The 54,011-nt window shown below is 71.2% G+C and carries 58 protein-coding genes (1 of these 58 running past the window's edge); 23 read left to right on the top strand and 35 right to left on the bottom strand.

The window, feature by feature from the left end:
* A protein-coding gene (locus tag F0L46_RS07745; protein ID WP_149816490.1) for a phosphoenolpyruvate carboxykinase crosses the window boundary here: on the top strand, positions 1-568 show its end. Its footprint begins 1,043 nt before the window's first position; 568 of the gene's 1,611 nt are visible here — the last part of the coding sequence; its start codon lies off the left edge, out of view; it ends in the stop codon at positions 566-568.
* A 170-nt stretch (positions 569-738) separates the two neighbouring features.
* Here F0L46_RS07745 and F0L46_RS07740 read toward each other — a convergent pair whose 3' ends face one another.
* Positions 739-2,148, bottom strand: coding sequence for a sodium:proton antiporter (locus tag F0L46_RS07740; protein ID WP_149816489.1), 1,410 nt, complete (start codon positions 2,146-2,148; stop codon positions 739-741).
* 177 nt (positions 2,149-2,325) lie between these two features.
* Between F0L46_RS07740 and F0L46_RS07735 the strand changes: the two genes are divergently transcribed.
* Together F0L46_RS07735 and F0L46_RS07730 are read left to right on the top strand one after the other, a co-directional pair.
* On the top strand, positions 2,326-3,117 hold the full coding sequence (locus F0L46_RS07735) for a class II glutamine amidotransferase (protein WP_149816488.1): 792 nt from the start codon (positions 2,326-2,328) through the stop codon (positions 3,115-3,117).
* A gap of 122 nt (positions 3,118-3,239) precedes the next feature.
* Complete coding sequence (locus F0L46_RS07730) at positions 3,240-3,617, top strand: response regulator (RefSeq protein WP_149816487.1); 378 nt, start codon at positions 3,240-3,242, stop codon at positions 3,615-3,617.
* A gap of 217 nt (positions 3,618-3,834) precedes the next feature.
* Here F0L46_RS07730 and F0L46_RS07725 read toward each other — a convergent pair whose 3' ends face one another.
* The 3 genes from F0L46_RS07725 to F0L46_RS07715 all read right to left on the bottom strand — a co-directional run bounded on the left by F0L46_RS07725 (position 3,835) and on the right by F0L46_RS07715 (position 6,637).
* Positions 3,835-4,188 (bottom strand): response regulator, encoded by a 354-nt coding sequence (locus F0L46_RS07725; RefSeq protein WP_149816486.1) that lies wholly within the window; start codon positions 4,186-4,188, stop codon positions 3,835-3,837.
* Positions 4,189-4,271: 83 nt separating this feature from the next.
* The gene (locus F0L46_RS07720) at positions 4,272-5,897 is read right to left on the bottom strand and encodes a GMC family oxidoreductase (protein ID WP_149816485.1); all 1,626 of its coding nucleotides are present in this window, start codon (positions 5,895-5,897) and stop codon (positions 4,272-4,274) included.
* A 161-nt stretch (positions 5,898-6,058) separates the two neighbouring features.
* Entirely contained in the window at positions 6,059-6,637 is a 579-nt protein-coding gene (locus F0L46_RS07715; RefSeq protein WP_149816484.1) for a tetratricopeptide repeat protein, read from the bottom strand.
* Between the two features lie 247 nt (positions 6,638-6,884).
* Here F0L46_RS07715 and F0L46_RS07710 point away from each other — a divergent pair, with 247 nt between their 5' ends.
* From F0L46_RS07710 to F0L46_RS07695, 4 genes are all read left to right on the top strand, one after another.
* A complete protein-coding gene (locus F0L46_RS07710; RefSeq protein ID WP_149816483.1) occupies positions 6,885-9,392 on the top strand; it encodes an ABC transporter domain-containing protein in 2,508 nt (835 codons plus the stop codon).
* A 49-nt stretch (positions 9,393-9,441) separates the two neighbouring features.
* On the top strand, positions 9,442-10,299 hold the full coding sequence (locus F0L46_RS07705) for an MBL fold metallo-hydrolase (protein WP_240539910.1): 858 nt from the start codon (positions 9,442-9,444) through the stop codon (positions 10,297-10,299).
* 160 nt (positions 10,300-10,459) lie between these two features.
* Positions 10,460-11,488, top strand: coding sequence for an MraY family glycosyltransferase (locus F0L46_RS07700; RefSeq protein WP_149816482.1), 1,029 nt, complete (start codon positions 10,460-10,462; stop codon positions 11,486-11,488).
* Positions 11,473-12,399: an NAD-dependent epimerase/dehydratase family protein gene (locus tag F0L46_RS07695; protein WP_149816481.1), complete on the top strand. Its 927-nt coding sequence runs from the start codon at positions 11,473-11,475 to the stop codon at positions 12,397-12,399. Before F0L46_RS07700 ends, F0L46_RS07695 begins: the two co-directional genes overlap by 16 nt.
* Here F0L46_RS07695 and hslU read toward each other — a convergent pair.
* Together hslU and hslV are read right to left on the bottom strand one after the other, a co-directional pair.
* Positions 12,396-13,709, bottom strand: a complete 1,314-nt coding sequence (hslU, locus tag F0L46_RS07690; protein WP_149816480.1) for an ATP-dependent protease ATPase subunit HslU — start codon at positions 13,707-13,709, stop codon at positions 12,396-12,398. The genes F0L46_RS07695 and hslU overlap by 4 nt on opposite strands.
* 106 nt (positions 13,710-13,815) lie before the next feature.
* Positions 13,816-14,370: an ATP-dependent protease subunit HslV gene (gene hslV / locus F0L46_RS07685; RefSeq protein WP_276315523.1), complete on the bottom strand. Its 555-nt coding sequence runs from the start codon at positions 14,368-14,370 to the stop codon at positions 13,816-13,818.
* A 179-nt stretch (positions 14,371-14,549) separates the two neighbouring features.
* On the opposite strand from hslV, the gene F0L46_RS07680 reads away from it, so the two are divergent.
* Positions 14,550-15,146, top strand: coding sequence for a L,D-transpeptidase (locus tag F0L46_RS07680; protein ID WP_210247621.1), 597 nt, complete (start codon positions 14,550-14,552; stop codon positions 15,144-15,146).
* Positions 15,147-15,151: 5 nt separating this feature from the next.
* On the opposite strand, the gene F0L46_RS07675 is transcribed toward F0L46_RS07680, so the two are convergent.
* The 4 genes from F0L46_RS07675 to F0L46_RS07660 form a co-directional block, all read right to left on the bottom strand.
* Complete coding sequence (locus tag F0L46_RS07675; RefSeq protein WP_149816479.1) at positions 15,152-15,532, bottom strand: helix-turn-helix domain-containing protein; 381 nt, start codon at positions 15,530-15,532, stop codon at positions 15,152-15,154.
* Positions 15,529-16,095: a Smr/MutS family protein gene (locus F0L46_RS07670; RefSeq protein WP_149816478.1), complete on the bottom strand. Its 567-nt coding sequence runs from the start codon at positions 16,093-16,095 to the stop codon at positions 15,529-15,531. The genes F0L46_RS07675 and F0L46_RS07670 overlap by 4 nt, the downstream gene beginning before the upstream one ends.
* Entirely contained in the window at positions 16,092-17,198 is a 1,107-nt protein-coding gene (gene mltA / locus F0L46_RS07665) for a murein transglycosylase A (protein WP_240539909.1), read from the bottom strand. The genes F0L46_RS07670 and mltA overlap by 4 nt, the downstream gene beginning before the upstream one ends.
* Positions 17,199-17,260: 62 nt before the next feature.
* The gene (locus F0L46_RS07660; RefSeq protein ID WP_149816476.1) at positions 17,261-17,983 is read right to left on the bottom strand and encodes a Tim44/TimA family putative adaptor protein; all 723 of its coding nucleotides are present in this window, start codon (positions 17,981-17,983) and stop codon (positions 17,261-17,263) included.
* Positions 17,984-18,355: 372 nt separating this feature from the next.
* Between F0L46_RS07660 and secB the strand changes: the two genes are divergently transcribed.
* Entirely contained in the window at positions 18,356-18,847 is a 492-nt protein-coding gene (secB, locus tag F0L46_RS07655; RefSeq protein WP_149816475.1) for a protein-export chaperone SecB, read from the top strand.
* Positions 18,848-18,913: 66 nt separating this feature from the next.
* Here secB and dnaQ read toward each other — a convergent pair whose 3' ends face one another.
* Genes dnaQ through F0L46_RS07640 form a run of 3 tightly spaced genes read right to left on the bottom strand, consistent with a single transcriptional unit; the run spans position 18,914 to position 21,086 of the window.
* Positions 18,914-19,633: a DNA polymerase III subunit epsilon gene (dnaQ, locus tag F0L46_RS07650; RefSeq protein WP_149816474.1), complete on the bottom strand. Its 720-nt coding sequence runs from the start codon at positions 19,631-19,633 to the stop codon at positions 18,914-18,916.
* A gap of 8 nt (positions 19,634-19,641) precedes the next feature.
* Positions 19,642-20,253, bottom strand: coding sequence for a dephospho-CoA kinase (coaE, locus tag F0L46_RS07645; protein WP_149816473.1), 612 nt, complete (start codon positions 20,251-20,253; stop codon positions 19,642-19,644).
* On the bottom strand, positions 20,250-21,086 hold the full coding sequence (locus F0L46_RS07640; RefSeq protein WP_149816472.1) for a shikimate dehydrogenase: 837 nt from the start codon (positions 21,084-21,086) through the stop codon (positions 20,250-20,252). Before F0L46_RS07640 ends, coaE begins: the two co-directional genes overlap by 4 nt.
* 360 nt (positions 21,087-21,446) lie before the next feature.
* On the opposite strand from F0L46_RS07640, the gene F0L46_RS07635 reads away from it, so the two are divergent.
* Entirely contained in the window at positions 21,447-22,658 is a 1,212-nt protein-coding gene (locus tag F0L46_RS07635) for a pilus assembly protein TadG-related protein (RefSeq protein WP_188311890.1), read from the top strand.
* A gap of 137 nt (positions 22,659-22,795) precedes the next feature.
* Complete coding sequence (locus F0L46_RS07630; RefSeq protein WP_149816470.1) at positions 22,796-23,797, top strand: adenosine kinase; 1,002 nt, start codon at positions 22,796-22,798, stop codon at positions 23,795-23,797.
* A gap of 228 nt (positions 23,798-24,025) precedes the next feature.
* Here F0L46_RS07630 and F0L46_RS26070 read toward each other — a convergent pair whose 3' ends face one another.
* The 11 genes from F0L46_RS26070 to F0L46_RS07575 form a co-directional block, all read right to left on the bottom strand.
* A complete protein-coding gene (locus tag F0L46_RS26070; RefSeq protein WP_188311889.1) occupies positions 24,026-25,111 on the bottom strand; it encodes a hypothetical protein in 1,086 nt (361 codons plus the stop codon).
* Positions 25,112-25,196: 85 nt separating this feature from the next.
* A complete protein-coding gene (gene coaA, locus F0L46_RS07620) occupies positions 25,197-26,171 on the bottom strand; it encodes a type I pantothenate kinase (protein ID WP_149816469.1) in 975 nt (324 codons plus the stop codon).
* Positions 26,172-26,185: 14 nt separating this feature from the next.
* Positions 26,186-26,506, bottom strand: coding sequence for a phosphoribosyl-ATP diphosphatase (locus F0L46_RS07615; RefSeq protein WP_149816468.1), 321 nt, complete (start codon positions 26,504-26,506; stop codon positions 26,186-26,188).
* Positions 26,507-26,511: 5 nt separating this feature from the next.
* Complete coding sequence (hisF, locus tag F0L46_RS07610) at positions 26,512-27,288, bottom strand: imidazole glycerol phosphate synthase subunit HisF (protein WP_149816467.1); 777 nt, start codon at positions 27,286-27,288, stop codon at positions 26,512-26,514.
* Between the two features lie 53 nt (positions 27,289-27,341).
* A complete protein-coding gene (locus tag F0L46_RS07605; RefSeq protein ID WP_240539908.1) occupies positions 27,342-28,262 on the bottom strand; it encodes an alpha/beta hydrolase in 921 nt (306 codons plus the stop codon).
* 119 nt (positions 28,263-28,381) lie between these two features.
* Positions 28,382-29,125, bottom strand: coding sequence for a 1-(5-phosphoribosyl)-5-[(5-phosphoribosylamino)methylideneamino]imidazole-4-carboxamide isomerase (gene hisA / locus F0L46_RS07600; RefSeq protein ID WP_188311888.1), 744 nt, complete (start codon positions 29,123-29,125; stop codon positions 28,382-28,384).
* Complete coding sequence (gene hisH / locus F0L46_RS07595; RefSeq protein ID WP_149816464.1) at positions 29,113-29,763, bottom strand: imidazole glycerol phosphate synthase subunit HisH; 651 nt, start codon at positions 29,761-29,763, stop codon at positions 29,113-29,115. The genes hisA and hisH overlap by 13 nt, the downstream gene beginning before the upstream one ends.
* On the bottom strand, positions 29,760-30,251 hold the full coding sequence (locus F0L46_RS07590; RefSeq protein WP_149816463.1) for a DUF2628 domain-containing protein: 492 nt from the start codon (positions 30,249-30,251) through the stop codon (positions 29,760-29,762). The genes hisH and F0L46_RS07590 overlap by 4 nt, the downstream gene beginning before the upstream one ends.
* On the bottom strand, positions 30,248-30,850 hold the full coding sequence (gene hisB / locus F0L46_RS07585; protein ID WP_149816462.1) for an imidazoleglycerol-phosphate dehydratase HisB: 603 nt from the start codon (positions 30,848-30,850) through the stop codon (positions 30,248-30,250). Before hisB ends, F0L46_RS07590 begins: the two co-directional genes overlap by 4 nt.
* Positions 30,851-30,957: 107 nt before the next feature.
* On the bottom strand, positions 30,958-31,578 hold the full coding sequence (locus F0L46_RS07580; RefSeq protein ID WP_149816461.1) for a Maf family protein: 621 nt from the start codon (positions 31,576-31,578) through the stop codon (positions 30,958-30,960).
* Positions 31,575-32,405 carry a pyruvate, water dikinase regulatory protein gene (locus F0L46_RS07575; RefSeq protein ID WP_149816460.1) on the bottom strand — a complete coding sequence of 277 codons (831 nt, stop codon included), beginning with the start codon at positions 32,403-32,405 and terminating at the stop codon, positions 31,575-31,577. Before F0L46_RS07575 ends, F0L46_RS07580 begins: the two co-directional genes overlap by 4 nt.
* 382 nt (positions 32,406-32,787) lie before the next feature.
* Here F0L46_RS07575 and hemE point away from each other — a divergent pair, with 382 nt between their 5' ends.
* The 8 genes from hemE to F0L46_RS07535 all read left to right on the top strand — a co-directional run bounded on the left by hemE (position 32,788) and on the right by F0L46_RS07535 (position 41,691).
* Entirely contained in the window at positions 32,788-33,822 is a 1,035-nt protein-coding gene (gene hemE / locus F0L46_RS07570; protein ID WP_149816459.1) for a uroporphyrinogen decarboxylase, read from the top strand.
* A 40-nt stretch (positions 33,823-33,862) separates the two neighbouring features.
* Positions 33,863-34,288: a protoporphyrinogen oxidase HemJ gene (hemJ, locus tag F0L46_RS07565; protein ID WP_276315521.1), complete on the top strand. Its 426-nt coding sequence runs from the start codon at positions 33,863-33,865 to the stop codon at positions 34,286-34,288.
* 244 nt (positions 34,289-34,532) lie between these two features.
* Positions 34,533-35,798: a transcription termination factor Rho gene (gene rho, locus F0L46_RS07560; RefSeq protein WP_149816457.1), complete on the top strand. Its 1,266-nt coding sequence runs from the start codon at positions 34,533-34,535 to the stop codon at positions 35,796-35,798.
* A gap of 131 nt (positions 35,799-35,929) precedes the next feature.
* Positions 35,930-37,237 carry a tRNA uridine-5-carboxymethylaminomethyl(34) synthesis GTPase MnmE gene (gene mnmE, locus F0L46_RS07555; RefSeq protein WP_149816456.1) on the top strand — a complete coding sequence of 436 codons (1,308 nt, stop codon included), beginning with the start codon at positions 35,930-35,932 and terminating at the stop codon, positions 37,235-37,237.
* A 189-nt stretch (positions 37,238-37,426) separates the two neighbouring features.
* The gene (gene mnmG, locus F0L46_RS07550; RefSeq protein ID WP_149816455.1) at positions 37,427-39,310 is read left to right on the top strand and encodes a tRNA uridine-5-carboxymethylaminomethyl(34) synthesis enzyme MnmG; all 1,884 of its coding nucleotides are present in this window, start codon (positions 37,427-37,429) and stop codon (positions 39,308-39,310) included.
* Positions 39,307-39,939: a 16S rRNA (guanine(527)-N(7))-methyltransferase RsmG gene (gene rsmG / locus F0L46_RS07545; RefSeq protein ID WP_149816454.1), complete on the top strand. Its 633-nt coding sequence runs from the start codon at positions 39,307-39,309 to the stop codon at positions 39,937-39,939. The genes mnmG and rsmG overlap by 4 nt, the downstream gene beginning before the upstream one ends.
* Positions 39,936-40,778, top strand: coding sequence for a ParA family protein (locus tag F0L46_RS07540; RefSeq protein WP_149816453.1), 843 nt, complete (start codon positions 39,936-39,938; stop codon positions 40,776-40,778). The genes rsmG and F0L46_RS07540 overlap by 4 nt, the downstream gene beginning before the upstream one ends.
* 22 nt (positions 40,779-40,800) lie before the next feature.
* A complete protein-coding gene (locus tag F0L46_RS07535; RefSeq protein WP_149816452.1) occupies positions 40,801-41,691 on the top strand; it encodes a ParB/RepB/Spo0J family partition protein in 891 nt (296 codons plus the stop codon).
* Between the two features lie 15 nt (positions 41,692-41,706).
* Here F0L46_RS07535 and holA read toward each other — a convergent pair whose 3' ends face one another.
* From holA to leuS, 3 genes are read right to left on the bottom strand one after another with little or no spacing between them, the layout of a single operon-like run.
* Positions 41,707-42,738 (bottom strand): DNA polymerase III subunit delta, encoded by a 1,032-nt coding sequence (gene holA / locus F0L46_RS07530; protein ID WP_149816451.1) that lies wholly within the window; start codon positions 42,736-42,738, stop codon positions 41,707-41,709.
* 3 nt (positions 42,739-42,741) lie between these two features.
* Complete coding sequence (locus tag F0L46_RS07525) at positions 42,742-43,284, bottom strand: LPS assembly lipoprotein LptE (protein ID WP_149816450.1); 543 nt, start codon at positions 43,282-43,284, stop codon at positions 42,742-42,744.
* Positions 43,271-45,892, bottom strand: coding sequence for a leucine--tRNA ligase (gene leuS / locus F0L46_RS07520; RefSeq protein ID WP_149816449.1), 2,622 nt, complete (start codon positions 45,890-45,892; stop codon positions 43,271-43,273). The genes F0L46_RS07525 and leuS overlap by 14 nt, the downstream gene beginning before the upstream one ends.
* A gap of 123 nt (positions 45,893-46,015) precedes the next feature.
* On the opposite strand from leuS, the gene F0L46_RS07515 reads away from it, so the two are divergent.
* Complete coding sequence (locus tag F0L46_RS07515) at positions 46,016-46,690, top strand: YggS family pyridoxal phosphate-dependent enzyme (protein ID WP_149816448.1); 675 nt, start codon at positions 46,016-46,018, stop codon at positions 46,688-46,690.
* A gap of 163 nt (positions 46,691-46,853) precedes the next feature.
* Here F0L46_RS07515 and F0L46_RS07510 read toward each other — a convergent pair whose 3' ends face one another.
* Positions 46,854-47,387: a L,D-transpeptidase family protein gene (locus F0L46_RS07510; protein ID WP_149816447.1), complete on the bottom strand. Its 534-nt coding sequence runs from the start codon at positions 47,385-47,387 to the stop codon at positions 46,854-46,856.
* A 138-nt stretch (positions 47,388-47,525) separates the two neighbouring features.
* On the opposite strand from F0L46_RS07510, the gene F0L46_RS07505 reads away from it, so the two are divergent.
* Both F0L46_RS07505 and F0L46_RS07500 read left to right on the top strand, forming a co-directional pair.
* Complete coding sequence (locus tag F0L46_RS07505; RefSeq protein WP_149816446.1) at positions 47,526-48,212, top strand: response regulator transcription factor; 687 nt, start codon at positions 47,526-47,528, stop codon at positions 48,210-48,212.
* Positions 48,213-48,215: 3 nt separating this feature from the next.
* Entirely contained in the window at positions 48,216-48,677 is a 462-nt protein-coding gene (locus tag F0L46_RS07500) for a cyclic nucleotide-binding domain-containing protein (protein WP_149816445.1), read from the top strand.
* Here F0L46_RS07500 and F0L46_RS07495 read toward each other — a convergent pair.
* Complete coding sequence (locus tag F0L46_RS07495; protein ID WP_149816444.1) at positions 48,672-49,487, bottom strand: exodeoxyribonuclease III; 816 nt, start codon at positions 49,485-49,487, stop codon at positions 48,672-48,674. The genes F0L46_RS07500 and F0L46_RS07495 overlap by 6 nt on opposite strands.
* A gap of 95 nt (positions 49,488-49,582) precedes the next feature.
* Positions 49,583-49,993: a YkvA family protein gene (locus F0L46_RS07490; protein WP_149816443.1), complete on the bottom strand. Its 411-nt coding sequence runs from the start codon at positions 49,991-49,993 to the stop codon at positions 49,583-49,585.
* Positions 49,994-50,191: 198 nt separating this feature from the next.
* Between F0L46_RS07490 and F0L46_RS07485 the strand changes: the two genes are divergently transcribed.
* Complete coding sequence (locus tag F0L46_RS07485; protein ID WP_149816442.1) at positions 50,192-50,977, top strand: SDR family NAD(P)-dependent oxidoreductase; 786 nt, start codon at positions 50,192-50,194, stop codon at positions 50,975-50,977.
* 42 nt (positions 50,978-51,019) lie between these two features.
* Here F0L46_RS07485 and F0L46_RS07480 read toward each other — a convergent pair whose 3' ends face one another.
* From F0L46_RS07480 to F0L46_RS07460, 5 genes are all read right to left on the bottom strand, one after another.
* Complete coding sequence (locus F0L46_RS07480) at positions 51,020-51,232, bottom strand: hypothetical protein (RefSeq protein ID WP_149816441.1); 213 nt, start codon at positions 51,230-51,232, stop codon at positions 51,020-51,022.
* 62 nt (positions 51,233-51,294) lie between these two features.
* Positions 51,295-51,492: a Trm112 family protein gene (locus F0L46_RS07475; protein WP_149816540.1), complete on the bottom strand. Its 198-nt coding sequence runs from the start codon at positions 51,490-51,492 to the stop codon at positions 51,295-51,297.
* Positions 51,493-51,564: 72 nt separating this feature from the next.
* On the bottom strand, positions 51,565-52,236 hold the full coding sequence (locus tag F0L46_RS07470) for an LON peptidase substrate-binding domain-containing protein (RefSeq protein WP_149816440.1): 672 nt from the start codon (positions 52,234-52,236) through the stop codon (positions 51,565-51,567).
* A gap of 114 nt (positions 52,237-52,350) precedes the next feature.
* Positions 52,351-53,247: a thioredoxin gene (gene trxA, locus F0L46_RS07465; RefSeq protein ID WP_149816439.1), complete on the bottom strand. Its 897-nt coding sequence runs from the start codon at positions 53,245-53,247 to the stop codon at positions 52,351-52,353.
* 35 nt (positions 53,248-53,282) lie between these two features.
* Positions 53,283-53,819 carry a prolyl-tRNA synthetase associated domain-containing protein gene (locus F0L46_RS07460; protein WP_149816438.1) on the bottom strand — a complete coding sequence of 179 codons (537 nt, stop codon included), beginning with the start codon at positions 53,817-53,819 and terminating at the stop codon, positions 53,283-53,285.
* Positions 53,820-54,011: the final 192 nt, after the last annotated feature.

Raw genomic sequence — 54,011 nt, 5'->3', positions numbered from 1 at the left:
GCTCACCGCCGACGCGTTCGGCGTGCTGCCCCCCATCGCGAAGCTCACGGGAGCCGAGGCGATGTATCACTTCCTGTCGGGCTACACGGCGAAGGTGGCTGGCACCGAGAAGGGCGTGAAGGACCCGGAGGCGACCTTCTCGACGTGCTTTGGCGCGCCGTTCATGCCGCGCCATCCGAGCGTCTACGGCAACCTGCTGCGCGACCTCATCTCGCGCCACCACGTGGATTGCTGGCTCGTGAACACGGGCTGGACGGGGGGCAAGTATGGGGTGGGCCGGCGCATGCCGATCCGCGTCACCCGGCGCCTGCTCACGGCGGCGCTGGACGGCTCGCTCTCGCGCGCCGATTTCCGCCGCGACCCCTATTTCGGCTTCGCGGTGCCCACCTCGGTGCCGGGCGTCGAGCCCCACATCCTCTATCCGGTGAAGACCTGGCAGGACAAGGCGGCCTTCGCCGAGACGGCCAAGCGCCTCGTCGACATGTTCGGGCAGAACTTCACCCGCTTCGAGGCCCATGTGGACGCCGACGTGCGGGCGGCGGCGCCGACCATGTCGATCGCGGCCTGATTGCCCGAGAGGGCAGGCGAAACGTCGAAAGGGGGCCGCGAGGCCCCCTTTTTCATGTCCAGGAGCCTGCGCCAGCAGGCGTCTCGAAGCACGCAGGACGCTGCCACCGCCGTCCAGAGCCCCCCGGAGCGCCCTTCGAGGTCCGCCTGCGCCTTAGCCGAGCCGGCCTCTCAGCCGCGGAAGAACACAAAGGTGGCGAGGACGAAGGTCGGCACGAGGACCGCGCCGGACCACAGCATGTAGCCGAAGAAGCTCGGCATCTTGACCCCGCCATCCTTGGCGATGGCGTAGACCATGAAGTTCGGCGCGTTCCCGATATAGGAGTTCGCCCCCATATAGACCGCGCCCGAGGAGATCGCGGCGAGCGTCAGGGCACCGGTGGTCATGAGGCTCCTCGGCTCGCCGCCGGCGAGCTCGAAGAACACGAGATAGGTCGGGGCGTTGTCCAGGAACGACGAGAGCGCTCCCGTGAGCCAGAAATAGGCGGCGGTGTTGGCCGACCCGTCCGGGTTCGAGACCAGCGCCACGAGTTGGGCGAAGGGGCCTTCGAGCCCCGCCCGCAGCATGGCGAGCACCGGCACCATGCACAGGAAGATCCCCGCGAACAGCTTCGCGACCTCCGCGATGGGCCCCCAGGAGAAGCCGTTCGCCTCCCGGTCCTCCGGCGAGGTGAGGGCGAGCGACGCGAGCGCCGCGGCGACGAAGACGATGTCGCGGACCGCGTTCTGAAGCTCGATCGGGACGCCGCCGATCGAGAAGGTGACGCCGGGCTTCCACGAGGCGCTGAACAGGATCGCCGCGATCACCACGCCGATGAGGGCGAAGTTGGCGCCGCCCGTGACCTGGATGCGCGGGTTGTCGGGGGTCGGGTCGGGGAGGGGCCGGAAATAGTCCCGCTCGCGCCGGTAGAGGATCGTGTCGAGCACGACGAAGACCGCGAGCACCACGCCGCCCACGAACAGGGTCTCGGCCAAGAGGTGCCTCGTCGTCCAGAAGAAGTCGACGCCGCGCAGGAAGCCGAGGAAGAGCGGCGGGTCGCCCAAGGGGGTGAGGGCGCCGCCGATGTTCGACACCAGGAAGATGAAGAACACGATCACGTGGACGTTGTAGCGCCGGTTGTCGTTGGCGCGCATCACGGGGCGGATCATCACCATCGAGGCGCCCGTGGTGCCGATCACGCTCGCGAGCCCCGCGCCGATCAGGAGAAGCGTGGCGTTGGTGAGCGGCGAGCCGTGCAGGTTGCCCTTGATCCGGATGCCGCCCGCGATGGTGAAGAGCGCGAAGAGCAGCAGGATGAAGGGCACGTATTCGAGGAGGGCCACGTGGAGCGAGGCGCCCACCGCCGCCGGGAGTCCCTTGAGCAAGGCGAGCGGCACGAGGACGAGGGCGGCCCAGAACGCCGCGATCTTGCCCTGGTGATGCTCCCAGGCATGAGGCGCCAGCAGGGGGAAGAGCGCGATCGAGAGCAGGATGCCCACGAAGGGCAGGGCCCAGGCGGCACCGAGCGTGCGCCCGTCCAGGTCCGCCGCCAGGGCGGCCTGCGGCGCGAGGAGGAGCACCGCGGTCAAGAGCTTGAGCATCGAAGGATGTCCCCTGCGGCCGTCTTCACGAGGCGCAGGCCTGCTCGTAGCCAACCGCGCGCCCGGGCGCAACGGCGCGACGCGCGTCCGGTCGTTAACGGGTTGTTCACGGACCTTTCGCGAAGCTAAAGGGGTGAAGCCGGGCTCGCGTCGCGCCGGCTCAAGGGGGACCGCCGGATGTGCCGCTTCCTCGCCTACCAGGGCGAACCCGTCTTCCTCTCCGATTATGTCTGCGCCCCGGCCCACTCGCTGGTGCACCAGTCGCTCCACGCCCAGGAGGCGAAGACCGAGACGAACGGGGACGGATTTGGGCTCGGCTGGTACGGCGAGCGCGAGATGCCGGGGCTCTACCGGGAGATCCGCCCGGCCTGGTCGGACGAGAACCTGCGCTCGCTGTGCGCGCAGGTGCGCTCGCGCCTGTTCTTCGCCCATGTGCGCGCCTCCACGGGCACGGCGACCACGCGGGCGAACTGCCACCCCTTCTCGCATGGCCCGCACATGTTCATGCATAACGGCCAGGTCGGGGGCTATGGCCGGATCAAGCGGCGGATCGAGGAGATGATCCCCGACGGGCTCTATGAGCAGCGGCTCGGCACGGGCGATTCGGAGGCGATCTTCCTCGCGGCCTTGGGCCAGGGCCTGGCCGAGGACCCGGTCGGCGCCATCGCCCGGGTGCTCAAGGCGGTGCGCGGACTCATGAGCGCGGCGGGCATCGAGGAGCCCCTGCGCTTCACGGCCGCCTACACCGACGGCGAGAGCCTCTACGCTTTCCGCTGGGCCTGCGATGCCAAGCCGCCGAGCCTCTATTACCGCGAGGGCGACACGGGCCTCGTGGTGGTCTCCGAGCCCTTCGACACCCGCCGCGAGGTCTGGACCCCTGTGCCTAAGGGCTGCACCCTCGTGGCGCGGCCGGGCCAGGGCACCTCGATCACCTGCCTCGACGAGGCGATGGCTCGCCTCGCGGCCTGAGCCGCCCGCCGCGACCCCGGATCTCGCGCCGGCGGGGAGTGCGACCCCTTCGGCTCGCGCAAGGGTGGGAACCGGGTTTCGGTCAAGCTGGAACCCGTGATTGCCTGCGGGATTGGACCTGGATGACCGCGCCCTTTCCTCATACCCCAACCGTGATTCTCCTCGTCGAGGACGAACCGCTCGTGCGCATGCTGGGCACCGACGTGCTCGAGGATGCGGGTTTCCTCGTGGTGGAGGCGATGGACGCGCAAGACGCGCTGGCGCAGCTGGAGGCGCATCCGGAGGTCGACATCCTGTTCACGGACGTGCAGATGCCCGGCGAGCTCGACGGGGTGGCGCTCGCGCGCATCGTCCACGACCGGCGCCCGGACGTGCGCCTCGTCATCGCCTCGGGCCGCGCCCGCCTGGAGCCGCAGGACATCCCCGACAACGGCCGCTTCGTGCCCAAGCCCTACCGCCCGGACGAGCTCGTCGGCGTGATGCGCGAGGTTCTGGCCTGACGGACCGGGACGGTTTCCGCAGGCCCTCATGCTGAGGAGCCCGCCGAAGGCGGGCGTCTCGAAGCACGCAGGACGGGCCACAGCCGGAGGGAGATCCCTGGAGCGCCCTTCGCGGCCCGCCTGCGGGGGGCACCTCAGGACGAGGGGGGAGAGTGGCCTCTACTTCTGGGCCACCTTCTCAGGACGAGGGTGGGAGCGGGGTTGAAACCCGATCCGCTCAGGCGATCAGCGCGTTCACGGCCCGCAGGAGATCCTCGCGGGGCACGGGCTTTCTCAGCCAGGGCACGTCGTGAAGCTCGGGGGCGAGATCCGGGCGCTGGGCGTGGCCGGAATAGACCAGGAACCCGACCCCGCGCCGGCGTAGTTCCTCGCCGAGCCGGGTGGAGAGCCCGTCCTTGAGGCCGAGATCGAGCACCGCGGCGGCGGGCTTGCCGTGGTCGAGCCAGCCGAGGGCCTCCTTGTTGGAGGCGAAGGGACCCGCCACGGTGTAGCCGGCTTCCGCCAGGAAGGCCTCGATCGACAGGCCGATGAGGGCCTGGTCCTCGACGACGAGCACGACTGGTTTGTTCATCTGTGCACCGGTTTCACCTTCCGCGCAGCAGGGCCTCTCACAGGTCCCGGGCCTTCGTCAAATCGGGGTCCGCCCCCGCGGGCTCAGGCCCGGGCGTCCTCCAGGACCAGGGCGGAGCCCTTCTCGGCGATCATGATCGTGGGCGAGTTGGTGTTGCCCGAGGTGATGCGCGGCATCACGGAGGCGTCGATGACCCGCAGGCCCCGCACGCCCCGCACCCGCAGCCGCCCATCGACGACTGCCATGGGATCGCCCTCGGCGCCCATCTTGGCGGTTCCGACAGGGTGGAAGATCGTGGTGCCGATCTCCCCCGCCGCCCGCACCAGGGCCGCCTCGTCCTGGAGCTCGGGGCCGGGCTTGTATTCCTGCGGCCGGAACCGCTGGAGGGGCGCCTGGGCGACGATGCGCCGGGCGATGCGGATCGCGTCCGCCGCGACGCGCCGGTCCTCTTCCGTCGAGAGATAGTTCGGCTGGATGCGTGGCGCCTGCGCGGGATCGGGGCTGCCCGCGTGGATCGAGCCCCGGCTCGACGGGCGCAGGTTGCACACGCTCGCCGTGAAGGCGGGGAAGGGATGGAGGGCGTCGCCGAACCGGTCGAGGGAGAGGGGCTGGAAGTGGAATTGCAGGTTCGCCGTCGCGTAGTCGGGCGAGGAGCGGGTGAAGGCGCCGAGCTGCGAGGGCGCCATCGTCAGGGGCCCTTTGCGCAGGAGCGCGTATTCCAGGCCCATGGCGGCCCGCTTCCAGAGGCTCGCATAGTCCTCGTTGAGGGTGCGCACGCCCTCGACCCGGAAGACCGGACGCAGTTGCAGGTGATCCTGGAGGTTCTCGCCGACCCCCGGGAGCGCCGCCGCGACCGGGATGCCGAGATCCCGCAGCCGGTCGGGACCGCCGATCCCCGACAATTCCAGGAGCTGGGGCGAGTTCACGGCGCCGGCAGCGAGGATCACCTCACCCGACGCCCGCGCCACGATCCGCTCCGATCCCCGCCGAAGCGCCACGCCGGCCGCGCGCCCGTTCTCGACGATGACGCGCTCCACCTGCACGCCCGTCTCGAGCCGCAGGTTCGGGCGCCCGAGCGCGGGCCGCAGGAAGCCGCGCGCCGCGCTCCAGCGCCGGCCGCGGCGCTGGTTGACCTGGAAATAGGAGGCGCCCTCGTTGTCGCCGCCGTTGAAGTCCTCCACCCGCGGGATGCCTGCGGCATGGCAGGCGTCGCGGATGGCGTCGAGGATGTCCCAGCGCATGCGCGGGTGCTCCACCCGCCATTCGCCGCCGGAGCGGTGATGATCGCCCGACGGCGCGACATGGTCCTGGTGCTTCAGGAAATAGGGCAGGACGTCGCTCCAGCCCCAGCCCTCCAGGCCGAGCTGGCGCCAGCCGTCGTAATCCGCCGCCTGGCCCCGCATGTAGATCATGGCGTTGATGGCGGACGAGCCGCCGATCACCCGGCCCCGGGGATAGGCGAGCGCCCGGTCGTTGAGCCCCGGGACGGGCTCGGTCTTGAACATCCAGTCGGCCCGGGGATTGCCGATGGCGAAGAGGTAGCCCACGGGAATGTGGAACCAGATCCACCCGTCGCGCCCGCCCGCCTCCAGCAGGAGCACGCGCCGGCGCGGATCCGCCGAGAGGCGGTTGGCGAGCACGCAGCCCGCCGAGCCCGCGCCGACGATCACGTAGTCGTACTCGCCCCAGTCCATCGGCTCACCGGCCATCGCGCCCGCTCTCCCCTGCTCCCGCGACGCTAGCCCAAGGCCGCGCGCCGCGCGAGAGCCGCCCGGGTGCGCGCTCGCGCATTGGCCCTGGGGCAAGGCGCGACGTCGAGCCGATCCGGAGCCGGCGCGGAAAGCTGCCGCGAAAGCGGCTCCGCCATCCCCTAGTGCAGCGTGCGCGGGGCGCTGGCGAGCTCGCGGACCATCTCGCGCAGGCCGTCGAGATGGGGGTTGATGTCGAGGGCGATCTGGAGCGCCGCCCGGGCCTCGCCCAGGCGTCCATGGCGCAGGCAGATCTGGGCGAAGCCCGCAATGGCGCCGAAATGGCGGGGCTCCAGGGCGAGGGTCCGCTCGATGAAGGCGAGGGCCTCCTCGTCGCTCTTCTCGATGAAGGCGAGGGTGGCGCGCTTGTTCCAGGCCTCGGCCCAGTCGGGATGGCTTTCCGTGAGGCGGTCCAGGATGGGCTTGGCGAGATCGAGGGCGCCCGCCGCCATCGCCTCCACGGCCGCCACCATGGTGCTCTCGGCGTCGGGATGCGGGTGCGAGATCCAGACCGACCAGATCAGGTCCTCGATGTCCTCCGGAGCGCGGCTCGGCTCGCCCTTGGCGAGCTCGCGAAACAGGGCATCGAGCCGGCGCGGCACGCCCGGGGCGGGCTCGCGCTGGGGCACGCTCAGCACCATGCCGAGCACGCCGTCGATGCAGGTTTCGGACAGGGATGGTCTGCGTCTGGAGCTTCTCACGGCAGGACCCTCTTTCACGCGACACCGAAAACGCGGGACCGGCGGCTCCGCACGTGAACCGCCGGTCTCCCGTGACAAACGCGGCAACAGGCTAAGTAGTTGCGGCGGGGGCGAAAGAACCTTGGCAGGAAGCCCAAGGATTGCCGATTTCCCGGCCGTCACGGGTCCAATCGGGCGCGAAATGGTCTAAGGTCCCGCCGTCGTCAACCGTTCCGGAACCCCTATGGAGCGCGATCCCCTCCGTTTCGTGCGTCGCAAGGCCGCCTGGCATCATGCCGCCGCGATCCTTCTCGGCCTCCTGGCTCTCCCCCTGCTCTGGCTCGCCCTCGATCTCGTCCGCCTCGTCGTCGACGAGACCCTCGCCCGTCCCGGCGGCGCCGGAGCGGTGGTGCTGGGACGCATCGCCCTGCCGGCGGTCGAGCGGCTCGACTGGCCGGGCCGGGTGCTCTGGCCGGGCTTTTCCGTCCCACGGCGGGATGTCGTCCTCCTGGGTCCCCTCGCCCTGGCCGGCACCGGGATCCTCCTGGCGCTCCTGGCGATCGGGGTTGGACGGCTGCGGGCCGGCATCGGGACGCGCGCCATCGCGTCCCTGCGCCGCACCATGATCGACGCTGTGCTCGTGTCCCGCCCGGCCGCGCGGGACGAGGCCCGCGACGTCGCGGCGCTCGCGGGGGAGGGGCTGGCGCGCGAGAGCGGGTTCCTGGGTGGCGCGGTGCTCGTGCCGGTGCTCGGCGGTGCGGGTCTGGCCCTGGTGCTCGGCTTCGGGCTCGCGAGCGACTGGCGCCTTGCCGCCGCCATGGCCGTGGCGCTGACGTGCGTGGCGCTCGCCTGGCCCGGGCGCCTCGCCGCCATCCGCCGGTCGGCGGAGGCGAGGCTCACCGAGGGGGCGGCCACCCGGCGCGCGCTCCTCGATCTCACCCGCCGCCTGCCCGCGATCCGGTCGCACGGCACCGCGGCGTTCGAGCGCGAGCGGCTCGTGGGCGAGCTCGACGGGCGCCACGGAGCCGTGCGGCTCGCCGAGCGGCGGCTCCACGCCGCGGGAGCGGGCGCCGTCCTCGTCGTGACCCTCGCCCCCGCCATCGTCCTCGCCGCGGGGGCGTGGCTTTCCCTGGAGCCCGGCGGACCGAGCACGGGCACGGTCGTGGCCTGCATGGCCGGAACGGCCTTCGCCTTCAGGGCGGTCGCCGCCATCCTGCAATGGCGCCGCTCCCTCGACGAGGCGGCCCCCCTCTTCGACGAGATCGCCCGTCGCCTCGGCGCGCTGCAATCGCGCGGGCGCGACCTCGCCGGCGCCGCGATTCCCGCCTCGGGCGCGCTCCAGGCCCGCGACCTCATGGCCTACGATCCCGCGAGCGGCACGCGCCTCTCGGGGGTCGACCTCATGCTGGGCCTGCCCTCGCACGTGGCGCTCGTGGGCGAGGCGGGCTCCGGCAACCGGGTGCTCGCGGCGCTCGTCGGCGGCGCCCTCGATCCCTCCTCGGGCACGCTCACCTTCGGGGGCGCGAACCTCGCCGGAAGCGATCCGGCGGCGCGGGCCGGGCGGATCGCCTATGCGGGCGGGGAGACGGTGCTCATCGCGGGCAGCCTTCGCCAGAACCTCGTCTACGGCGCCTCCGAGGTGCCCGACCTCGACACCCGCCTCGTGGAGGCGGTCACGGCCGTCGGGCTCGACCGCTTCGTCTATGCCCGGGGGCTCGCGGGCACCGTCGATCCCGCCCGGGAGCCGAAGCTCGCCGCCGCGATCGTGGACGCCCGGCGCAAGGTGCGCGCGGCGCTCGCCGCCGAGGGCTGCGAGGATCTCGTCGATCCCTTCGACCCGAAGGCCTACAACACCCACGCCACCATCGCGGAGAACATCCTGTTCGGGGTGCCGCTCGGGGATACGTTCCGCGACGCCAACCTCGCCTCGCACCCCTTCGTGCGGGCCATCATGGAGACGGAGGACCTCACCAAGCCCCTCTCCGACATGGGCCTGTCCATCGCCCGGGCCATGGTGGAGATCTTCGCCGACCTCCCCGACGGCCATCCGCTCTTCGAGCGCTTCGGCTTCTTCCCGGCCGGCGAGCGCGCCTATTTCGAGGACGTCGTGGCCCGCCAGGGCGTGCGCCAGCGCGGCGCGGACCAGACCCGGGATCGGGAGAACCTCATCGGGCTCGCGTTGCGCTACAACGAGAGCCGCCACCGCCTGGGCTTCCTTGACGAGAGCCTCATGGGCCGCCTCCTCAAGGCCCGCGCCGCGTTCGCCGAGCTCCTGCCCACCAGCCTCCAGCCCGCGATCGAGTTCTACCACCCCGACCGGATCTGCGCCGCCGCGAGCCTGCAGGACAACCTGCTCTTCGGGCGCCTGGCCCAGGACCGGGCCGGCGCCGAGCGCGACGTGATGCGGGTGGTGCGCCGGGTGCTCGTCGACCGGGGGCTCGACGGCGACGTGGTGCGCATCGGCCTCGACACCCGGGTGGACCTGCGCGGGGACGGGCTCCTGCCCACCGAGATCGCCGCCATCGACCTCGCCCGTTGCCTCGTGCGCCGGCCCGACGTGCTCGTGGTGGAGCGGGCCCTCGACGGGCTGTCGCAAACGGGCGCGGCGGACCTCGTGGCGCGCCTGCGCCGGGCGATGGTCGGCCGGGGGCTGATCGTGGTGGCGGCGAACCTCGCGGGCCGCATGGACGAGCCGCCCTTCGACGCCGTGGTGCGCTTCGAGCGGGGCACCGTGGCGGCGGTCGAGGTGCGGCGGCGGGAGGCGGCGGCCGCGTGAGGCGTGCGAGGGCGCACTTTCACCGGGGCCTTCGGAGGGCCATGTTGGGATGATGTTGTCTCGTGTACCAGCGCAGCCGGACGGACTCCTCGTACGCTTCTGGGGGGTTCGCGGCTCGACCAACGCGTCCGGACGCGCGTACCAGGAATTCGGCGGCCATACGGCCTGCGTCGAGATCCGGTGCGGCGACCGGCTGTTCGTCGTCGACGCGGGCTCGGGGATCGGCGCCCTGGGAGCGTCCCTCGGGGACGGGGCGCCGGAGGAGGTCGACATCCTCCTCAGCCATCTCCACCTCGACCATGTGGTGGGCCTGCCCTTCTTCCGCCCGCTCCATCTCGGGCGCACCGTGCGCATCCATGCGGGCAATCTCGGGGGCGCGAGCCCCAAGGAGCCCCTCGACCGGCTGTTCTCGCCGCCCCTCTTCCCGCTCCGCCTCGACCAGATCGACCCCGCCGTGAGCTATCACGGCTTCCGAGCGGGCGAGACCCTGCACCTGCCGGACGGGACGGCGGTCGCCACCTGCATGCTCGACCACCCCTCGGGCTCGACTGGGTACCGCTTCGATCATGGCGGCCGCTCGGTGTGCTACGTGAGCGACGTGGAGCACCTCGAGCCCTGGCCCTCGCCGGACCTGATCCGCTTCGTGAGCGGCGCGGACCTGATGATCTACGACGCCATGTTCTCGCAGGAGCAATATCCGGCGTGCCGGGGCTGGGGCCATTCCACCTGGCAGGCGGGGCTGGCGCTCTGCCGAGCCGGTCATGTCGGCGCGATGGCGATCTTCCACACCCATCCGGCCGACGACGACAGCGTCTTGCGCTCCGTCGAGGCGGCGGTGCAGGCCGAGATGCCCACGGCGTTCGTCGCCCGTGAGGGAGCCTCGCTGGTCTTCGCGCCCGTCGCTTGACAGCGGGGCGTAGCGGCGCCCCCTACCTCCTCAGGGTGACCAGCGTGCGCAGGGTCCTCCCGACGCACGCGGCATATCCGCTCCGAGCGCGGGCCTGCGAGGTTGCGGCGCCCGCGCGAGGCGCTAATCTGCCCCCCCGATCATCGCGACCCCGGAGCCGATGTCCCCCCTCGTCCCAGCCGCCGCGGCCCTTGCGGCCGCGCTCGCCTGCGCGGGTCTCGTGGTGGCGCTTCGCCCGCTCCTCGCGCGTTACGCCCTTGCCCGCCCGAACGCCCGCTCCAGCCATGTGACGCCGACCCCGCAGGGCGGCGGCATCGCCGTGATCGCGGCGGCGCTGGGCGCGGGCGCGGGGGCGCTCGCGCTCACAGGCATCGCGCCGGGCTTCCAGGCCTCGTTCGCCTGGCTCGCGGCCGCGGCGACGGCGTTGGGGCTCGTGGGCGCCGTCGACGACATCCGGCCCCTCCCCGCCCTGCCCCGCCTCCTGCTGCAGGTCGCCTGCGTGGCGCTCGTGGTCTTCGTGGTGGGCGGCTCGTCGCGGATCCTGCCCGACATGGTGCCGCTGTGGCTCGAGCGGGCGCTCTCGGTGCTCGCGGGCGTCTGGTTCGTGAACCTCGTGAACTTCATGGACGGGCTCGACTGGATCACGGTCGCCGAGATGGTGCCCGTCTGCGCGGCGGTCCTCGCGCTGGCGCTCGCCCTCGACCGGCCGGGCGCGGCTCTCGTGGCGGCGGCGCTCGGCGGCGCGCTCCTCGGCTTCGCCCCCTTCAACAAGCCCGTGGCGCGGCTCTTCCTCGGGGACGTGGGCTCGCTCCCGATCGGCCTTCTCGTCGCCTGGATGCTCTACGAGCTCGCCGCCGCGGGGGCGCTCGCGGCGGCGCTGCTGCTGCCGCTCTACTATCTGGCCGACGCCACGATCACGCTGGCGCGCAGGCTCCTGCGCGGCGAGCGGATCTGGGAGGCCCATCGCAGCCATTTCTACCAGCGCGCCACCGCGAACGGGTTCTCGGTTCGGGCGGTGGTGGGGCACGTGTTCGGGCTCAACCTCGCGCTCGCGGGCCTCGCGGCCGTCACCCTGGGCTGGCCCGGGGTGCAAGCACCGGCCCTGGCGCTTGGCGCGGCCCTCGTGGGGCTCGTCCTGCGGCGTTTCTCGCACCCCTCCCGGGAGACGGATCCATGGCCCGCCCGCTGATCGCGCTCACCGGAGCCACGGGCTTCGTGGGCCGCTTCCTGGTTCGCGACCTCACCCGGCGCGGCTATCGGGTGCGCGCCCTGCTGCGCCGCCCGGCCGACCTGCCGCCCGAGACCCAGAGCGCGGTGGTGGGCGATCTCGCGGCGCCCCGGCACATGGCCGAGGCTCTGCGAGAGGTGGACGCCGTCATCCATTCCGCAGGCCTCGCCCACGCCATGTCGGGGATCCCTGAGGACGATTACCGCTCCGCCAACACCGAGGCGACGCAGGCCATGGCGCGGGCCGCCGAGCGGGCCGGCATCCGCCGGTTCGTCTTCCTCTCGTCGATCCGCGCCCAGAGCGGCCCGACGGCGCCGGGCGTCCTCACCGAGGCCGACGAGCCGCGGCCGACGGACGCCTATGGCCGCTCGAAGCTCGCGGCCGAGCGGGGGCTCGCCGAGACCGGCCTCGACTGGGCCGCCTTGCGGCCCGTGCTCGTCTACGGCGAGGGAGTGCGGGGCAATATGGGGGCGCTCGTGCGCCTGGCCGGCACGCCCTATCCCCTCCCCTTCGCCCGGCTTGCGGCGCGGCGCTCGCTCCTCGCCCTCGACAATCTCGGCGAGGCCGTCGACGTGGTGCTGCGCCACGAGGGCCGGCTCGCGGGGCCGTTCCTCGTGGCCGATCCCGATCCCCTCACCCTGCCCGAGATCGTGGCGGCGCTGCGGGCGGGGCTCGGGCGCCGGCCGGGGCTCCTGCCGGTGCCGGCAAGCCTCCTCGGCGCGGCCATGCGGCTCGCGGGACGGAGCGAGGCCCATGAGCGCCTCGCGGGCTCCCTCGTCGCCGACCCCGCGGCGCTGCGGGCGCTGGGCTGGACGCCGCGGGTCTCGACCCGGGACGGGCTCGCGGCCCTGGCCCGGGAGGCGTTCCCTTAGAGGATGAACCGGCTCAGGTCGGCGTTCTTGGCGAGGTCGCCGATCTGGCGGCGCACATAGGCCGCGTCGATGGACATGGTCTCGCCGGAGCGGTCGGGCGCCGTGAACGAGATGTCGTCGAGGACGCGCTCCATCACCGTCTGGAGACGCCGCGCCCCGATATTCTCCACCGACCCGTTCACCTCGACGGCCACCTGGGCCAGGGCGTCGATGGCGTCGTCCGTGAACGAGACCGTCACGTCCTCGGTGGCGAGAAGCGCGATCGTCTGCTTCACGAGGCTCGCCTCCGTCTCCGTGAGGATGCGCCGGAAATCGTCCACGGTGAGCGGGTTGAGCTCCACGCGGATCGGCAGGCGGCCCTGGAGCTCGGGCAGGAGGTCGGAGGGCTTCGAGACGTGGAAGGCGCCCGAGGCGATGAACAGGATGTGGTCGGTCTTCACCGGCCCGTGCTTCGTCGCAACGGTCGTGCCCTCGATGAGGGGCAGGAGGTCGCGCTGCACGCCCTCGCGCGACACGTCGGCGCCCGAGCGGCCCTCGCGGGCGCAGATCTTGTCGATCTCGTCGAGGAAGACGATGCCGTTGTTCTCCACCTGGCGGATGGCGTCGCCCACGATGGCGTCGCCATCGATGAGCTTGTCGGATTCCTCCGCCACGAGGGGGGCGTAGGCCTCCTTCACCGTGGTGCGGCGGGCCTTCGGGCGGCCGCCGCCGAGCGCCTTGCCGAGCATGTCGCCGAGCGAGATCGCGCCCACCGACGCGCCGGGCATGCCGGGCAGGTCGAACATGGGCATGCCGGCGGGCGAGGGGCCCGTGGTCTCGATCTCGATCTCCTTGTCGTCGAGCTCGTTGGCGCGCAGCTTGCGGCGAAAGGACTCGCGGGTCGCGGGCTGGGCGGTGGCGCCGACCAGCGCGTCGAGGACGCGTTCCTCGGCGGCCAGATGCGCCTTGGCCTGGACATGGCGGCGGCGCTCCTCGCGAACCAGCCCGATGCCGACCTCGACGAGATCGCGCACGATCTGCTCCACGTCGCGGCCGACATAGCCCACCTCCGTGAACTTCGTCGCCTCGATCTTCAGGAAGGGCGCGCCCGCGAGCCGCGCCAGGCGTCGGGCGATCTCGGTCTTGCCGCAGCCCGTGGGGCCGATCATCAGGATGTTCTTCGGGGCCACCTCCTCGCGCAAGGGGCCCTCCAGCTGCTGGCGGCGCCAGCGGTTGCGCAGCGCGATCGCGACCGCGCGCTTGGCGTCGTGCTGCCCGACGATGAAGCGGTCGAGCTCGGAGACGATCTCGCGGGGGGAGAAGGTGGTCATGGATTACCTGAAGCTCCGGGGAGCGCGCGGGGGTCTCCCCGATCCGGGGCGGAGACGATCCCGTGAGGGGAGGGGATGATCGTGCCTGCTTTCACGTGAAACACGCTCAGGCGTCGAGGGCTTCCACCACGATGTTGCCGTTGGTGTAGACGCAGATTTCCGCCGCGATGGCGAGGCCCTTGCGCACGATGGTCTCGGCGTCGAGGTCGGTGTTCTCGGCGAGCGCGCGAGCGGCCGAGAGCGCGTAATTGCCCCCCGACCCGATCGCCATGACCCCGCCCTCGGGCTCCAGCACGTCGCCCGCGCCGGACAGCAACAGGCTCACGTCCCGGTCGGCGACGAGCATCATGGCCTCGAGGCGGCGAAGATAGCGGTCGGTGCGCCAATCCTTGGTGAGCTCGACGCAGGCGCGCGTGAGCTGCCCCGGATATTGCTCCAGCTTCGCCTCCAGGCGCTCGAACAGGGTGAACGCGTCGGCGGTGGCGCCCGCGAAGCCGCCGAGCACGGCGCCTTTGGCAAGCCGCCGGACCTTGCGCGCATTGCCCTTCACGATGGTCTGGCCGAGGCTCACCTGGCCGTCGCCGCCGATCACGACGCGGCCGCCCTTGCGCACCATGAGGATGGTGGTGGCGTGCATGCGAGGAGGGGCGTCGTCGGTCATGGGGGATCCTTCGGGAGGAGACCCCTAGATAGGTGCACAGGCCGCCCCCGCCAACGGGTCGCCGCCCCGCCCCGGCCGGGGGGTGGAACGCGTTCGCATTCCATTCATTAACGTCGCGCTTCGCCGCCAAGCTCGCGGAGCCCGCCCTACCTGCGGCGGTCCTGGAACCGGAGGTCGGCATGCGTCGAATCCTTGCATCGATGAGCCTCGTCATCGCCTTGGCGGCCGCGTCCACGGGGGCCCAGGCCGGCGTCGACATCCGGGTCGATCTGTCGGCCCAGCGCATGACAGTGTCGGAGGACGGCCGGGTGCGGCACGTCTGGAGCGTGTCGAGCGGCCGCCCGGGCTACCGCACGCCGACGGGCAGCTACCGGCCCTATCGCCTGGAGCGCATGCACCTGTCGCGCACCTACGATCTCGCCCCCATGCCGCACTCGATCTTCTTTCGCGGCGGCTATGCGATCCACGGCACGGGCGAGGTCCGGCGCCTCGGCCGCACCGCCTCCCACGGCTGCATCCGCCTCTCGCGCGGGCAGGCCGCCGCCCTGTTCCGGCTCGTCGGGGCCCGCGGCATGGGCGATACGCGCATCACGATCACGGGCGACGCCGCGCTGGCGGATGGCGGCGCGGGGAGCCGGGTCGTAGCGCGGGGCGGCGTCTCCCGCGCGTCCGCGCCCCGGCGTGCCGCGAGGTGGGACGAGGAGCCGCTCTACGGCGACATGATCCTCGAGGAGACCTATGACGCCTATCCCGTGTCCCGCCGCGGGCGCTGGTGACGGGCTCAGCCGGTCCGGGCGCCGGCCCGGGCGCGGGCGGCGTCGAGGAGGGCGCTCAGGGCCTGCCAGTCCTCCTCCGAGAGGGCGCGGGCTTCCCGGGACAGGCGGTTGGCGGTGAGCGTCGCCGTGGCGCCCAGGCCCCGCGTGTCGATGCGCGGACGCGGCTCGGAGAGCTCGCCGAGGCGCTGGAGCTCGTCCGCCTCGTCCCAGATCACCCCGAAATAGTGGATCACGCGCTGGATGAAGGCCCAGGTCGGGCGCCCGCGCTCGCCCCGCTCCAGGGCCGAGAGATAGGCGCTCGATACGCCGAGGCTCGCCGCCATGTGCTTGAGCTGGAGCCCGCGATCGCGGCGAAGCTCCCGGACCCGGCGGCCGAAGGGCGTCACGGGGCCTCTCCCGGGCCGCGGCGGCGGCGCAGGCGCACATAGAGCGCGCCCGAGCCGCCGTGATGGGGGGCGGCCTCCTCGAAGCCGAGCACGAGGGTGCGCAGGTCGGGCAGGCGCAGCCAGTGGGGCACCATGCGCCGCAGCACCCCGCGCTCCTCGAAGGGGCCCGCCAGACCTTCCGCGCCCTTGCCGGTGACCACGAGGACGAGGACGCGCCCGCGGGCCTGGGACTGGTGCAGGAAGCCGAGGAGCGCCCCGTGAGCCTCGCTCTGGCGCATGCCGTGCAGATCAATCACGCCCTCCACCCGCCGGGTGCCGCGCCCCAGCGCGAGGCGCGTCTTGCGCTCCAGGGGCACGAGAGGAGGCAGGGTGGGGGCGGGCGGCGCGGCGGGCGCCTTGGCGCGAGGGAGAGGCGAGGAGGCGGGAGCGGGCGGCGGGGCAGGGGGCGGAGCGGCCGGCTCCTCGGGCAGCGCGCGGCCTTTGAGCGGCTTCACGGCCCGGGCCACCTGGGTCCACAGGCGCAGCTCGTCGGGGGAGAGGGAACGGTCCCGGCGGCGTCTCATGGGGCAGGCGCCGGGCGGGGAAGGAGAACCGTGAAGCCGATGCGCTGGCGGGTGAGCCCTGCGCGGGTGCCAGCCTCCGCGCCCGAGCCCCAGAAGAAGTCGCCTCGCGCGGGGCCCACAATCGCCGAGCCCGTATCCTGCGCGATCATGAGGCGGGCCAGCGGCTCGGGCGCGCCCTCGGGGCGGGGCAGCTCCCCGGTGAGCCAGACGGGCAGGCCGTAGCTCCAGAGGGTTCGGTCGACGGCGAGGCTGCGCCCGGGGGTGAGGGGCACCCCGGCGCCGCCGATGGGCCCGTCGGCGGGGTCGAGCTCGTCGGCGCGGCGAAAGAAGATGTAGGAGCGGTTCTGCCGCATGAGGTCGCGGGCGGCGTCCGGATGATCCTTGAGCCAGCCCACGAGCCGTTCCAGGTTCATCTCGGGGAGGGGGATCTCGCCCCGCTCCACGAGGATGCGCCCGATCGCCGTGAAGGGATGGCCGTTGCGCCCCGCATAGGCGACCCGCACCACGCCGCCGTCGGGCAGGCGCACCCGGGCCGAGCCCTGGACATGGATGATGAAGGCCTCGGAAGGGTGGCGCATCCAGACGATCGGCCGGGCGAGCGCGCCCAGGGCACCGTTCTCGATGGCGGCGCGGTCGGGATAGGGCTCCAGAACCCCGTCAATCCCGCGCCGGGCCGCCTGGAGCCCTGGCGGCAGGCCCGGGGCGGTCTCGCCCTGCGGGATCGTGACGAGGTCGTCGGGCCTGGCGAGAAGAGGCGTCGCGAAGCCGGCGCCGGGCTCCAGAGCGCCCTCGTATTCGGGCTCGAAATAGCCCGTGAGGAAACCCGCTCCGCTGGCCGGCACCACGCGTGCGGGGCTGAACCAGCGCTCGAAGAAGGCGCGGGCCTCCCCGTCGGGCACGCGCAGGCCCGCCTCGCAGGCGGGGCGCAGGTCGTGGGCGGCGCTCGCGGGCCGCAGGGGCGGGAGGTCCGCCAGCACCGCCTCGCAGGTGCGGCGGAAAGCGCGCAGGGCCGCGCCGTGGTCGTCGCCCGCCCAGCCCTCGAGCTCGCCGAAGGCGACGGGCTGGAGGCGGGCATCGCTCGCCGTGGCGTCGGCCGGGGTCATGGGAGGGAGCGAGAGGCTGGCGAGACAGGCGGCAAGGATGAGTCCTCCCGGCCGCCGCCGGCTCATTGACCCGCTTCGGTGGCCACGAGCGGCCAGTTCGGATCGCGCGAGCCCAGGGTCCGGGCGAAGGTCCAGACGTCCGTGACGTCGGCCACCGTCTCCGGGCTGCCGTCCACCACCTTGCCTGCGGCGTCGCGGGTGGCGCTGATGAGCTGGGAGGCGAAGCGCACGGTCACCTGGGCGACGCGGTTGCGCACGTCGACCCCGACGATCTCGGCGCGGTCGATGGAGACGAAGGTGGTCTCGGCCCGCTCGCCGCGGCGCTCGCGCTCGGCGATGGCCTGCTCGAAGCCCTCGTACACCTCCTTCGACAGAAGGCCCTGGAGGGTCTTGCGGTCGCCGCTGGCGAAGGCCGTGACGATCATCTCGTAGGCCATCTTGGCGCCGCTGACGAAGGTGCGGGCGTCGAAGGAGGGCTCCTGGCGGACGATCTCGTCGAGCCCCGCCGCCACGGGCGAGCCCGCGGCCGCGATGCCCTTCCAGCGATCCGGGGACGCCTCGGAGATCGTGGCCCGGTTCCCCTGGGCGCCGGGCAGGCGCACCACGTTGTCGGCCTCGGCCGGGCGCATGGGCCCGCCGCGAGGGGGCGGGGGCTCGCGCCGGAACGCGTCGGCGGGGTTCTGCTCGTGCCCCGTCTTCTGGCCCAGGACCGAGCGCAGCCGCCAGATCACGAAGACCGCGAGCGCGAGAAAGATGATGGTCGTGACGTCGAAGGAATCCTGCATCGTCGATCCGGTCGTCTCCCGTGCCGGGGCACGCGATTCCAATCTGCCGGACGATCGCCGCCCGTTCTCGGGCCGCGCGCCCTGCGGGACGGCTAGTGCAAGGGCATATGGGGCGACCAGGCGGCCGCGTGAAGCCCCCGTGGTCCTAGCATCGCTGACGCGGCGGCGGCAAGCGCGCCCGAGCCTGGGACGGCAGGCCCGCCGCCGATCGGCCCCGGGGAGGGTTCCGCGAAACGCTCAAGCTTCGCAACCTTGATTCCAGCCCCGGAATAGTGCTAGCGCCAAGCGGCTTTCAACTGACGCGGCGCGGTCCCCCCGCGCGCCCCGGGGAAGCGCCACGTACGACACCCCTATTTCGAGGACCCACAGGTCATGGCCGAACCTACGGCACCGAACGGCGCGCAAGAGGACAACCGCCCCTCGCTCAACGCGCTCGCCCAGTACACGAAGGACTTCTCCTTCGAGAACCCCAACGCGCCCCGCTCGCTGACCCCGCAACAGCAGGGCCCGCAGATCTCGATCGAGGTGAACGTCAACGCCAAGCAGCTCGCGACCGAGGATTACGAGGTCGACCTGAAGCTCCAGGGCGACGCGAAGATCGGCACCGAGGTGCTGTTCGCCTTCGACCTCACCTATTCGGGCGTGTTCCGGGTGCGCAACATCCCCGGGGAGCAGCTCCACCCGGTCGTGATGATCGAGTGCCCGCGCCTGCTCTTCCCCTTCGCCCGCCAGATGGTGGCCGACGCGGTGCGCAACGGCGGCTTCCCGCCCCTCTACATCGACCCGATCGACTTCGTGGCGCTCTACCAGCAGCGCACCGCCCAGGGCGGCGGCGGCATGGAGCCGGGCCAGATGCCCGCCTGACCGGACGCCCGAGCGTTCGAGCCCATCAGCCGGCCCGCCCTCCCCGAGGGCGGGCCGGTTCTCGTCTCAAGGGGTGGGCTCGCCGAGATAGTCGCGCCACAGGGCCTTGTCGCCGAGCTTCGCCACGAAGGCGAGATGCGCCTCGCGCTCCGCGTCGGTGAGGCGCGAGGCGGCCGGGCGCTCGCCGCGGGGCAGGGCCCGCACGGGCGCGCCCGAGGCATCCATCCGCTCCGCGGCGGCCGGCGTCGACAGGACGAGGCCGAGATCGGCCTGCTTGCCGCCGAGGAGCTCGATATAGACCTCGGCGAGGATCTCCGAGTCGAGCAGGGCGCCGTGCTTGGTGCGGCGGGAATTGTCGATGCCGTAGCGGTTGCAGAGCGCGTCGAGGCTGTTGGAGGCGCCCGGATGCTTGCGCCGGGCCATGGTCAGGGTGTCGACCACGAGATCGGGGGCGATCGGCGGCCGTCCGAGGCGGGCGAACTCGGCGTTGAGGAAGCCCACGTCGAAGGCGGCGTTGTGGATCACGAGCCGCGCGCCCTCGATGAAGGCGGCGAACTCCTCCGCGACCGCGGCGAAGAGGGGCTTGTCGGCCAGGAAGGCGTCGGACAGCCCGTGGACGCGGAACGCCCCCTCCGAGACCGGCCGCTGCGGGTTGATGTAGACGTGGTAGGTGCGCCCCGTCGGGATGTGGCGCAGGAGCTCGACGCAGCCGATCTCGATGACGCGATCGCCCCCGGCGGCGTCCGTGCCGGTGGTCTCGGTGTCGAGGACGATCTCTCTCAGCATGATCTCTCTCAGGGGTTCGGCGCCGTGCGCCCGCTCCGGCCGGCGAGCGCACGCAGGATATCACGGACCTGGACCAAGGCCGCCGGAAGGCCGCGTCCCGTGTCCACAAGGAAATGGGCTTTTTTCCGCTTCTCGGCGTCGGGCATCTGGCGGCCCAGGATCGCGGCGAACGCCTCCTCGCTCATGCCGGGGCGTGCCAGGACCCGCGCGCGCTGGATCGCGGCATCCGCCGTCACCACCACGACGGCGTCGCAGCGCCTCTCGCCCCCGGTCTCGAGGAGAAGCGGCACGTCGAGCACGGCGAGCGGCGCGCGAGCGGCTGCGGCGCGGGCCAGGAAGGCGGCCTCGGCGGCGCGCACCAGGGGATGGACGATGGCCTCGAGCCGCCGGATCGCCGCCTCGTCGCCGAGCACCCGCGCGCCGAGCGCCCGCCGGTCGACGGCGCCGTCCCGCACGGTGCCCGGGAAGGCGGCCTCGACGAGGGGAGCCGCCTCGCCCCGGTAGAGCGCATGCACGGCGGCGTCCGCGTCGTGGACCGGGACGCCGAGTCCCGCGAACAGGCCCGCCGTGCTCGACTTGCCCATGCCGATGGAGCCCGTGAGGCCGAGCCTGAGGGTCACGAGCGGCCCTCGATGTCGGCGACGATCAGATCCCGCAGGGCCCGCGTCACCACGGGCCTCACCCCGAACCAGCGCTCGAAGCCCGGCACCGCCTGATGGAGGAGCATGCCCAAGCCATCGACGGCCCTGAGCCCCCGGCGGCGCGCGGCGGCGAGAAGCGGGGTCTCCAGGGGCACGTAGACGATGTCGGCCACCATGGCGCTGACAGGCAGCCCGTCGAGGGCGAGATCAAGGGAGGGCTGGCCCGCCATGCCGAGCGAGGTGGTGTTGACGAGGAGGTCGACGTCGCGGAGCGCCGCCTCGCGATCCTCCCAGGGGATCACCTCCAGGCGACCGGGCGCGAGCGCCGCCACGTCGGCGGCGCGCTCGGGGCTCCGGTTGGCGACGAGGATGCGGGGCACCCCCCGGCCGACGAGCCCTGCCGCGACCGCGCGCGCCGCGCCGCCGGCCCCCAGCACGAGGGCGGTGCGGGTCGCGGCCTCCCAAGAACCGCCCGCCGCCTCGTCGAGGCTTCCCACGAAGCCGAGCCCGTCCGTGTTGTCGCCGTGAAGGCGCCCGTCCGCCGTCCAGAGCGTGTTCACGGCGCCGAGGCGGCGTGCCCGCTCAGTCGCGTGGTCCACGGCCTGGAACGCCGCCTCCTTGTGGGGGATCGTGACGTTGCCGCCGACGAAGCCCTCGCCGGGGAAGCCTCGCAGGAAGGCGGCGAAATCGGCGGGCGCCACGTCGATGCGTTCGTAGGACCCCGCGATCCCGTGCTCCCGCAGCCAGTGGCCGTGAATGAGGGGCGAGCGGGAATGACGGATCGGATGGCCGACGACGAAAGCCTTGCGCATGACCTCTCATATCATCCCGGACGCCCGCCGGAAGAGGTGTCGGAGGCGAGAGGTGCGCCCTGTGGTTTCGAGGGTCAATCGAACCTAAATTTAAGCAAATGAAGGTTCGAAATACGTCGTTCGTTGCATAACGCCAAGCCATCCAACATCTTTCGCTCGGCGAGCCGGTTGACGTGACGTCAACTCCGATCAAGCTCGACTCTAATCGCGATCCGATGGTTCACGGGCGCTTAAGCAGTTCTTCGACGAAGCTTTGCCAGGCCGTGAACACCGATGCAGTGTGCTCTCGCAATCAGTGCGGATTGCGGAGGTGCGCAAATGATTTCGCCCTTGAGGTTCGTCCGTGAGGACGATGGCAATGTGGCCGTCGTCTTCGCCCTCGCCCTGATACCGATGGCTGGCATGGTCGGCGCCGCTCTCGACTATAGCCGCCTCTCGTCTGAGCAGGCACGGCTCCAGGCCCTCGCCGACCGGGCCGCCATCGCGGCGTCGCTCGCCCCCGACACCTCGGACACGCAGCGGATCGCCGTGGCGTCGTCCTTCTTCCCGCCGCCCCCTCCCCCGACGCCCGGCGCGCCGACCCCCGATCCGGCCAAGCCGACGCTCGCGGTCGCGGTGGACGGCGCGAAGGTGACGATCACCACGACGAGCCCCGTGAAGCCCGCCGTGATGGGGCTCATGGGCATGGACTACATGCAGGCCCGGGTGAGCACCTCGGCGGTGCAGATCACCACCGGCCGGCCGGTCTGCGTGCTCGCCCTGCACCCCACCGCCCGCGACGCGATCTCGTTTGCCGGCAACACCACCTTCGTGGCCGACGGCTGCGCGATCCATGCGAATTCCACGAGTGGCAGCGCGGTCTCCTCACAGGGATCCGCCGTCGCCAAGGCCTGGAGCTTCTGCGCGGTTGGCGGGGTGAGCGGCTCCAACTTCACGGTCACGTCCCCGACCGCGGGCGGGCCGAAGGGCGGGTGCTTCCGCCAGAAGGATCCGTTCAAGAACCTCGCCGCACCGAGCATCGGCGTGTGCACGAACCAGACCACGAACGTCTCGGTGCAGCCCAACCAGAACAAGACGCTCGACCCCGGCACCTATTGCGGCGGGATCGACCTGAAGGGCACCGTCACCCTGCGCGCCGGCACCTACGTGATCAAGGGCGGCACGCTCTCGATCGCGAGCCAAGCCAACGTCACGGGCGAGGGCGTCACCTTCTACCTCACGGACACGGGCGCTTCCTTCGACATCAATGGCGGCGGCACGGTGAAGCTGGAGGCGCCGGCCTCGGGCGACTACCGCAACATGCTCATCATCCAGAACCCGGCCTCAAATGCAGGCGCCACGAACAAGCTCAACGGCAATGCGTCGATGACCGTGAAGGGCGCGATCTACACGCCGACACAGACGGTCGCCGTGACCGGCACCGGCGGTTTCGGCTCGACCGGGACCTTCATGCCGCTCGTCGCGAGCATGATCTCGTTCTCGGGCAACAGCACGACGCGGGCCGACACGGCCGCGAACCCCACCAAGGAGCCGCTGCCGTTGAGCGAAATGGGAGCCCGGCTCACCAACTGAGCCGCGACGGGTCGGCGCGAACGGGGCGGGGCGCGGCACTCGCCCCATTCGCGCGAGGCGGGCGAGCGCGCCGCCGCGCCTTGACCCCCGGCACGCGGGGTGCGAAAGGCCCGGCATCCCAGCCAACCCGGTGTCCCATGCCCCAACACGCCCTCGACGTCCTGTGCCTCGGCAACGCCATCGTCGACGTCCTCGCGCCCGCCGACGACGCGTTCCTCGTGGGGCACGGCCTGGCCAAGGGCTCGATGGCCCTCATCGACGAGGCGCGGGCGGGGGCGCTCTACGAGGCCATGGGCCCCGCCACGATCATCTCAGGCGGCTCGGCCGCCAATACGGCGGTGGGGATCGCCTCGCTCGGCGTACGCGCGGGCTTCGTGGGCAAGATCCGCAACGACGCCGTGGGCGACATCTTCGCCCACGACCTGCGGGCCACGGGTGTGGCGTTCGAGACCCCCGTGGCGCAGGACGGCCCGGCGACCGCCCGCAGCTTCATCCTCGTCACGCCCGACGGCGAGCGGACCATGAACACCTATCTGGGAGCCTGCCAGGGTCTCTCCTCCGCGGACGTGGACCCGGAGCAGGTCAGGGCCTCGCGGGTCGTCTATCTGGAGGGCTACCTGTGGGATCCGCCGGCCGCCAAGGAGGCGTTCCGCCGGGCCGTGGAGATCGCCCACGGGGCGGGCAACCTCGTGGCGCTGACCCTGTCCGACGCGTTCTGCGTCGACCGTTACCGCGACGAGTTCCTGGAGCTCATGCGCAACGGCAGCCTCGACATCCTCTTCGCCAACATTCACGAGCTGCGCAGCCTCTACGGCACCGCCGACGAGGACGCGGCGCTCGCGGCCCTGCGCGAGGAGGGGGTGCTCGGCGTTGTGACCCGCTCGGAGAAGGGCGCCCTCGTGGTGAGCCGGGGCGAGACCCTCGCGGTGGACGCCTTCCCCGTGGAGACGGTGGTCGACACCACGGGGGCGGGGGACCTCTTCGCGGCGGGGTTCCTGGCGGGCCTCGTGCGCGACCTCGACCATAGCTCCTGCGCCCGGCTCGGCGGGCTCGCGGCCGCCGAGGTGATCTCGCATATCGGCGCGCGGCCGCAGGTGTCCCTGCGCGACAGGGCGATCGAAGCCGGCCTCCTCGCCTGAGAGACTGACTCACAAGGAGCACTTAACTCTCACCCTCCCCTCGTCCCCCGCCTTCGCGGGGGCAGGCTCCGAGGTGCCCACGACATAGGCCTCGAAGGCCGCTCCCGGCGGCCTCTGGACGGCTATGGCGAGGTGGTGCGTGCTTCGAAGCCCACCTACGGCGGGCACCTCAGCGTGAGGGGGACGGAAGCCAGTCCTTCCGCGCGCGCCTCTCAGGGTTTCCCCCGGCTACCAAGTCTCAGTCGTGACGATCCCCCGGGCCGTCACGACCACCCAGTCGCGCCCGCGCCGCTCGATGGCCTCGACCCGGCCGAGCCCCGGCACGACCTCGCCGGCGCGGACCTCGACGAGGCCCCGGCGGCCCTCCAGGAGGGCGATCCCGCGGTGGACGCCGCGCAGGAACCAGCCGGCGACGATCTCGGTGCGCTCGGGCGCCTTCTCGGCCGCCTTCTCCGGCGCCCGCTCGAGGGCGGCGCGCTCCGTGGGGCGCGGCTCGGGTGCCGCGACGGGGGCGGCGGGCTCGGGCAGGCTTCCCGTGGTGACAGGCGCGGGAACGGGCGCGGGCGTCGGGGCGGGGGTCGCGACCGCCACCACTTGAGGGCTCGCGGGCTCGGCGGCTGCCGCGCGGGTCAGGGCCGCCTGCTCCATGCGCTCCAGCCGCTCCAGGATTGCGGCGAGCTGCGGCTCCCCGTCCTTCATGGCGCCGACGCGCTCGGCCAGGCCGGCGAGGCGCGCGGAGGCTTCGGCCTCGGCGGCCTCTAGGCGGGCGAGACGGGCCGCCTGATCCTGGCGCGCGCCGTCGAGACCGGCCCGCAGGTCGGCCACGGCCCCGGCGAGGGTGCGCATGTCGCCGGACAGGCGCTGCGTCTCGGCCCCGGAGCCCCGGATCGCGAGGGGCGCCGAGACGCCCAGATCCATCACGAGGGCGGCGGGAGCCGGGGGCACCTCCCCAGGTGTGGCGTGGATCGCGGTCGCAAGCCCGCTCACCCAGCCGAGCCCGAGGGCCATGGCGATCGCCGCCGCCAGGGGGCCGTGCTCGCGGATCGCGTGGACGAGGCCGGCTCGCGGCGCCGGCTCGGACGGGCGGAGCGGCGCCGGGCGGGCCGGAGCCGGCATGAGGGGCGCCGTCTCAGGCACGGGCTTCGCCTCCGCATCGGCCACGGGGCGCGGGGCCGGGGGCATCGCCTTCGCGGCCTTCGTCGTCTCGGCGGCCTGCACCGCGGAGGCGAGGGCGTCGGCGGCGAGCGGGCGGGGCGGCGTTCCCTTGGCGCGGTGCGCGGCCTTGCGGTGGGGGTTGGAGGTCTGATCGCTCATGGCGTGAACCTTCGGGAGGGGCGTCCCCAAAGGCTTAACCATGGCCTTTTACGAAAGGGTTACCATAGCGGGCGAAACCGGCCGCTCAGAGCCGGCGCAGGGCCACGGTCTCGATGCGGTGGCTCGCGCCCTTGGTGAGGATGAGGCTCGCCCGCTGGCGGGTCGGCACGATGTTCTCGCGCAGGTTCGGCAGGTTGATCCGGTTCCACAGGCCGTCCGCGATGGCCATGGCCTCCGCTTCCGCGATCTCGGCGTAGCGGCGGAAATAGGAGAGCGGGTCGCGGAAGGCGGTGTGGCGCAGGCGAAGGAAGCGGTTCACGTACCAGCGGTGCAGGTCCGCCTCGTCGGCGTCGAGATAGATCGAGAAATCGAAATAGTCGGAGACGAAGGGGATGGCCGTGCCGTCCTTGGGCAGGCGGGCGGGCTGGAGCACGTTGAGGCCTTCGACGATGAGGATGTCGGGGCGGTCCACCACCGTCTCCTCGCCGGGCACCACGTCGTAGACAAGGTGGGAGTAGAGGGGCGCGCGCACCTCGCGCTTGCCCGCCTTGATGTCGGCGAGGAAGCGAAGGAGCTTCGCCGTGTCGTAGCTCTCGGGGAAACCCTTGCGCTCCATGAAGCCGAGCCGGGTCAGCTCGGCGTTGGAGAGCAGGAAGCCGTCGGTGGTGACAAGGTCCACCTTCGGGGTGTTGGGCCAGCGGGCGAGCAGCGCCTTGAGGACGCGCGCCGTGGTGGACTTGCCCACCGCGACCGAGCCCGCCACCCCGATGATGTAGGGCACCTTGCCGTCGTTCTCGGCGAGCAGGAAGCGCTGGGTGGCCTTGAACAGCCCTTGCGTCGCTGCGACGTAGAGGGAGAGCAGGCGCGAGAGCGGCAGGTAGATGGCGACGACCTCGTCCAGCGAGATCGGGTCGTTGAGGCTCTGCAGCTGCATCACCTCGTCGGCGGTGAGCGTCATGGGCGTGTCGGCGCGAAGCCGCGCCCAGTCGTCGCGGGCGAAGACGCGGTAGGGGGAAAGGTCCCCGCCCTCCGCCGGGGGCACGTTCGGCCGCTGGTCCATGCCCCTCTCCTGGCTCAACGCTCGCTCCGGGACGCCTTCTCGGCGAGCCCCGATTGCGCGGTGCGGCGGTCGAGCTCGTCGAGGACATCCTGCAACGGCACGCCGCGCGCGTGAAGCACGACCAACAGATGATAGAGCACGTCGGCGGCCTCCGCCTTGAGGGCCTCCGCGTCGTCCTGGATCGCGGCGATGACCGCCTCCACCGCCTCCTCGCCGAGCTTCTTCGCCGCGCGCGCGGGATCGGCCACGAGCCGGGCCGTGTAGGACTCGGACGGGGGCGCGTCGGCGCGGGCGGCGACGATCGCGGCGAGGTCGGCGAGGGTGAAGCCGGGCATGGGCGTCACGCGACGAGGCGCATAGGCAGACCCGCCTCGGCCATGTGGCGCTTGGCCTCGGCCACGGAGTGCTGCCCGAAATGGAAGATGGAGGCCGCGAGCACGGCGCTCGCATGCCCGTCGCGCACCCCCTCCACGAGGTGGTCGAGGTTGCCCACGCCGCCGGAGGCCACCACGGGGACGTTCACCCCATCGGCAATGGTGCGCACCAGGGCGAGATCGTAGCCCGCCTTGGTGCCGTCCCGGTCCATGGAGGTGACGAGGAGCTCGCCCGCCCCCAGATGCGCGACCTTGCGGGCGAAACCGATCGCGTCGATGCCGGTGGGCTGGCGCCCGCCATGGGTGAAGATCTCCCAGCGGAGCGGCTCGCCCTCGCCCGACACCCGCTTGGCGTCGATCGCCACCACGATGCACTGCGCGCCGAACTTCTCCGCCGCCTCGCGCACGAAATCGGGGTTCTTCACGGCGGCCGTGTTGATCGCGACCTTGTCGGCGCCCGCGAGCAGGAGCCCCCGGATGTCCTCCACGGTGCGCACGCCTCCGCCGACGGTGAGCGGCATGAAGCAGGTCTCGGCGGTGCGGCGCACCACGTCGAGGAGCGTGCCCCGGTTCTCGTGGCTTGCCGTGATGTCGAGGAAGCAGAGCTCGTCGGCGCCCGCCGCGTCGTAGGCCTTGGCGGCCTCCACGGGATCGCCGGCGTCGCGCAGGTCGACGAACTGCACGCCCTTGACGACGCGGCCGTCCTTGACGTCGAGGCAGGGGATGAGGCGGGTCTTCAGCATGGGGGGCTTATGGCGCAGGCGGGGCCTGCGGTCCAGTGCGGGGGAGGGGCGCCTCAGGCGACCCCGAGGAAGCCGGCGATCCGGTCGACGACACCGGGGACGATGGGCAAGGCCGGATCGCCATAGGTGGCGAGGTTCGCGGCCCGGTCCGGGGGCGCGGCCTTGAGGACGTGGTTCATGCCCTCGACGAGCACGCGCTCCACCCCGGCGCGGGAGGCCGCGAGGCGGCCGGCATCGTCGGGCGAGACCTGGAGGTCTGTCGTGCCCTGGATCACGAGGGCCGGGCCGCCTGTCGCGGCGAGCTCGGCCGCGGGGTCGAGGCCGACCCAGGAGGCCATGTAGGGCTGGACGCTGGGGCGAAACAGCGCGGCGAGTTCCCGGGGCGCGTCCGGCACCATCCGTCCCACCTCCAGCTCGCTCAAGGCGCGGTCGGCCGCCTCGCGCAGGGCAGGGGGCAGCCCGGCGGCGGCGAGCTGCTGCCGGATGAGGCGTCCCGCCGCCTGGCCCGCACCGGCGACGAGCACGAGGCCTACCACGTCTCCGGCTGTCTTGGCGGCCATCGTGACCACGAGGGCGCCCTCGCTATGGCCGATCAGGGCCACGCGGCCGATGCCAGGCTCGGCCCGCAGGCGGTGCGCCCACCGGGCGGCGTCCTCGACATAGGTGCCGAAGCGGAGGTCCTCCTCCCGCGGCGCGGCCTCGCGGCTCATGCCGATCCCGCGCTTGTCCACCCGCAGCGAGGCGATGCCGCGCTGGGCGAGGCCATGGGCGAGCTGCTTCAGGCTGTCGTTGCGCATCCCCGGCAGATTGCCGTCACGGTCCACGGGCCCGGACCCGGCGACGATCAGGACGCCCGGCGTTTCACCGCTCGGCGCATCCGGCAGGGTCAAGGTCCCGTGCAGGGGTGCCGGATCGCCCTCCAGCACGAGGGGGCGCTCCCGGATCGCTGACGCGAACGCCCTGCCGAGCGGCATGACGATCCCTCCTGCCAAGATGCTGAGCGTTTGCCGCCGGTCCGGCATGGCCACTCCTATGCGCAACGGCCACGCTAGCACGTCACGGTTACCCCGTCAGCGCTGGCGAGTCGGAGGGTTCAGGCGCGCCGCGCCGCGATGAGGGCCAGCGCCTCCGCCGGATCGATGCGCCCGTCATAAAGCGCCCGCCCCGTGATGGCGCCGGCGAGCCGCGCGCAATCGGGCTGGGTCAGGCGCTCGATGTCGGCCATGGAGGCGAGGCCCCCGGAGGCGATGACGGGGATCGAGACGGCGTCGGCGAGCGCCAGGGTCATGGGGATGTTGAGCCCCTTGAGGATGCCGTCGCGGGCGATGTCGGTGTAGATGATGGCTGCCACGCCCGCGTCCTCGAAGCGGCGGCCGAGCTCCTCGGCGGTGAGCGTCGAGGTCTGGGCCCAGCCCTCCACCGCCACGCGGCCGTCCTTGGCGTCGATGCCCACCGCCACCCGGCCTGGATGGAGGCGGGCCGCCTCGCGGACGAAATCGGGATCGCGCACCGCCGCCGTGCCGATGATCACCCGGGCCACGCCCTTGGCGAGCCAGCCCTCGAGGGTGCGCATGTCGCGCACGCCCCCGCCGAGCTGCACCGGCAGGCGCACGCGGGCGAGGATCGCGTCGACGGCGGCGCCGTTCATGGGCCGGCCCGCGAAGGCGCCGTCGAGATCGACGACGTGGAGCCATTCGAAGCCCTGCGCCTCGAAGGCCGCGCCCTGCGCCGCCGGGTCGTCGTTGAAGACCGTGGCCTGGTCCATGTCGCCCTGGCGCAGGCGCACGCACAGGCCGTCCTTCAGGTCGATGGCCGGAAACAGGATCATGGACGCCACGCGAGGAAATTGCGGATGAGGGCGAGGCCGAGCGCCTGGCTCTTCTCGGGATGGAACTGCGCCCCCACCATGTTGTCGCGCGCCACGATCGCGGTGACGGCGCCGCCATAGTCGCTCACCGCCACCACCTGGTCGGGGTTCTTCGGTTCAAGCGCATAGGAATGGACGAAATAGGCGTGCAGGCCCTCGGGACCGAGACGGATCCCGTCGACGAGGGGGTGCTCGTTCTGGAGGTGGAGCACGTTCCAGCCCATGTGCGGGATCTTGAGCGCCGGATCGGACGGGTGCAGGCGCTTCACGTCTCCGGGGATCCAGTCGAGGCCCGGCGTGGTCTCGTATTCGAGGCCGCGCGAGCACATGAGCTGCATGCCGACGCAGATGCCGAAGAAGGGCTTGCCCCGCCGGCGCACCGCCTCGGTCATGGCCTCGACCATGCCGGGCACGCCGTCGAGCCCCCGGCGGCAATCGGCGAAGGCGCCGACGCCGGGCAGGACGATGCGATCGGCGGCGAGCACCGCCTCGGGATCGCTCGTGACCTCCACCGTTTCGTCGATCCCGGCCTCCCGGGCGGCGCGCTCGAAGGCTTTGGCCGCCGAGTGCAGGTTGCCCGAGCCGTAATCGATGATGGCGACGCTCACAGGCTGCGCTCCGCCTGGGGAAACAGGCCGATCACGGGGCTTCCCTCAGCCGGCCGCCCGGCGCCGACCGTGCCGGGGATGGAGGCGGGGAGGGGCGGGGGGCGCCGGTCGAGCCAGCGGCGGAAGGCCTTGGTCTCGGCTTCCTCGAGCCCGTCCGCCATCACCGTGTCGACCTCGGGCCGGCCGCGGCGCCGGAGCGTCCAGCGCCGGAGCGACGCGGCCTCCAGACCCAGGAGCAGCGAGAGCAGGATCTGGGCGAGGAACACGGCGGTCGGGTGGGCGCCGAGCGCCTGGAGGCCCGCCTGGACCAGGAACAGGCCGACGAGGACGGCGAGCCCCACGAGCCAGAGCCGGTGCCAGAAGAACCAGAGCGCCGTGAAGATGAAGGCGCCCCAGGAGAAGGTGTCGCGCACGAGGACCGCGCGGTCGAGGGCCTCCGGCTCGCCGATGGGGGCGTCGTTGGGCAGGTGCAGGGTGTAGGGTTTCACGCGCCGCCCTCCCCGAGGCTGCCCTTGGTCGAGGGCACCCGGTTGCCCTCGCGGGGATCGACCGCCACGGCGCCGCGCAGCGCCCGGGCGAGGCCCTTGAAGCAGCTCTCGGCGATGTGGTGGCTGTTGGCGCCGTAGATCGTCTCGACGTGAAGCGTGATGCCGGCATTCATGGCGAAGGCCTGGAACCACTCGCGGACGAGCTCGGTGTCGAACGCGCCGATCTTCTCGGTGGGGAACTCGGTGCGGAAAACCAGGAACGGCCGCCCCGAGACGTCGAGCGCGATCCGGGTCAGCGTCTCGTCCATGGGCAGGTGCACGTCCGCGTAGCGCGTGATGCCGCGCTTGTCGCCGAGCGCCTGGAGGAAGGCTTGGCCGAGCGCGATGCCGGCGTCCTCCGTGGTGTGGTGCTGGTCCACGTGCAGGTCGCCCGTAACCCGCACCTCCATGTCGAACAGGGCATGCCGGGCGAGGAGCTCCAGCATGTGGTCGAGGAAGCCGACCCCCGTGCTGATCGCCGCCTTCCCCGTCCCGTCGAGGGCGAGGCTGACGGACACGTCGGTTTCGTTGGTGCGGCGGCTGACGCGCGCAACGCGCATGGGGCGGGTCTCCCGTGGATGCGGGGTTCTAGCAAGGGGTGGGCCGCAACGCCACCCCGCTCACGGCCCGGCCAGTCCCGGGGTGTCCACCGACGTCATGCGATCGCTCACAGCGCCAGCGCTCCCGTCTCGCGCAGGAGCCCGAGGAGGGGCAGGAGGGGCAGGCCGAGGATCGTCGCGTGGTCGCCCTCGACGCGCTCGAAGAGATGGATGCCGACCCCTTCGAGCTGGTAGGCGCCGACGCTCGCGGTGGCGCGGTCGCCCGCAAGGTCGAGATAGAGCTCGATCGCCTCCGGCGCGAGCGCCCGCAGCGTGAGCCGGGCGTCGTCCCGGAGCTGCCCCACGAGGACGCCGTCCCGGGCGAGCGCCACCGCGGAATGGAGGCTGTGGGTGCGGCCGCTCAAGAAGGCGATCTGGCTCCGGGCCTCCTCCCGGTCGCGGGGTTTGTGCAGGGCGGTGCCCTCGCAGGCGAGGGTCTGGTCGGCGCCCAGCACCAGCCGGTCGCGGTGGCGGCGCGACACGTCGAGGGCCTTGGCGGCGGCGAGCACGGTGGCGACGCCGGCCGGGTCCGCGCCGGCGGCCCGCGCCTCCGCCTCGATCGCCCGCTCGTCGACCCGGGGACCTGCGACCTCCAGGGGGATGGCGGCGCTCGTCAGGAGCTCCCGGCGGGTCTGGCTACCGGAGGCGAGGAGGAGAGGGCGCGCGAGGCGCCAGAGACCCGCGCTCATTCGGCGATGAAGCGCATGCGGTGGGCGCGGTAGAGGTCGAGGATCGCGGCGGCCGTCTCCTCGATGGAGCGGCGGGTCACGTCGATCATCGGCCAGTTGTGACGCGCGCACAGCCGGCGGGAATGGGCGATCTCCTCGGCGACCCGGTCGCGGTCGACGTAATCCGTGTCGTCGTCGGCCTTGAGGGACAGGAGCCGGTTCTGACGGATCTGGACGATGCGCTCGGGCGTAGCGACGAGGCCCACGATCAGGGGCTTGCGGGCTTCCTCCACGGCGGCCGGCAGGGGGACGCCCGGCACGAGGGGCACGTTCGCGGTCTTCACGCCGCGATTGGCGAGATAGATCGCCGTGGGCGTCTTCGAGGTGCGGCTCACGCCGATGAGCACCACCTCGGCCTCGTCGATGTCGTGCGGCAATTGCCCGTCGTCGTGCATGAGGGTGAAGTTCATGGCGTCGATGCGGCGGAAATATTCGGCGTTGAGCATGTGCTGCGCGCCCGGCCGCGGCGTCGAGGCCGTGCCCAGATAGGACTGGAACAGGGAGTGCACGGGGGAGAGCACGGAGAGCATCGGCGAGCCGGTGTCCCGGCAGGCCTCCTCCAGACGCGCCGAGAGCTCCTGGTCGACGAGGGTGTACAGGACGATCCCCGGCGCGGCGCCGATCTCCGAGATCACCCGGTCGAGCTGGGTGGAGGAGCGCACGAGCGGGTAGACGTGCTCGATGGCCGAGACGCCCTCATATTGCGCGGCCGCCGCGCGGGCGACGGTGATCAGGGTCTCGCCGGTGGAGTCGGACACCAGATGGAGATGGAAGTAGCTGCGCCCCACGGAGGATGCCCTTGTACGAGGAGTCGATGGCTTGTGGATAAATCGGGACGGGTCCGGGGTCCAGGCAAGGCGGGCAGTGGGAATCGGGGACGATCGTCAACATTCGCGGCACGGAGCCCTCGTCGCGGGCCAGACCTGTGAGAATCGTGGGACTCGGGTCGCGGGAACCCCGGGCGGGACTCGCGAAAGTTGCCGTTAACGGACTGTTAAGGTTTCGAAATCCTGAACGGCCCGCGCGCGTCCCGTCTTTGCCTTGGACGCCGACGGGCGTTCCGCGCTATGGGGACGATCTGTGGACACGCTTGCGGCTCCGATTCAGAGGGGTCCAAGAGTCTCAGCAAAAGAGATTCTAAAGGATCTTCTTATTTTAAGGAGGGGAGCGGTGAGCGAAGCTGGCGAGCGGAAATCCGTGCTCAAGGTGCTCGGCGGCGAAGCCGTCTGGCCGCCTCCGATCTGGCTCATGCGCCAGGCCGGACGGCATCTGCCGGAATATCGCGAGACGCGCGCCAAGGCGGGCTCCTTCCTGGACCTCTGCTACGATCCGGCGCTTGCTGCCGAGGTGACGCTCCAGCCGATCCGGCGCTTCGGCTACGACGCCGCGATCCTGTTCTCGGACATCCTCGTGGTGCCGCAGGCCCTCGGCCAATCGCTCTGGTTCGTGGAAGGCGAGGGGCCCCGCCTCGATCCGGTCGCCGACAGGGCGGCTCTCGACGCGCTGCGCCCCGACCTGTCGCGCCTCGACCCGATCTATGAGACGATCCGGCGGGTGCGGCCCGAGCTGCCGCCTCAGACCACCTTCCTGGGCTTCTGCGGCGCCCCGTGGACGGTCGCGACCTACATGGTGGCGGGGCGGGGCACCCGGGACCAGGGACCGGCCCGCAGCGCCGCCGCAGGCGATCCCGCTTTCTTCCAGGCGGTGATCGACCGGATCGTCGAGGCCTCGATCCACTATCTCGTGGCCCAGTTCCGGGCGGGCGTCGACGCGGTGCAGATCTTCGACAGCTGGGCGGGCGCGCTCCAGGGCGAGGACTTCCGGCGTTGGTGCGTTGAGCCCGTCGAGCGGATCGTCGCCGGCATCCGGCGCGAGATCCCGGACGCTCCCGTGATCGCCTTTCCCCGCGGCGTCGCGGCGCCCGAGCTCGCGCTCGCCGCCGCCCTCCCCGTCCAGGCCTTCGGCATCGGACAGGGCGCTGATCTCGCGGCGGCGCGGGACGTCTTAGGCGAGCGCGTGGCGCTCCAGGGCAATCTCGACCCGGACGCGCTGATCGCTGGGGGCGAGACCCTCGACCGGGCGATCGACGCGGTGCTCGCGGCCGCGCGCGGCCGTCCCCACATCTTCAACCTGGGGCACGGGATCCTGCCCGAGACGCCGATCCCCCATGTCGAGCGCATGCTCGCCCGGGTGCGGGCCGGTTGAACCTTCGCTCCCCCGCCCTGCTCCTCGAGGACGTCCGCCCTTGCTCTATCTCTGGATCAAAGCCTTCCACGTGATCGCGATCATCGCGTGGATGGCGGCGCTGCTCTACCTGCCGCGCCTGTTCGTCTACCATTGCGAGGCGCCCGCGGGCTCGCCGCAATCCGAGACGTTCAAGATCATGGAGCGGCGGCTCCTCAAGGCCATCATGACGCCCGCCATGGTGGTGACCTGGGTGCTCGGCCTCTATCTCGCCTATGCGGGCGGATGGTTCGCGTCGGGCTGGCTCCATGCCAAGCTGCTTCTCGTGGTGGGCCTCTCGGCGGCGCACGGGTTCCTGGCCGGGTGCGTTCGCCGCTTCGCGGGGGACCGCAACGAGCGCCCGGCCCGCTTCTACCGGATCATCAACGAGGTCCCCACCCTGCTCATGATCGGCATCGTCATCCTGGTGATCGTGAAGCCGTTCTGATTTTTGTGCCGTGGGGCTCATCCACGCGGCAACCGTTTCGCTTTTGATCGCGTTGGGGGCTTGAGCGTCGCGGCGACTTGCGGTAAGGCTCAGGCCTCTCCCCTCAGAGACACGATCCGCTTAGGTTCGATCCGAGCCGCTCCGGTTCCAAGGCGCCGCGCGATTTCCGCAGGCGCCCGTCTCCAGTTCCCCCTGTTTACCCTCCAGCCGCGCCCCGCGCGGTTCTTCCTGAAAGTGTTCCCCGATGCGGGAAATCAAGCTTCAAGACCTGAAAACCAAATCCCCCACCGAGCTGATCGCCTTCGCCGAGGAGGTGGAGGTCGAGAACGCGAGCACCATGCGCAAGCAGGAGCTCATGTTCGCGATCCTCAAGCAGCTGTCGCTGCGCGAGGTGGAGATCATCGGCGAGGGGGTGGTCGAGGTGCTCCAGGACGGCTTCGGCTTCCTGCGCTCGCCGGACTCCAACTACCTGCCGGGCCCCGACGACATCTACATCTCGCCCTCCCAGATCCGCCGCTTCGGCCTGCGCACGGGTGACACGGTCGAGGGCCCGATCCGGGGACCGAAGGACGGGGAGCGCTATTTCGCGCTGCTCAAGGTCAACACCGTCAATTTCGAGGACCCGGAGAAGATCCGGCACAAGGTTCACTTCGACAACCTGACGCCGCTCTATCCGGATGCGCGCCTGCGGCTCGAGATCGAGGATCCGACCCGCAAGGACTATTCCTCGCGGATCATCGACATCGTCTCGCCCATCGGCAAGGGCCAGCGCGCGCTCATCGTGGCGCCGCCGCGTACCGGCAAGACGGTGCTCCTCCAGAACATCGCCAAGTCGATCACGGCGAACCATCCCGAGTGCTACCTCATCGTGCTGCTCATCGACGAGCGGCCGGAGGAGGTGACCGACATGCAGCGCTCCGTGCGCGGCGAGGTGGTATCGTCCACCTTCGACGAGCCGGCGGTGCGCCACGTCCAGGTCGCCGAGATGGTGATCGAGAAGGCCAAGCGCCTCGTGGAGCATGGGCGCGACGTGGTGATCCTGCTCGACTCGATCACCCGTCTGGGCCGCGCCTACAACACGGTGGTGCCCTCGTCCGGCAAGGTGCTCACGGGCGGCGTCGACGCCAACGCCCTGCAGCGCCCGAAGCGCTTCTTCGGTGCGGCCCGCAACATCGAGGAAGGCGGCTCGCTCACCATCATCGCGACCGCCCTCATCGACACGGGTTCGCGCATGGACGAGGTGATCTTCGAGGAGTTCAAGGGCACCGGCAACTCCGAGATCATCCTGGATCGCAAGGTCTCGGACAAGCGCGTCTTCCCGGCGCTCGACATCACCCGCTCCGGCACCCGCAAGGAGGAGCTGCTCGTCGAGAAGGACGTCCTCACCAAGATGTACGTCCTGCGCCGCATCCTCAATCCGATGGGGACCGTGGACGCCATCGAGTTCCTCCTCGACAAGCTGCGCAAGACCAAGGGCAATTCCGAGTTCTTCGACTCGATGAACACCTGAGCCCTCGCGCACGGAACGTCGACGAACGGCCGGCCCTGCGCCGGCCGTTCGCATTTGGGCGGGTCCCCTCCCCTGGCCTCGGGCCCGCACGGACCCTACTAAGGTGCCGCGACGCCGCCGGATCCCAGCCCATGCTCTCCACGGACACGATCTTCGCCCCTGCTTCCGGTTTCGGCCGAGCCGCCGTCGCCGTGATCCGCATCAGCGGCGGGGGGACGCGATTCGCCCTCGAAACGATCGCGGGCGGCGTGCCGGAGCCCCGGCGCATGAGCCTGAGGCGGCTGCGCGACCCTGAGACCGGCTCGGTGCTCGACGAGGCCCTCGTGGTCTTCTTCCCCGGGCCGGGCTCCTTCACGGGCGAGGACGGGGCGGAGCTCCACATCCATGGCGGCGCCGCCGTGCGCGCCGGCGTCCTACGGTCGCTCGGCCGGATGCCGGGGTGCCGTGCGGCCGAGGCCGGTGAGTTCACCAGGCGTGCCTTCCTCAACGGCCGCATGGACCTCCCCGCCGTGGAGGGCTTGGCCGACCTCATCGACGCCCAGACCGAAGCGCAAGCCCGCCAGGCTCTGCGCCAGCTCGGCGGAGAGCTCGGCCGACAGGTGGAAAGCTGGCGCGAGGACCTGATCGGCGCTCTGGCGGATCTCGAGGCCGCCCTCGACTTCGCCGACGAGGGCGACGTGCCCGCCTCCTTGGAAGCCAGGGCGGGCGGGGCGGCGCGACGGCTCGCGGGGGAGATCGAGGCAGTTCTGCGCGATAGTCGGCGCGGGGAGCGCCTGCGCGAGGGTTTCGTCGTCGTGCTCGCGGGTCCGCCGAACGCCGGCAAGTCGAGCCTCCTGAACGCGCTCGCCCGGCGCGACGCCGCCATCGTGTCGCCCGTTCCGGGCACGACCCGGGATGCCATCGAGGTCGCCTGCGATCTCGGCGGGTTGCCCGTGACTTTCATCGACACAGCGGGTTTGCGCGAGACGGAGGATGTGGTTGAGCGTGAAGGTATCGTCCGCACCCGTGCACGCCTGGACCAGGCCGACGCCGTGCTCTGGCTCGATCCCGTCGACGACCCCTGCCCGCCTCCGGCAGGGGATCCCCGCTACATCCACCTGCGGACCAAGTCGGACCTCTCTCCGGCTGCCGGCCAGGACCTGCGGCTTTCGGCACGGACCGGCGACGGCATCCCAGAGCTCCTCGACCTGTTGAGCCGCCGGGCCGGTGATGCGCTCGGGACCGGCGACGCCCTCGTGACGCGCGAACGCCATCGCCGTGCCCTGGAACGCTGCGCCGAAGCCCTTCGCCGGGCTGTCGACGCGCTTGCCGTAGACCAAGGCGAGCTGGCAGCCGAGGACGTCCGCCTGGCATTGCGCGCACTCGGCGAGATCACGGGCAGGGTTGATGTCGAAGCCGTGCTGGACCGGCTCTTCGCTGCGTTCTGTATCGGTAAGTAGGGTTCCTGTTTCACGTGAAACGGGGCCGAAACGTTTGACCGATCGCCCGCTTCGACGTACAGCAACCCTATCGCGCCGTGGCGTGTGTCCGCGATTGGACCGCTGGCGATATGGATCGTGTCGAATGATGCCCGTAGGAGCCCCGCCACGAACCCGTGCGGACTTGAGGGGCATGGGACAGAGCGACTGATGAGCGAATTCGATGTCGTTGTGGTGGGGGGTGGTCACGCTGGAGCCGAGGCTGCGGCAGCCTCGGCGCGTCTGGGCGCCCGTACGGCGCTCGTCACTCACCGTTTCGCAACCATCGGCGCCATGTCCTGCAACCCCGCCATAGGCGGTCTGGGCAAAGGGCACCTCGTGCGGGAGGTCGACGCCCTCGACGGCCTCATGGGGCGCATTGCCGATCGCGCCGGCATCCAGTTCCGGCTTCTCAACCGCCGCAAGGGTCCGGCCGTGCGCGGGCCGCGGACGCAGGCCGATCGCAAGCTCTACGCGGCCGCCATGCAGGCCGAGATAGGCGCGACCGAAAACCTTCAGGTGGTCGAGGGCGAGGCGCACGACCTTGTCATCGACGATGGCTCGATCGCGGGTCTCACCCTGGCGGACGGGCGCGAGCTCCGTGCCCGCGCCGTGGTTCTTACGACGGGTACCTTCCTGCGCGGCCTCATCCATATCGGCGAGGTGAAGATCCCGGCCGGACGGGTCGGGGAGGGGCCGGCGCTCGGCCTCTCGTCGACCCTGGAGCGCTTCGGTTTCACCCTCGGCCGCCTCAAGACCGGCACGCCGCCGCGTCTCGACGGGCGGACGATCGATTGGGCGACCGTCGAGGCCCAAGCGGCCGACGAAGATCCGGTCCCCTTCTCCGCCCTCACGGACCGGATCCGCACGCCCCAGGTGGAGTGCGGCGTCACCCGTACGACTCCCGCGGTGCATGCGACCATCCGGGCCAACCTGCATCGCGCGCCCATGTATTCCGGCGACATCGAGAGCCGCGGCCCGCGCTACTGCCCATCCATCGAGGACAAGGTGGTGCGCTTCGGCGACCGCGACGGTCACCAGATCTTCCTGGAGCCGGAGGGCCTGGACGACCCGACGGTCTATCCCAACGGCATCTCCACCTCGCTCCCTGAGGACGTACAGCGCGCCATCCTGCCGCTGATCCCCGGGCTGGAGCGGGTTCGCATGGTCCGCCCCGGCTATGCGATCGAGTACGATTTCGTCGACCCTCGCAACCTTGCGCCCACGCTCGAAACGAAGCGGGTGCGCGGCCTCTTCCTCGCGGGACAGATCAACGGGACGACAGGCTACGAGGAGGCGGCAGCTCAGGGACTGCTGGCGGGCCTCAATGCCGGGCGCCACGCGGGCGGTCTCGACGGGATCGTGTTCGACCGGGCCGAGTCCTATCTGGGCGTGCTCGTCGACGATCTCGTCACGCGCGGCGTGAGCGAGCCCTATCGCATGTTCACCTCGCGCTCTGAATATCGCCTGAGCCTGCGCATCGACAATGCCGACGAGCGGCTCACCCCGCGTGGTCTTGCGGCCGGATGCGTGGGCCAGGTGCGCGCTCGGCACTTCGAGTCACGACAGGGGGAGCTTGCCCGGGGGAGGGTGCTACTCGACGCGCTCACCCTCACCCCCACCGAGGCGGCGCGGCACGGCCTCGAGCTCAACCGCGACGGCATCCGGCGCACCGCGTTCCAGCTGCTCTCCTATCCGGCTATCGATTTTGCCCGCCTGCGGGAGGTCTGGCCCGAGGCGCTCGGCTCCATCCCTAGCCCAATCGCGGAACGGCTTGAGACTGATGCCACCTATGCGGTTTATCTCGATCGCCAGGCGGCGGATGTTGACGCCCATCGCCGTGACGAGGCGATCGCCCTCCCCGCCGATCTCGACTTCGACGCCCTTCCCGGCCTCTCGAACGAGATCAAGGCGAAGCTCGACGTGGTCCGGCCGAGGACGCTCGGTCAGGCAGCACGGATCGAGGGCATGACCCCGGCCGCGATCACCCTCCTTGCCGCCCATAGCCGCCGCGGCTCGCGCGCGATCGAGTCGGAGGCGTTGCGATCGGAATGAGCGACGACCCCGATCATGCCCTTCGCGGCTTCGACGTTTCACGTGAAACCAGAGAACGTCTGGAGATCCTCGTTGCCGAGCTGCGCCGCTGGCAGCAAATCAAGAACCTCGTCGGCCCGGAGACGCTGAAGGAGGTTTGGCATCGCCACATCGCCGACTCGCTTCAGCTCGCCGCCCTCGCCCCCGACGCCCGCACCTGGATCGATCTCGGCTCTGGTGCCGGCTTCCCAGGCCTCGTCCTCGGCATCCAGGCGGCGGAGCGCGCGGGGCACATGGTGCATCTCGTGGAGAGCAACGGGCGCAAGTGCGCCTTCCTGCGTCACGCCGCTCGCGCCACGGGTGCCGCGGTGCGCGTCCACGACGCGCGACTCGAAGATGTCGTCCCATCCCTGGTCGCGGGCGTCGATGTCGTCACCGCTCGCGCGCTCGCCCCCCTCCCCCAGCTTCTCGCCTGGACCGAGCCCCTGTTGAAAAACGGTGCCCTCGGCCTCTTTCCGAAGGGCGAGGGCGCGGCCGCGGAATTGACCGAAGCGGCAAAATCCTTGAGATTCAACGCTGAAACGGTTGTGAGTCGTACGGATCCGCGGGCGTCCATCCTCCGCATCACTTGGCCTCGAGACCCCGCATGAGCACCGAACTGACCTCGATCGGAACCTCCCGCCCCGGCAAGCCGCGGGTGCTGGCTCTCGCCAACCAGAAGGGCGGGGTGGGCAAGACCACGACGGCGATCAATCTCGGCACGGCGCTGGCCGCCACGGGCGAGAAGGTGCTGGTGCTCGACCTCGACCCGCAGGGCAACGCCTCGACGGGACTCGGCGTCGATCGCAAGAGCCGGCGCATCTCCACCTACCACGTGCTCGCGGGCGATTCCGACCTCGCCGCCGCCATCGTGCCCACGGCCGTGCCGCGGCTCCATCTCGCGCCCTCGACCCTCGACCTTCTCGGGGTCGAGCTGGAGATCGCGAACGAGCGCAACCGCGCCCACCGCTTGCGGCTGGCCATCGACGCCCTCGGCGTTCGCAGCGTGCTCGACGGTGACCCGTTCACCTATGTGTTGATCGACTGCCCACCCTCGCTGAACCTGCTCACCATCAACGCGCTCGCCGCATCCGATGCCGTGCTCGTGCCGCTGCAATGCGAGTTCTTCGCGCTGGAGGGCCTGTCGCAGCTTCTCACCACGGTGGAGCAGGTGCGCTCCAGCCTCAACCCGCGCCTGAGCATCCACGGCGTGGTACTCACCATGTTCGATCCGCGCAACAACCTGTCGGGCCAGGTGGTGGCTGATGTGCGCGAGTTCATGGGGACGAAGGTCTACGAGACCGTGATCCCGCGTAACGTGCGCGTCTCGGAGGCGCCGTCCCACGGCAAGCCGGTTCTGCTCTACGACCTGAAATGCGCGGGCTCTCAGGCTTACCTGAAGCTCGCGTCCGAGATCATCCAGCGCGAGCGCAGCTTGCGCGCCGCTTGAGTTAGAGAGACGGAGCACGGCGATGGCCGAAGAAGCGACGCGCCCGCGGCTCGGGCGGGGCCTGGCCGCCCTCATCGGCGAGGTCGGGGACGAGATGTCGGTGCTCGACCGCAGCCGCGGCCAGCGCCGCGTGCCTGTGGAGTTCCTGCGCCCGAACCCCCGCAATCCACGCAAGGCCTTCGCCGAGGCGGATCTCGAGGAGCTCTCGGCCTCGATCCGCGAGCGCGGCGTCATCCAGCCAATCGTCGTGCGGCCTGCGCCCGGCCTGAGCGACGCCTATGAGATCATCGCCGGCGAGCGGCGCTGGCGCGCCTCGCAGCGGGCGGGCCTGCACGAGGTGCCCGTGGTCGTCCTCGAGGTGGATGACCGCACCTCGCTCGAATACGCCATCGTCGAGAACGTGCAGCGCGCCGACCTCAACCCCATCGAGGAGGCCGGCGGTTACGAGCGCCTCATCAACGAGTTCAGCTATTCGCAATCGGACCTCGCCACCATCATCGGCAAGAGCCGCAGCCACGTCGCCAACACGCTGCGCCTCCTGAAGCTCCCCTCGAACATCCAGACGATGCTGTCCCAGGGCGAGCTGACGGCGGGCCATGCCCGCGCGCTTCTCTCGGTGAGCGATCCGGAGGGCGTGGCGCGGCGCATCGTGGAGAAGGGTCTCAACGTCCGCGACGTGGAGCGCATCGCCCGGGAGGAGGATGCGGGCGAGGTGAAGTCCGTGCCCGAGGCCCGTGCCCGGCGCGAGAAGGATCCCGATACCCGCGCCCTGGAGCAGGCGCTGGAAGATGTGCTCGGCCTGACGGTCGCCATCGACCATCGTGGAACCGCAGGCGAGCTGCGCATCCGCTACAACAATCTCGAGCAGCTCGACGCACTCTGCCGCCGGCTGAAGGCGCTCACCGGGCGCTAGGCGGCCGCTCCGCGCTCAAGCGTTGCCGCGCCCGCGCGCCCGGACGGCGATCGCCATCACGGCCTGCGCGGCGGCGGCATCGGCGAGGTCCGGCGCCTGGCGTGTCGCGAGGATGGCACGCTGAAGGATGTCGACCGCCTCGCGCAAGAGGGACAGGCGCCAGGCCCCGAGCTGCACCTTCACGATCGCCTTGCGGCGGAAGAACAGCCCGCGCCAGGCCTCCACCACGCTGTCGGTCGAACGTCCCCCCTCCACATCGGCCCGGGCTGGCAGCAATTGCAGGCCGTGCCGCAGCAACGCGCCGAGCACCACGGACGGGTGAGTGCCCTCGCGCAGCGCGCGCCGCAGGGCCGTATCGGCGTCGGAGAGCCGGCCGGCGAAAGCTGCATCCACGACATCGTCGAGCGCATGAGCGGAGACGTCGGACAGGGCCGCGGCGACATCCGCGACGCCGATCTCCGTCTGGCCGTGCACGAAGAGAAGGAGCTTCTCGAGCTCACCCCGGCTTGCGAGCCTGTTGCCGCCGAGACCCGCCAGGAGCAGGGCACGGGCGTCGCGGTCGATGCTGTGCCCCGCCGCTTTCAGCGTCGCGTCGACGAGAGCGGTGAGGTCGCCCTCCGTGTCGGCATAGCAGGGGATGGCGAGCGCGCGGGGCGCCTTCTCGCAGAGCGTCCGGACGGGAGAGGTCTTGGCGAGATCGCCGGCCTCGACCACGATCCGCACCTCGACCGGCGCCATCTCGAGAACCGCCTGCACGGCGGGAGCGAGATTGCGGGAGGTCGGCCTGATCCAGATCGCGCGCTTAGCGCCGAACAGCCCGATCGTGCCGGCCTCGTCGGCGAGGCGGCCCGGGTCGGAAGCGACGGCGTCACCGTCGAGGCGAACGAGCTGGAACGGGTCGGCTGGGTCGGCGACCGAGGCGGCTGCGACCTTGCGGGCGCGCTCCGCCACGAGCCCGTCATCGGGACCATAGACGAGAACCACGAGGACCGATGCGTCGAGCCGCCGGAGGGCGTTCTCCGCGTCCCGGGCGTTCACGACGGCCATGGCTCAGGTCTTGGCGCGGAGCGTCAGGGCGAGCTGGTTGCGGATCTGCTCGGACAGGAGCTTCGCAAGGCGGATCTCGGCATCGCGCTGCACCCGGACCACGGCGAAGCGCTGCGGTGAGCGCTCATAGCTCGCCGATCCCACCACCTTGCCCGTCGTGACGGAGGCCCCGCCGCTGATGGCGGTCAGGGTGTAGGTCGCCTCGCCCAGCAGGGTGGAGGCGTTGGCGCGGCCGAACGTGGTGTCGACGATGGGCGATTGCAGGCTCGTCGTGACGCTGACGGCAAGCTTGTAGCGCTTGGGCTGCGGCTCGCCGGAGCCGTCGAGATCGAAGACGAGCTCGCTGCGCATGTAATGGCTGAGCCGCTGCTGCGCGACCGGCACCGTGACCGGCTCCACGTCGATGGCCGCGAGGACGGTCTGGAGGGGCGCCCCGGAGGCTGTCGGCCCGTAGAGCGGCTGGAAGCAGCCCGCGAGTCCCAAGCCCGCGAGCGCGACGAGGCCGAGCCGGCGGGAGGTGCGGAGAACGCTCTCAAGCGACGACATTCACGATCCTCTGCGGCACGACGATGATCTTGCGGATCGGGCGTCCCTCGATGGCCCGCTGCACGGCGTCGAGATCGCGCACGGCGGCCTCGACGGCGGCCTGGTCGGCATCGCGGGGCACGGTGATGTCGCCGCGCTTCTTGCCGTTCACCTGGACGGGGAGGGTGATGGTGTTCTCGACGAGGAGATCGCGGTCGACCACGGGCCAGGCGGCCTGAGCCACAAGGCCCTCGCCTCCGAGCACCTCCCAGCACTCCTCGGCAAGGTGCGGCATCATGGGGGCGAGCAGCCGTACGAAGATCGTGGCTGCTTCCCGCAGGGCCGCGCCGAGACCCGCCGCGTCGGCGCCGCTCCGGGCTTCCGTGACACCGGCCTGGAGGGTGTTGGCAAGTTCGTAGAGATGGGCGACGCAACGGTTGAAGCGCAGGCGCTCCACGTCCTCCTCGATCGCGGCGAGGGCGCGATGCGCGGCCTTGCGAACACTGAGAGCCGTTTCGCTCTCGGGACCGGCGCCGGCTTCTCCAGGCTGGTCGGCGATCTCCAGCACCAGACGCCAGACGCGCTGGACGAAGCGCCAGGCGCCCTGGACGCCCTCCTCTGTCCAGATCACGTCTCGCTCGGGTGGGGAGTCGGAGAGCATGAACCAGCGGGCGGTGTCGGCGCCGTAGCTCGCGATGATATCGTCCGGGTCGACCGTGTTCTTCTTCGACTTCGACATCTTCTCGATCGAGCCGATCTCGACGGGGGCATTTGTTTTCACGTGAAACGCCCGGCGCGTCCCGCCGTCGGTCTCGAAACGCACCTCCGCCGGCTGGACCCAGGCGCCGTCCGAGGCCTTGTAGGTCTCGTGCACCACCATGCCCTGCGTGAACAGGCCGGCGAAGGGCTCGTCGAGGCCCGCGTGACCCGTCTTGTGCATCGCCCGGGTGAAGAAGCGCGAATAGAGCAGGTGCAGGATCGCGTGCTCGATGCCGCCGATATATTGGTCGACGGGCAGCCAGCGATCCACCACCTGCGGGTCCGTCGGCCGATCCGTCAGGGTCGGGTCGGTGAAGCGGGCGAAGTACCAGGACGAGTCTACGAACGTGTCCATGGTGTCCGTCTCGCGCCGGGCCGGGCCGGAGCAGGACGGGCAGGGGACGTTCTTCCAGGTCGGGTGTCGGTCGAGGGGGTTGCCCGGCTGGTCGAAGGAGACGTCCTCCGGCAGCACCACGGGGAGCTGATCGTGCGGCACCGGCACCACGCCGCACTCGGCGCAGTGGATGATCGGGATCGGGCAGCCCCAATACCGTTGGCGCGAGATGCCCCAATCGCGCAGGCGGAAGTTTACCTTGCGCTCGGCCACCGGCGCGTTGCCGAGGGCTTGTGCCGTAAGCCGCCGGGCGACCTCCTCCTTGGCCTCCGCAATGGTAAGCCCGTCGAGGAAGCGGGAATTGATCATCCGCCCGTCGCCGTCATAGGCCGTGTCGGTGATCACGAAGGCGGCCGGGTCGATGTCGGGCGGGCACACGACCGGCGTGTTGCCGAGCCCATACCTGTTGACGAAGTCGAGGTCGCGCTGGTCATGCGCCGGGCAGCCGAAGATGGCGCCGGTGCCGTATTCCATGAGGATGAAGTTCGCCACATAGACCGGCAGGGTCCAGGACGGATCGAAGGGGTGGACCGCGCGGATTCCTGTGTCGAAGCCGAGCTTCTCGGCCCGGTCGATCGCCTCCTGCGCCGTGCCGACCCGCTTGCATTCCTCGATGAAGGCCGCGAGCTCCGGATTGCGCTCGGCCGCCGCGCGGGCGAGCGGGTGGTCGGGAGCAAGGGCGAGGAACTTGGCGCCGAACAGCGTGTCGGGCCGCGTGGTGTAGATCTCGAGGTCGCGCTCGCCGGCCGGCGTCGTGCTCGATTCGAGCGCGAAACGAACCAGCAGCCCCTCCGAGCGGCCGATCCAGTTGCGCTGCATCAGGCGCACCTTCTCGGGCCAGCGCTCCAGCCCGTCGAGGGCGTCGACGAGGTCCTGCGCGACATCCGTGATCTTGAAGAACCACTGGGTCAGCTCGCGCTGCTCCACGAGAGCGCCCGAGCGCCAGCCGCGGCCGTCGATCACCTGCTCGTTGGCGAGCACCGTGTGGTCGACCGGATCCCAGTTCACCTTCGCCTGCTTGCGGTCGACGAGGCCCGCTTTCAGGAAATCGAGGAACATCGCCTGCTGGTGCCGGTAATAGGCCGGATCGCAGGTGGCGATCTCGCGGCTCCAGTCGAGCGACAGGCCCATGCTCTTCAGCTGGCCCCGCATGGTATCGATGTTCTGGTAGGTCCAGACGGCGGGATGCACCCGGTTCTGCATCGCCGCGTTCTCGGCCGGCATGCCGAACGCATCCCAGCCCATGGGATGGAGCACGTTGAAGCCGCGCGCCCGCTTGTAGCGCGCCACCACGTCGCCCATGGCGTAGTTGCGCACGTGGCCCATATGGATGCGCCCCGACGGATAGGGGAACATCTCCAGCACGTAATAGGTCGGCCGGGGATCGTCGTTGCGGGTGCGGAACAGGTCACGCTCCGCCCAGACCGCCTGCCACTTCGGCTCGGCTTCCTTGGGATTGTACCGCTCAGGCCTCATTGCAGGCTCGATCGAACTCATGTGGGGGGTTGAAGCAGGAGCGGCTTGCGCCGCTTGACTCGCGCGGACTAGGACACGATTGCACCCGCCGGTCAACAATTTGCCCCATGAGGAGACGCCCCGATGTCCGATCCCGAGATGGTCGCGGGCCGCTATGCCGAGGTCCGCGCGCAGGTGGCCCGCGCCTGCCGCGACATGGGGCGCGACCCCGCCACGGTGACCCTCGTCGCCGTCTCGAAAACGATGCCCGCGGACGTGATCGTGCCGGTGCTGGAGGGCGGCCATCGCGTGTTCGGCGAGAACTACGTGCAGGAGGCCAAGACAAAGTGGCCTGACCTGCGCGACCGCTTCCCCGGCGTCGAGCTCCACCTCATCGGCCCCCTGCAATCGAACAAGGCCCGCGAGGCGGTGGCCTTGTTCGACGTGATCCACACCCTCGACCGGCCGTCGCTTGCCCGCGAGCTCGCCAAGGAGATCGCCCGCGCGGGGCGGGCGCCGCGTCTTCTCGTCCAGGTCAATACGGGGGAGGAGGCGCAGAAGGGCGGAGTGCCCCCGGCCGAGGCGGACGCCTTCATCGCGGCCTGCCGCGAGGAGCATGGGCTCGCGATCGAGGGCCTCATGTGCATCCCGCCCGCCGATGATCCCCCTTCGCCGCATTTCGCGCTTCTCTCCGAGATCGCCCGGCGCCACGGGCTGCCGGTGCTCTCCATGGGGATGAGCGCGGATTACGAGGCGGCGATCCAGCTCGGCGCCACGCATGTGCGGGTGGGCAGCGCGATCTTCGGGGCGCGGGGGTGACGGTCCCCCCTCCCCCTTGTGGGGAGGGGTTGGGGTGGGGGTCGGAAAGTCGGAGCTGGCGGGGAGGTGGGGAGAACGCACGCTCGTACAGTCCACTTCTGGACCGGGGCCTCCCGCGTCCCGACCCCCACCCCTTAACCCCTCCCCACAAGGGGGAGGGGGATCAGCCCATGATCTCGATCCGGGTGTTCCGCCCGATCCGGGCGAGGATGCGGGCGACGTGGCGGCGCTCGACGGCGACGCAGCCGGCGGTGGGCTCGAAGCCCGGGCGGGCGAGGTGCAGGAAGATGGCGCTGCCGCGGCCGGGGCGGATCGGGCCGCGGTTCCAGGCGATGTCCACCACCACGTCGTAGACCCGGTCCTCGCGCCACATGGCCTCGCAGCTGGCGCCGTAGGGCAGGCGGACGGGGCGGTTGTAGCGCCGGTCGCGGGGCTCGTCGCACCAGCCGTCGTCCGGGCGGAGGGGGGCGAGCGGCAGGCCGGTGCGGGGGCGGCGCATCCGGTCGGGCCGGTAATAGGCGCCGACGAGGCGGAAGCACCCGACAGGCGAGGCGCCGTCGCCCTCGCGCTTGGCCCGGGTGGTGCCGCCGCGCCCCAACGCGCACGGAAAGCTCGCGCCGCCGACCCGGATGTGCCCGCGCCTGTGGTCGAGGGGCGAGCGGTGGACGCGCAGGAGCCTCAGGCGGGTTCGTTTCATGGCACTCCTCAGGCGCCTCCGGACGGGCGTCGTCCACGTCGCATCGACGCCAATCTTGGCCGACCCCTTGTTGCCAGCCCCATAGCGATTAGTCTAACCCCAGCGGCGAGTGTCCGTGCGTCAAGGGTTTTTCGTCCGATGTCGAACGCCAACCACCTGCTCGTCGTCGACGACGACTCGGATCTGCGCGACACGCTCGCCGAGCAGCTCGGCCTCCATGGCGAGTTCGACGTCACGGTCGCCGAGAGCGCGGCGGAGGCGATCCGCAAGGTGCGAGAGCGGCGGGTGGACCTCGCCATCATGGATGTCGGCCTGCCCGACATGGACGGGCGCGAGGCGGTGCGCCTCATGCGCGAGGAGGGATTTCGCAGCCCCATCCTCATGCTCACCGCCCAGGCCTCGGATGCCGACGCGGTGCTCGGGCTGGATTCCGGCGCCAACGACTACGTGACGAAGCCCTTCAAGTTCGCGGTGCTGCTCGCGCGCATCCGCGCGCATCTGCGCCAGCACGAGGCGAGCGAGGACGCCGTGTTCCAGATCGGCCCCTACAGCTTCAAGCCCGGCGCGAAGCTGCTCGTGAGCGAGAAGGGCTCGAAGCTGAAGCTGACCGAGAAGGAGACCGCGATCCTGCGCTTCCTCTACCGGGCGGGGCAGAAGGTGGTGACGCGGGACATCCTGCTCCAGGAGGTTTGGGGCTACAACGCCGCGGTGACCACCCATACCCTCGAGACGCATATCTACCGCCTGCGCCAGAAGATCGAGCCCGACCCGTCGAACGCCGCCATCCTCGTCACGGAGAGCGGCGGGTACAAGCTCGTTCCCTGATCCATGGCGCTCGGCGACGACATCACGCTCCTGTCCCGCGCGCCGCTGCTGTCGCTGCTCGACGAGGAGGCGCTGCGGCTCCTCGCCTTCGCGGCCGACCGGCGCAACCTCCATGCGGGCGAGGTGCTGTTCCATCGCGGCGATCCGACAGATGGGGGCTACGTGGTGGTCGAGGGCGCGCTGGCGCTGCATGCCCGGCCCGGCGAGCCCGCCTTCGTGGCGGGACCCGGCGACCTCGTCGGCCGAACGGCCCTGTTCACCTCCATGCGCCGGCCCGCCACGGCCACCGCGCAGTCGGCCACGAGCGTGCTGCACGTCTCGGCGTCCCTGATGCGCCGCATGCTGGAGGAGTTCCCGCAGGCGGCCTCCCGGATGCATGCGGTCGTGGCCGCGGAGCTCACGGCCACGGTCGAGGGGCTGGCGCGGGTGCGCGAGCGCCTCGTCGCGATGGACGCCGCCTCATAGCTCCAGGACGGCGGTCACGGGCGCATGGTCGGAGGGACGCTCCCATCCGCGCGCCTCCTTGAACACCTCGACGGAGCGCAGGGCGGGATCGAGGTCGCGCGAGACCCAGACATGGTCGAGGCGCCGGCCCTTGTCGGCGGCGGCCCAGTCGGGCGAGCGATAGCTCCACCACGTATAGATCCGCTCCGGCTCGGGCCGCAGGCGGCGCATGGCGTCGATCCAGCCGCTCTCCTGGCGCAGCGTCTCCAAGGCCTGGGTCTCGACAGGCGTATGGCTCACCACGTCGAGGAGCTGCTTGTGGGACCAGACGTCGGTCTCCAGCGGCGCGACGTTGAGATCGCCCACCAGGATCGCGGGGCCGTGGGCCGGGCGCGCGTCCCGGCCCCAGGCGCGCATTTCGTCCAGGAATTGGAGCTTGTGGGCGAACTTCTCGTTCAGCTCGGGGTCGGGGATGTCGCCGCCCGCGGGCACGTAGAAATCGTGCAGCGTGATGCCGGCGGCGGCGCCCGCCTCCGCCCCGAGCGTCACGGCGATGTGGCGGGCGTCGTCCTTGCCGCAAAAGCGCATCACGTCCGTGGCGGAGAAGGGCAGGCGGGAGGCGATGGCGACGCCGTGATAGCCCTTCTGGCCGCTGAAGGCGACGTGCGGCAGGCCCATGGCGCGGATGTCCTTGAGCGGGAAGCGGTCATCGGGGCACTTCGTCTCCTGGAGGCAGAGCACGTCGGGCCGCACCGTCTCGACGAAGCGGCGCACCTGGTCGATGCGCAGGCGGACGGAATTGATGTTCCAGCTGGTGACGATGAGGCGCACGGGAGGAGCTTTCGGCGAAGGGGCTGCGCCCTCTTAGCCCATGCCTGTCCGCGGCCCCAAGGGGCTTCGCGGTCGCGCGCGTGCGGCGTGCCGGCTCAGACCTGCTGCAAAGCCTCGCGCGCCTGTTCCCGGTGCTCGGGGCGGATCGAGGAGGCGACGCCCGCGATGGCGGCCGCGAGCACGGCCGCGTCGTCCGTGAAGCCGATGATCGGCAGGAAATCCGCGATGGCGTCGGTGGGCAGGACGAAATAGGCGAGCGCGCCAATCAGCACGAACCGCACCCGCCGCGGCGTCACGGGGTCGAGCACGCAGAAATAGGCCGCGAGCACGTCCTCCGCGAAGGGCAGGCGCCGGCCCACGCGCCTCACCTTGTCCCAGACGCGGGCAAGCAGCGTGGTCTCCTCCGGCGTCGGGCCCGCCGCGTCCATCGTCTCCGGATCCCCGCTCGTTCCGCGCATGGCGTCCATCTCGGCTTTCGTGAAGGGTTTGAGGATCGACTCGCTCATCTGGCCCCTGGGTCCCGATCTCATCCAGCCAACGCTCATCCCGTCAGATGGCTCCCCGGCGGGCGCGGCGCAACGGCGACGGCTCGTTCGAAGGGCATTCACGGGCGGGCCGGTCTGGGCTAGAGCCCTTCGGGCCGGCGGGCTGCTCCGCCAACCCATGCTCTTTCGTCCAACCGACGCTCCTGGAGGAGAACACCGATGAAACTCGACAACACGATGGCGGCGATCGTCACGGGCGGCGCCTCGGGCCTGGGCGAGGCCACGGCCCGGCATCTCGCCGAGTCCGGCGCCCGCGTCGCGATCTTCGACATGAACGCGGAGCGCGGGGAGCGCGTGGCAGGCGAGATCGGCGGGGTGTTCTGCGCCGTGAACGTGGCCGACGAGGCGTCCGTCGACGCAGGGCTCACGCGGGCCCGCGAGGCGAACGGGATCGAGCGGGTGCTCGTGAACTGCGCCGGCATCGCGCCGGGCAAGCGCACCGTCTCGAAGAAGCGCGACACGGGCGAGCTCGTCTTCCACGACCTCGCCACCTTCCGGCGCACGATCGAGGTGAACCTCATCGGCACCTACCACATGATCGCGAAATCGGCCGCCGCCATGGCGGGCCTCGATCCCGTGACGGAGGACGGCGGGCGCGGGGTGATCGTGAACACCGCCTCGGTGGCGGCGACCGACGGGCAGATCGGCCAGGCGGCCTATTCGGCCTCGAAGGGGGGCGTGCTGGGCCTGACCCTGCCCGTGGCCCGCGACCTGTCGGGCTTCGGGATCCGCGTGATGACGATCATGCCGGGGCTGTTCCACACGCCGATGTTCGAGAGCGTGCCCGAGGACATCCGCAAGGCCCTGGAGGCCGGCGTGCCGTTCCCCTCGCGGCTCGGCAAGCCCGCCGAATATGCCCGGCTCGTGCGGGCGATCATCGACAACGACATGCTCAACGGCGAGACGATCCGTCTCGACGGCGCGCTGCGCATGCAGCCGAAATAGGGGCTTTGGCCTCTCCCCCTGCCCGGGGGGAGAGGCGCCCGGTCAGTTGCGGACCGAGATCACCCGGCCGCCCTGGGCCGCGACCGCCGTGCGGTCCTGCACCACGGCGGTGTCGGGCTGCGTGCGGGCCTCGGTCAGGATCGACGAGGGACCGGTGTCCACGATGCTGATGCAGCCGCTGCAAGCCGCGGCGAGGAGGCCCGCGCCGAGGAGACGGAGAGCACGGCGGTGGCGGAGTACGGAAAACAGGAGCATGGGACGCTGGGCCTCGCAGAATCGGGGTGCGGGTCCTTGTAGCACGGCCGTGGCGGCGGCGATCAATCCGTGAGAGGCCGTGCCTCCTCGGGCAGCATGATCGGGATGCCGCCGCGGATCGGGTAGGCGAGCTTCGCCTGCCGGCTCACGAGCTCCTGGGCGGCCGCGTCGTAGACCAGCGGCCCCTTGGTGAGGGGGCAGACGAGAAGCTCGAGGAGCTTGGGGTCGACGCGCGGCGCGGCGTCGGTCGGGGTGTCCATCGGCGTGTCTTGGCTCATCGGTCTCTCCCAGGGCGGACCCGTCTCATGGCGCAGGCGCGTCCCGGCGTCCAGCTATTGCAGGGTCGGCTCCTCGCCCTCCCCGCCGCGGGCGAGCTCGAACTCGGTGACGCCCACGAGGATCTCGGCGCGGCTCTTCAGGTCGGGGGCCTCGAGCATGGCCTGCTTCTCGCGCACGCCGAACGGGCTCATCATGCACAGCGCGTTCACGAGGGCCTCGTTGGGTGCCTCGTTGACGCCCTTCCAGTCGACCTGGATCTCCTGCGCCGTCACGAAATCGCGCAGCGCCCGCACCACGGCCTCCCGGTCGACCGCCTCCTCGCCCAGGCGCGGGGTGAAGTCGGACGCGAAGGCGTCGTAGGACACCTGCGCCTGGCGGTAGGGAGTAGTGGACGGGATCTCCTCCTCCAGGCGGAAGCGCGCGATCCCGGTGAGGGTGATGAGGATGCGCCCGTCCCCCGTCTCGGCGAACTGCGTGATGCGGCCGGCGCAGCCCGCGCGGTAGAGCTTCGGCACGAGCGGCGAGCCGCCGCCCTCCGCGTCCGGCTGGATCACCCCGATCACCCGGTCGCCGCGGATCGCGTCGTCGATCATGGCGAGGTAGCGCGGCTCGAAGATGTTGAGGGGCATCTGGCCGCGGGGCAGCAGCAGGGCGCCGGGCAGCGGGAACAGGGGGATCAGCCCCGGGCAGTCCGCGGGGCCCTTATAGGCGACGTTGATGGCCATGGCCTGTCCTCCTCCAGCGTTGCGGCCGGGTGCCGGCCGCCGCGCGCTCGGCTTCAACCTAGTGCGCTTCGCGCCGGCGCGGACGCGGCGCGCCGACGCACGGGCGCCCTCCCCCTACCGGAACAGGATCGCGGAGAGCTTGCGCCGGCCCTGGATCGTGACGGGATCCATGGGCCCCCAGGCTTCGAAGAACTGCAGCAGCTGCTTGCGCGCGCCGTCGTCGTTCCAGGTGCGGTCGCGGCGCACGATCTCGATGAGCCGCTCCACCGCCTCCTCCCGCTGCCCGCGGGCATTGAGCGCGACCGCGAGGTCGAAGCGGGCGCCATGGTCGTCCGCATCGGCGGCGAGGCGGCGCTCGAACTCCGCGGTGTCGCCCAGGGTCTCAGCCTGGGCCGCGAGCTCGATCGCCGCGCGCGCGCCGGCGATGGCGGGATCGTTCGCCTTTGCGGCGGGCGCCATGGCGAGGAAGCGGCGCGCGCCCTCGAGATCGCCCGCGTCGACGTGCAGCTTCACGAGCGCCGCGATGGCGGCGACGTTCTCGGGATCCTCCTGGAGCACCCCGGCATAGAGCTCCGCCGCGCCCTCGGCGTCGCCCTCCGCGAGAAGCGCCTCGGCTTCCGCCAGGACGTCCTCCACCGCGCTTGGCCCCAGGGGACCGACCAGGCGCTCGATGAAGCCTTTGATCTGGCCCTCGGGCAGGGCGCCCATGAAGCCGTCGACGGGCTGCCCGCGGGTGAAGGCGATCACCGCGGGGATGGACTGGATGCCGAGCTGGCCCGCGATGCCGGGATGCTCGTCGATGTTCATCTTCACGAGCTTCACCTTGCCGCCCGCGGCCTTCACGGCCTTCTCGATCACGGGGGTGAGCTGCTTGCAGGGGCCGCACCATGGCGCCCAGAAATCCACCAGCACGGGCTGGCGCATCGATTCGGCGATGACGTCCTGGCGAAAGCCGGCGGTCGTCGTGTCCTTGATCAGCGCGTCCGGCGCGGCGGGACCTTCGGCGAGCATGGGCGGGAGCGCTCCAGAGAAGACGTGAGTTGAAGTCAAGATGGGATGCCGTCCCCGCTCCCGCCAGCCCCGTCGGGTTTGGGGAGAGCGAGGATGCGGGGCGGGTGGCCCGTGGCCTCGAGAAACCGCACCAGGTCCTCGCGGGCGAGCGTCGTGGTGGCGGTGTTGACGAGGGGATGGACGTTCACCTGCGGGTGCGCCATCAGCGCCGCGTCGAGGGTGACGTCGACGCTCGCGGGCACGTCGTTCATCACGGCGAGCGGGGTGACGGAGCCGGGCTCGACGCCGAGCGTCGCGCGCAGCAGGTCGGCCGAGCCGAAGCTGAGGCGGCCCGACGCGCCGAGCGTCTCGTGCAGGCGCTTGAGGTCGATCGGGGTGTGGGCCTCCGCCGTGACGAGGAAGAGGCGGCCCTTCTTGTCCTTGAGGAAGAGGTTCTTGGAGTGCCCGCCGGGGATGCGCTCCTTCACGGACGCCGATTCGGCCACCGTGAACACCGCCTCGTGCTCCGTCGTCGCGTGGGGGATCGCGAGACGGTCGAGGAGGGCGAAGAGGTCGGCGGGGCTTGCTGGCATGCCGGGCTCTTAGCGGGTCGGGCCCCCCGCCTCAAGGCTGGGATGCGCCCGGCGCCCCCCGACGAGCGCCGCCCTGCTCCCTCCCCCCTTGCGGGGGAGGGCTGGGGTGGGGGGTGACGGCGGTGTCCTACCCGAAAAGATCACCAGCCGATCGGGTGCGTCCTGTTCTGCTCCACCTCAGCCGTCACCCCC

It is taken from the genome of Salinarimonas soli (assembly GCF_008386575.1).
Classification (GTDB): domain Bacteria; phylum Pseudomonadota; class Alphaproteobacteria; order Rhizobiales; family Beijerinckiaceae; genus Salinarimonas_A; species Salinarimonas_A soli.
Note: the sequence above shows the minus strand (reverse complement) of the source record. Positions and strands in the feature narration are given on the sequence as shown.

What these genes read in the sequence shown, in the direction of transcription:
- hslV (WP_276315523.1), bottom strand. Translation starts at nt 14,370, where the DNA reads ATGACCGACGACGCCCCTCCTCGCATGCACGCCACCACCATCCTCATG.
- F0L46_RS07580 (WP_149816461.1), bottom strand. Translation starts at nt 31,578, where the DNA reads ATGAGCGCGGGTCTCTGGCGCCTCGCGCGCCCTCTCCTCCTCGCCTCC.
- F0L46_RS07515 (WP_149816448.1), top strand. Translation starts at nt 46,016, where the DNA reads ATGTCCGATCCCGAGATGGTCGCGGGCCGCTATGCCGAGGTCCGCGCG.
- hisB (WP_149816462.1), bottom strand. Translation starts at nt 30,850, where the DNA reads ATGCGCGTTGCGCGCGTCAGCCGCCGCACCAACGAAACCGACGTGTCC.
- F0L46_RS07470 (WP_149816440.1), bottom strand. Translation starts at nt 52,236, where the DNA reads ATGGCCATCAACGTCGCCTATAAGGGCCCCGCGGACTGCCCGGGGCTG.
- F0L46_RS07525 (WP_149816450.1), bottom strand. Translation starts at nt 43,284, where the DNA reads ATGTCGTCGCTTGAGAGCGTTCTCCGCACCTCCCGCCGGCTCGGCCTC.
- leuS (WP_149816449.1), bottom strand. Translation starts at nt 45,892, where the DNA reads ATGAGGCCTGAGCGGTACAATCCCAAGGAAGCCGAGCCGAAGTGGCAG.
- F0L46_RS07720 (WP_149816485.1), bottom strand. Translation starts at nt 5,897, where the DNA reads ATGGCCGGTGAGCCGATGGACTGGGGCGAGTACGACTACGTGATCGTC.
- F0L46_RS07505 (WP_149816446.1), top strand. Translation starts at nt 47,526, where the DNA reads ATGTCGAACGCCAACCACCTGCTCGTCGTCGACGACGACTCGGATCTG.
- mnmG (WP_149816455.1), top strand. Translation starts at nt 37,427, where the DNA reads ATGAGCGAATTCGATGTCGTTGTGGTGGGGGGTGGTCACGCTGGAGCC.
- hisF (WP_149816467.1), bottom strand. Translation starts at nt 27,288, where the DNA reads ATGCTGAAGACCCGCCTCATCCCCTGCCTCGACGTCAAGGACGGCCGC.
- F0L46_RS07695 (WP_149816481.1), top strand. Translation starts at nt 11,473, where the DNA reads ATGGCCCGCCCGCTGATCGCGCTCACCGGAGCCACGGGCTTCGTGGGC.
- F0L46_RS07660 (WP_149816476.1), bottom strand. Translation starts at nt 17,983, where the DNA reads ATGCAGGATTCCTTCGACGTCACGACCATCATCTTTCTCGCGCTCGCG.
- F0L46_RS07485 (WP_149816442.1), top strand. Translation starts at nt 50,192, where the DNA reads ATGAAACTCGACAACACGATGGCGGCGATCGTCACGGGCGGCGCCTCG.
- coaA (WP_149816469.1), bottom strand. Translation starts at nt 26,171, where the DNA reads ATGGACCAGCGGCCGAACGTGCCCCCGGCGGAGGGCGGGGACCTTTCC.
- F0L46_RS07670 (WP_149816478.1), bottom strand. Translation starts at nt 16,095, where the DNA reads ATGAGACGCCGCCGGGACCGTTCCCTCTCCCCCGACGAGCTGCGCCTG.
- F0L46_RS07475 (WP_149816540.1), bottom strand. Translation starts at nt 51,492, where the DNA reads ATGGACACCCCGACCGACGCCGCGCCGCGCGTCGACCCCAAGCTCCTC.
- dnaQ (WP_149816474.1), bottom strand. Translation starts at nt 19,633, where the DNA reads ATGCTGAGAGAGATCGTCCTCGACACCGAGACCACCGGCACGGACGCC.
- F0L46_RS07735 (WP_149816488.1), top strand. Translation starts at nt 2,326, where the DNA reads ATGTGCCGCTTCCTCGCCTACCAGGGCGAACCCGTCTTCCTCTCCGAT.
- F0L46_RS07640 (WP_149816472.1), bottom strand. Translation starts at nt 21,086, where the DNA reads ATGCGCAAGGCTTTCGTCGTCGGCCATCCGATCCGTCATTCCCGCTCG.
- F0L46_RS07705 (WP_240539910.1), top strand. Translation starts at nt 9,442, where the DNA reads ATGATGTTGTCTCGTGTACCAGCGCAGCCGGACGGACTCCTCGTACGC.
- F0L46_RS07605 (WP_240539908.1), bottom strand. Translation starts at nt 28,262, where the DNA reads ATGCCGCTCGGCAGGGCGTTCGCGTCAGCGATCCGGGAGCGCCCCCTC.
- F0L46_RS07500 (WP_149816445.1), top strand. Translation starts at nt 48,216, where the DNA reads ATGGCGCTCGGCGACGACATCACGCTCCTGTCCCGCGCGCCGCTGCTG.
- hslU (WP_149816480.1), bottom strand. Translation starts at nt 13,709, where the DNA reads ATGACCACCTTCTCCCCCCGCGAGATCGTCTCCGAGCTCGACCGCTTC.
- mnmE (WP_149816456.1), top strand. Translation starts at nt 35,930, where the DNA reads ATGCTCTCCACGGACACGATCTTCGCCCCTGCTTCCGGTTTCGGCCGA.
- F0L46_RS07480 (WP_149816441.1), bottom strand. Translation starts at nt 51,232, where the DNA reads ATGCTCCTGTTTTCCGTACTCCGCCACCGCCGTGCTCTCCGTCTCCTC.
- F0L46_RS07460 (WP_149816438.1), bottom strand. Translation starts at nt 53,819, where the DNA reads ATGCCAGCAAGCCCCGCCGACCTCTTCGCCCTCCTCGACCGTCTCGCG.
- F0L46_RS26070 (WP_188311889.1), bottom strand. Translation starts at nt 25,111, where the DNA reads ATGAGCGATCAGACCTCCAACCCCCACCGCAAGGCCGCGCACCGCGCC.
- F0L46_RS07725 (WP_149816486.1), bottom strand. Translation starts at nt 4,188, where the DNA reads ATGAACAAACCAGTCGTGCTCGTCGTCGAGGACCAGGCCCTCATCGGC.
- F0L46_RS07510 (WP_149816447.1), bottom strand. Translation starts at nt 47,387, where the DNA reads ATGAAACGAACCCGCCTGAGGCTCCTGCGCGTCCACCGCTCGCCCCTC.
- rho (WP_149816457.1), top strand. Translation starts at nt 34,533, where the DNA reads ATGCGGGAAATCAAGCTTCAAGACCTGAAAACCAAATCCCCCACCGAG.
- secB (WP_149816475.1), top strand. Translation starts at nt 18,356, where the DNA reads ATGGCCGAACCTACGGCACCGAACGGCGCGCAAGAGGACAACCGCCCC.
- F0L46_RS07700 (WP_149816482.1), top strand. Translation starts at nt 10,460, where the DNA reads ATGTCCCCCCTCGTCCCAGCCGCCGCGGCCCTTGCGGCCGCGCTCGCC.
- F0L46_RS07740 (WP_149816489.1), bottom strand. Translation starts at nt 2,148, where the DNA reads ATGCTCAAGCTCTTGACCGCGGTGCTCCTCCTCGCGCCGCAGGCCGCC.
- rsmG (WP_149816454.1), top strand. Translation starts at nt 39,307, where the DNA reads ATGAGCGACGACCCCGATCATGCCCTTCGCGGCTTCGACGTTTCACGT.
- F0L46_RS07535 (WP_149816452.1), top strand. Translation starts at nt 40,801, where the DNA reads ATGGCCGAAGAAGCGACGCGCCCGCGGCTCGGGCGGGGCCTGGCCGCC.
- holA (WP_149816451.1), bottom strand. Translation starts at nt 42,738, where the DNA reads ATGGCCGTCGTGAACGCCCGGGACGCGGAGAACGCCCTCCGGCGGCTC.
- F0L46_RS07490 (WP_149816443.1), bottom strand. Translation starts at nt 49,993, where the DNA reads ATGAGCGAGTCGATCCTCAAACCCTTCACGAAAGCCGAGATGGACGCC.
- F0L46_RS07630 (WP_149816470.1), top strand. Translation starts at nt 22,796, where the DNA reads ATGCCCCAACACGCCCTCGACGTCCTGTGCCTCGGCAACGCCATCGTC.
- F0L46_RS07680 (WP_210247621.1), top strand. Translation starts at nt 14,550, where the DNA reads ATGCGTCGAATCCTTGCATCGATGAGCCTCGTCATCGCCTTGGCGGCC.
- F0L46_RS07730 (WP_149816487.1), top strand. Translation starts at nt 3,240, where the DNA reads ATGACCGCGCCCTTTCCTCATACCCCAACCGTGATTCTCCTCGTCGAG.
- F0L46_RS07540 (WP_149816453.1), top strand. Translation starts at nt 39,936, where the DNA reads ATGAGCACCGAACTGACCTCGATCGGAACCTCCCGCCCCGGCAAGCCG.
- F0L46_RS07615 (WP_149816468.1), bottom strand. Translation starts at nt 26,506, where the DNA reads ATGCCCGGCTTCACCCTCGCCGACCTCGCCGCGATCGTCGCCGCCCGC.
- mltA (WP_240539909.1), bottom strand. Translation starts at nt 17,198, where the DNA reads ATGACCCCGGCCGACGCCACGGCGAGCGATGCCCGCCTCCAGCCCGTC.
- trxA (WP_149816439.1), bottom strand. Translation starts at nt 53,247, where the DNA reads ATGCTCGCCGAAGGTCCCGCCGCGCCGGACGCGCTGATCAAGGACACG.